General features: G+C 61.7%; 57 protein-coding genes, 1 tRNA gene and 2 pseudogenes (2 of these 60 running past the window's edge). 31 read left to right on the top strand and 29 right to left on the bottom strand.

The annotated features are described in order from the left end of the window. The 4 genes from ACS4RR_RS04450 to ACS4RR_RS04435 all read left to right on the top strand — a co-directional run. On the top strand, positions 1 to 645 hold the 3' portion of the coding sequence (locus ACS4RR_RS04450) for a rhomboid family intramembrane serine protease (protein ID WP_456189749.1). Its footprint begins 141 nt before the window's first position; 645 of the gene's 786 nt are visible here — the last part of the coding sequence; its start codon lies off the left edge, out of view; its stop codon occupies positions 643 to 645. Positions 646 to 828: 183 nt separating this feature from the next. Then, on the top strand, positions 829 to 1,578 hold the full coding sequence (locus ACS4RR_RS04445) for an electron transfer flavoprotein subunit beta/FixA family protein (protein ID WP_456189748.1): 750 nt from the start codon (positions 829 to 831) through the stop codon (positions 1,576 to 1,578). 25 nt (positions 1,579 to 1,603) lie between these two features. After that, positions 1,604 to 2,533 carry an electron transfer flavoprotein subunit alpha/FixB family protein gene (locus ACS4RR_RS04440; protein WP_456189747.1) on the top strand — a complete coding sequence of 310 codons (930 nt, stop codon included), beginning with the start codon at positions 1,604 to 1,606 and terminating at the stop codon, positions 2,531 to 2,533. 148 nt (positions 2,534 to 2,681) lie between these two features. Further along, positions 2,682 to 3,563: a 3-hydroxybutyryl-CoA dehydrogenase gene (locus ACS4RR_RS04435; RefSeq protein WP_222386999.1), complete on the top strand. Its 882-nt coding sequence runs from the start codon at positions 2,682 to 2,684 to the stop codon at positions 3,561 to 3,563. 178 nt (positions 3,564 to 3,741) lie between these two features. Here ACS4RR_RS04435 and tlpA read toward each other — a convergent pair whose 3' ends face one another. Continuing rightward, complete coding sequence (gene tlpA, locus ACS4RR_RS04430) at positions 3,742 to 4,404, bottom strand: thiol:disulfide interchange protein TlpA (RefSeq protein ID WP_170257055.1); 663 nt, start codon at positions 4,402 to 4,404, stop codon at positions 3,742 to 3,744. A 40-nt stretch (positions 4,405 to 4,444) separates the two neighbouring features. Here tlpA and argH point away from each other — a divergent pair, with 40 nt between their 5' ends. The 4 genes and pseudogenes from argH (at position 4,445) to ACS4RR_RS04410 (ending at position 10,292) form a co-directional block, all read left to right on the top strand. After that, on the top strand, positions 4,445 to 5,848 hold the full coding sequence (gene argH / locus ACS4RR_RS04425) for an argininosuccinate lyase (RefSeq protein WP_170260999.1): 1,404 nt from the start codon (positions 4,445 to 4,447) through the stop codon (positions 5,846 to 5,848). 132 nt (positions 5,849 to 5,980) lie between these two features. Then, positions 5,981 to 6,193, top strand: a complete 213-nt coding sequence (gene lptM / locus ACS4RR_RS04420) for an LPS translocon maturation chaperone LptM (protein WP_260109575.1) — start codon at positions 5,981 to 5,983, stop codon at positions 6,191 to 6,193. Between the two features lie 11 nt (positions 6,194 to 6,204). Next, positions 6,205 to 7,472, top strand: a pseudogene (gene lysA, locus ACS4RR_RS04415) (diaminopimelate decarboxylase). A 165-nt stretch (positions 7,473 to 7,637) separates the two neighbouring features. After that, on the top strand, positions 7,638 to 10,292 hold the full coding sequence (locus ACS4RR_RS04410) for a TIGR02302 family protein (protein WP_456189746.1): 2,655 nt from the start codon (positions 7,638 to 7,640) through the stop codon (positions 10,290 to 10,292). Positions 10,293 to 10,539: 247 nt separating this feature from the next. Here ACS4RR_RS04410 and ACS4RR_RS04405 read toward each other — a convergent pair whose 3' ends face one another. The 3 genes from ACS4RR_RS04405 to ACS4RR_RS04395 all read right to left on the bottom strand — a co-directional run bounded on the left by ACS4RR_RS04405 (position 10,540) and on the right by ACS4RR_RS04395 (position 12,446). Then, positions 10,540 to 10,899, bottom strand: coding sequence for a response regulator (locus ACS4RR_RS04405; RefSeq protein WP_003543311.1), 360 nt, complete (start codon positions 10,897 to 10,899; stop codon positions 10,540 to 10,542). A 219-nt stretch (positions 10,900 to 11,118) separates the two neighbouring features. Further along, positions 11,119 to 11,661, bottom strand: coding sequence for a hypoxanthine phosphoribosyltransferase (gene hpt, locus ACS4RR_RS04400; RefSeq protein ID WP_456189745.1), 543 nt, complete (start codon positions 11,659 to 11,661; stop codon positions 11,119 to 11,121). Positions 11,662 to 11,795: 134 nt separating this feature from the next. Next, complete coding sequence (locus tag ACS4RR_RS04395; protein WP_456190122.1) at positions 11,796 to 12,446, bottom strand: hypothetical protein; 651 nt, start codon at positions 12,444 to 12,446, stop codon at positions 11,796 to 11,798. Positions 12,447 to 12,651: 205 nt separating this feature from the next. Between ACS4RR_RS04395 and ftsE the strand changes: the two genes are divergently transcribed. The 4 genes from ftsE (at position 12,652) to ACS4RR_RS04375 (ending at position 16,110) form a co-directional block, all read left to right on the top strand. Beyond that, on the top strand, positions 12,652 to 13,311 hold the full coding sequence (gene ftsE, locus ACS4RR_RS04390) for a cell division ATP-binding protein FtsE (RefSeq protein ID WP_003543317.1): 660 nt from the start codon (positions 12,652 to 12,654) through the stop codon (positions 13,309 to 13,311). Next, the gene (locus ACS4RR_RS04385; protein ID WP_260297255.1) at positions 13,304 to 14,317 is read left to right on the top strand and encodes a cell division protein FtsX; all 1,014 of its coding nucleotides are present in this window, start codon (positions 13,304 to 13,306) and stop codon (positions 14,315 to 14,317) included. The genes ftsE and ACS4RR_RS04385 overlap by 8 nt, the downstream gene beginning before the upstream one ends. A 73-nt stretch (positions 14,318 to 14,390) precedes the next feature. Continuing rightward, positions 14,391 to 15,101, top strand: coding sequence for a YdcF family protein (locus ACS4RR_RS04380; protein WP_170257059.1), 711 nt, complete (start codon positions 14,391 to 14,393; stop codon positions 15,099 to 15,101). 211 nt (positions 15,102 to 15,312) lie between these two features. Then, a complete protein-coding gene (locus ACS4RR_RS04375) occupies positions 15,313 to 16,110 on the top strand; it encodes a lysophospholipid acyltransferase family protein (protein WP_170260993.1) in 798 nt (265 codons plus the stop codon). A gap of 2 nt (positions 16,111 to 16,112) precedes the next feature. Here the strand turns inward: ACS4RR_RS04375 and ACS4RR_RS04370 are convergent, their stop codons facing one another. After that, a complete protein-coding gene (locus tag ACS4RR_RS04370; protein ID WP_162116796.1) occupies positions 16,113 to 16,643 on the bottom strand; it encodes a gamma-glutamylcyclotransferase in 531 nt (176 codons plus the stop codon). A 51-nt stretch (positions 16,644 to 16,694) separates the two neighbouring features. Here ACS4RR_RS04370 and ACS4RR_RS04365 point away from each other — a divergent pair, with 51 nt between their 5' ends. Next, positions 16,695 to 17,711, top strand: a complete 1,017-nt coding sequence (locus tag ACS4RR_RS04365) for a DUF2125 domain-containing protein (RefSeq protein ID WP_170260992.1) — start codon at positions 16,695 to 16,697, stop codon at positions 17,709 to 17,711. On the opposite strand, the gene ACS4RR_RS04360 is transcribed toward ACS4RR_RS04365, so the two are convergent. The 3 genes and pseudogenes from ACS4RR_RS04360 to ACS4RR_RS04350 all read right to left on the bottom strand — a co-directional run. Further along, positions 17,708 to 18,127, bottom strand: a complete 420-nt coding sequence (locus ACS4RR_RS04360; protein ID WP_456189744.1) for a GNAT family N-acetyltransferase — start codon at positions 18,125 to 18,127, stop codon at positions 17,708 to 17,710. The two genes, ACS4RR_RS04365 and ACS4RR_RS04360, sit on opposite strands and share 4 nt — an antisense overlap. 8 nt (positions 18,128 to 18,135) lie before the next feature. Continuing rightward, a complete protein-coding gene (locus tag ACS4RR_RS04355) occupies positions 18,136 to 19,059 on the bottom strand; it encodes a prephenate/arogenate dehydrogenase family protein (protein WP_018482773.1) in 924 nt (307 codons plus the stop codon). Continuing rightward, positions 19,056 to 19,928, bottom strand: a pseudogene (locus ACS4RR_RS04350) (pyridoxal phosphate-dependent aminotransferase); the annotation flags it as partial. The gene ACS4RR_RS04355 and the pseudogene ACS4RR_RS04350, both read right to left, overlap by 4 nt. Here ACS4RR_RS04350 and ACS4RR_RS04345 point away from each other — a divergent pair. Continuing rightward, entirely contained in the window at positions 19,863 to 20,459 is a 597-nt protein-coding gene (locus ACS4RR_RS04345) for a hydroxyacylglutathione hydrolase C-terminal domain-containing protein (protein ID WP_456190121.1), read from the top strand. The pseudogene ACS4RR_RS04350 and the gene ACS4RR_RS04345 sit on opposite strands and share 66 nt — an antisense overlap. Next, the gene (locus ACS4RR_RS04340) at positions 20,459 to 20,887 is read left to right on the top strand and encodes a cupin domain-containing protein (protein ID WP_456189743.1); all 429 of its coding nucleotides are present in this window, start codon (positions 20,459 to 20,461) and stop codon (positions 20,885 to 20,887) included. Before ACS4RR_RS04345 ends, ACS4RR_RS04340 begins: the two co-directional genes overlap by 1 nt. A gap of 106 nt (positions 20,888 to 20,993) precedes the next feature. Here the strand turns inward: ACS4RR_RS04340 and yddG are convergent, their stop codons facing one another. Both yddG and ACS4RR_RS04330 read right to left on the bottom strand, forming a co-directional pair. After that, positions 20,994 to 21,884, bottom strand: coding sequence for an aromatic amino acid exporter YddG (yddG, locus tag ACS4RR_RS04335; RefSeq protein WP_017966337.1), 891 nt, complete (start codon positions 21,882 to 21,884; stop codon positions 20,994 to 20,996). Between the two features lie 30 nt (positions 21,885 to 21,914). Then, a complete protein-coding gene (locus ACS4RR_RS04330) occupies positions 21,915 to 22,697 on the bottom strand; it encodes a DUF3108 domain-containing protein (protein WP_162116804.1) in 783 nt (260 codons plus the stop codon). A 242-nt stretch (positions 22,698 to 22,939) separates the two neighbouring features. Between ACS4RR_RS04330 and rpmB the strand changes: the two genes are divergently transcribed. Continuing rightward, positions 22,940 to 23,236 (top strand): 50S ribosomal protein L28, encoded by a 297-nt coding sequence (gene rpmB, locus ACS4RR_RS04325; RefSeq protein ID WP_003543341.1) that lies wholly within the window; start codon positions 22,940 to 22,942, stop codon positions 23,234 to 23,236. Positions 23,237 to 23,348: 112 nt separating this feature from the next. Next, positions 23,349 to 23,984 (top strand): VUT family protein, encoded by a 636-nt coding sequence (locus ACS4RR_RS04320; RefSeq protein WP_170257067.1) that lies wholly within the window; start codon positions 23,349 to 23,351, stop codon positions 23,982 to 23,984. Positions 23,985 to 23,990: 6 nt separating this feature from the next. Here ACS4RR_RS04320 and ACS4RR_RS04315 read toward each other — a convergent pair whose 3' ends face one another. From ACS4RR_RS04315 to ACS4RR_RS04295, 5 genes are all read right to left on the bottom strand, one after another. Then, positions 23,991 to 24,557, bottom strand: coding sequence for an ATP-binding protein (locus tag ACS4RR_RS04315; RefSeq protein WP_222279657.1), 567 nt, complete (start codon positions 24,555 to 24,557; stop codon positions 23,991 to 23,993). 58 nt (positions 24,558 to 24,615) lie between these two features. After that, on the bottom strand, positions 24,616 to 25,638 hold the full coding sequence (locus tag ACS4RR_RS04310; RefSeq protein WP_170257069.1) for an esterase-like activity of phytase family protein: 1,023 nt from the start codon (positions 25,636 to 25,638) through the stop codon (positions 24,616 to 24,618). Between the two features lie 13 nt (positions 25,639 to 25,651). Further along, positions 25,652 to 27,553 (bottom strand): cobaltochelatase subunit CobT, encoded by a 1,902-nt coding sequence (gene cobT, locus ACS4RR_RS04305; protein ID WP_456189742.1) that lies wholly within the window; start codon positions 27,551 to 27,553, stop codon positions 25,652 to 25,654. A 12-nt stretch (positions 27,554 to 27,565) separates the two neighbouring features. Further along, positions 27,566 to 28,558, bottom strand: coding sequence for a cobaltochelatase subunit CobS (cobS, locus tag ACS4RR_RS04300; protein ID WP_456189741.1), 993 nt, complete (start codon positions 28,556 to 28,558; stop codon positions 27,566 to 27,568). 310 nt (positions 28,559 to 28,868) lie between these two features. Then, a complete protein-coding gene (locus ACS4RR_RS04295; protein WP_017966330.1) occupies positions 28,869 to 29,486 on the bottom strand; it encodes a J domain-containing protein in 618 nt (205 codons plus the stop codon). 102 nt (positions 29,487 to 29,588) lie between these two features. Here ACS4RR_RS04295 and ACS4RR_RS04290 point away from each other — a divergent pair, with 102 nt between their 5' ends. After that, positions 29,589 to 29,873 carry a BolA family protein gene (locus ACS4RR_RS04290; protein WP_017966329.1) on the top strand — a complete coding sequence of 95 codons (285 nt, stop codon included), beginning with the start codon at positions 29,589 to 29,591 and terminating at the stop codon, positions 29,871 to 29,873. A 48-nt stretch (positions 29,874 to 29,921) separates the two neighbouring features. Here ACS4RR_RS04290 and ACS4RR_RS04285 read toward each other — a convergent pair whose 3' ends face one another. Genes ACS4RR_RS04285 through ACS4RR_RS04275 form a run of 3 tightly spaced genes read right to left on the bottom strand, consistent with a single transcriptional unit; the run spans position 29,922 to position 32,949 of the window. Continuing rightward, entirely contained in the window at positions 29,922 to 31,232 is a 1,311-nt protein-coding gene (locus tag ACS4RR_RS04285; protein ID WP_222279663.1) for an HlyC/CorC family transporter, read from the bottom strand. After that, positions 31,232 to 32,362: a 3-dehydroquinate synthase gene (aroB, locus tag ACS4RR_RS04280; protein ID WP_407767584.1), complete on the bottom strand. Its 1,131-nt coding sequence runs from the start codon at positions 32,360 to 32,362 to the stop codon at positions 31,232 to 31,234. The genes ACS4RR_RS04285 and aroB overlap by 1 nt, the downstream gene beginning before the upstream one ends. Next, on the bottom strand, positions 32,359 to 32,949 hold the full coding sequence (locus ACS4RR_RS04275) for a shikimate kinase (RefSeq protein ID WP_162116810.1): 591 nt from the start codon (positions 32,947 to 32,949) through the stop codon (positions 32,359 to 32,361). The genes aroB and ACS4RR_RS04275 overlap by 4 nt, the downstream gene beginning before the upstream one ends. A gap of 148 nt (positions 32,950 to 33,097) precedes the next feature. Between ACS4RR_RS04275 and ACS4RR_RS04270 the strand changes: the two genes are divergently transcribed. The 5 genes from ACS4RR_RS04270 (at position 33,098) to ACS4RR_RS04250 (ending at position 36,896) form a co-directional block, all read left to right on the top strand. Then, positions 33,098 to 33,274 carry a hypothetical protein gene (locus tag ACS4RR_RS04270; protein ID WP_017966325.1) on the top strand — a complete coding sequence of 59 codons (177 nt, stop codon included), beginning with the start codon at positions 33,098 to 33,100 and terminating at the stop codon, positions 33,272 to 33,274. A gap of 5 nt (positions 33,275 to 33,279) precedes the next feature. After that, a complete protein-coding gene (gene xerD / locus ACS4RR_RS04265) occupies positions 33,280 to 34,233 on the top strand; it encodes a site-specific tyrosine recombinase XerD (RefSeq protein ID WP_260056829.1) in 954 nt (317 codons plus the stop codon). A 62-nt stretch (positions 34,234 to 34,295) separates the two neighbouring features. After that, entirely contained in the window at positions 34,296 to 35,249 is a 954-nt protein-coding gene (locus tag ACS4RR_RS04260) for an acetyl-CoA carboxylase carboxyltransferase subunit alpha (RefSeq protein ID WP_017966323.1), read from the top strand. A 196-nt stretch (positions 35,250 to 35,445) separates the two neighbouring features. Next, complete coding sequence (locus ACS4RR_RS04255) at positions 35,446 to 36,666, top strand: L,D-transpeptidase family protein (RefSeq protein WP_456189740.1); 1,221 nt, start codon at positions 35,446 to 35,448, stop codon at positions 36,664 to 36,666. A gap of 5 nt (positions 36,667 to 36,671) precedes the next feature. Then, the gene (locus tag ACS4RR_RS04250) at positions 36,672 to 36,896 is read left to right on the top strand and encodes a sulfurtransferase TusA family protein (RefSeq protein WP_456189739.1); all 225 of its coding nucleotides are present in this window, start codon (positions 36,672 to 36,674) and stop codon (positions 36,894 to 36,896) included. Positions 36,897 to 36,995: 99 nt separating this feature from the next. Here ACS4RR_RS04250 and ACS4RR_RS04245 read toward each other — a convergent pair whose 3' ends face one another. Both ACS4RR_RS04245 and ACS4RR_RS04240 read right to left on the bottom strand, forming a co-directional pair. Continuing rightward, positions 36,996 to 38,174, bottom strand: a complete 1,179-nt coding sequence (locus ACS4RR_RS04245; protein WP_456189738.1) for a CobW family GTP-binding protein — start codon at positions 38,172 to 38,174, stop codon at positions 36,996 to 36,998. 18 nt (positions 38,175 to 38,192) lie between these two features. Continuing rightward, positions 38,193 to 39,326, bottom strand: a complete 1,134-nt coding sequence (locus ACS4RR_RS04240) for a D-alanyl-D-alanine carboxypeptidase family protein (protein ID WP_456189737.1) — start codon at positions 39,324 to 39,326, stop codon at positions 38,193 to 38,195. A gap of 157 nt (positions 39,327 to 39,483) precedes the next feature. On the opposite strand from ACS4RR_RS04240, the gene ACS4RR_RS04235 reads away from it, so the two are divergent. The 5 genes from ACS4RR_RS04235 to eat all read left to right on the top strand — a co-directional run bounded on the left by ACS4RR_RS04235 (position 39,484) and on the right by eat (position 44,947). Then, positions 39,484 to 40,647 (top strand): M20 aminoacylase family protein, encoded by a 1,164-nt coding sequence (locus tag ACS4RR_RS04235; protein ID WP_456189736.1) that lies wholly within the window; start codon positions 39,484 to 39,486, stop codon positions 40,645 to 40,647. Between the two features lie 54 nt (positions 40,648 to 40,701). Continuing rightward, a tRNA-Arg gene (locus ACS4RR_RS04230) sits at positions 40,702 to 40,778 on the top strand. Positions 40,779 to 41,361: 583 nt separating this feature from the next. Then, positions 41,362 to 42,810, top strand: a complete 1,449-nt coding sequence (locus ACS4RR_RS04225) for an ethanolamine ammonia-lyase subunit EutB (protein WP_456189735.1) — start codon at positions 41,362 to 41,364, stop codon at positions 42,808 to 42,810. Then, the gene (eutC, locus tag ACS4RR_RS04220; protein ID WP_456189734.1) at positions 42,807 to 43,553 is read left to right on the top strand and encodes an ethanolamine ammonia-lyase subunit EutC; all 747 of its coding nucleotides are present in this window, start codon (positions 42,807 to 42,809) and stop codon (positions 43,551 to 43,553) included. The genes ACS4RR_RS04225 and eutC overlap by 4 nt, the downstream gene beginning before the upstream one ends. Before the next feature lie 29 nt (positions 43,554 to 43,582). Continuing rightward, positions 43,583 to 44,947: an ethanolamine permease gene (eat, locus tag ACS4RR_RS04215; protein WP_456189733.1), complete on the top strand. Its 1,365-nt coding sequence runs from the start codon at positions 43,583 to 43,585 to the stop codon at positions 44,945 to 44,947. A gap of 153 nt (positions 44,948 to 45,100) precedes the next feature. Here eat and ACS4RR_RS04210 read toward each other — a convergent pair whose 3' ends face one another. Further along, the gene (locus ACS4RR_RS04210) at positions 45,101 to 45,619 is read right to left on the bottom strand and encodes a DUF2937 family protein (protein WP_456189732.1); all 519 of its coding nucleotides are present in this window, start codon (positions 45,617 to 45,619) and stop codon (positions 45,101 to 45,103) included. A 147-nt stretch (positions 45,620 to 45,766) separates the two neighbouring features. On the opposite strand from ACS4RR_RS04210, the gene ACS4RR_RS04205 reads away from it, so the two are divergent. Beyond that, entirely contained in the window at positions 45,767 to 46,009 is a 243-nt protein-coding gene (locus ACS4RR_RS04205) for a hypothetical protein (protein ID WP_260109591.1), read from the top strand. Positions 46,010 to 46,138: 129 nt separating this feature from the next. Continuing rightward, positions 46,139 to 46,291, top strand: coding sequence for a hypothetical protein (locus ACS4RR_RS04200; RefSeq protein ID WP_260109592.1), 153 nt, complete (start codon positions 46,139 to 46,141; stop codon positions 46,289 to 46,291). Positions 46,292 to 46,370: 79 nt separating this feature from the next. Here the strand turns inward: ACS4RR_RS04200 and ACS4RR_RS04195 are convergent, their stop codons facing one another. Both ACS4RR_RS04195 and ACS4RR_RS04190 read right to left on the bottom strand, forming a co-directional pair. Next, on the bottom strand, positions 46,371 to 46,661 hold the full coding sequence (locus tag ACS4RR_RS04195; RefSeq protein ID WP_260109593.1) for a BON domain-containing protein: 291 nt from the start codon (positions 46,659 to 46,661) through the stop codon (positions 46,371 to 46,373). A gap of 63 nt (positions 46,662 to 46,724) precedes the next feature. Then, on the bottom strand, positions 46,725 to 47,375 hold the full coding sequence (locus ACS4RR_RS04190; protein WP_260109594.1) for a hypothetical protein: 651 nt from the start codon (positions 47,373 to 47,375) through the stop codon (positions 46,725 to 46,727). Positions 47,376 to 47,757: 382 nt separating this feature from the next. On the opposite strand from ACS4RR_RS04190, the gene dxr reads away from it, so the two are divergent. Next, positions 47,758 to 48,948 (top strand): 1-deoxy-D-xylulose-5-phosphate reductoisomerase, encoded by a 1,191-nt coding sequence (dxr, locus tag ACS4RR_RS04185; RefSeq protein ID WP_260109595.1) that lies wholly within the window; start codon positions 47,758 to 47,760, stop codon positions 48,946 to 48,948. 55 nt (positions 48,949 to 49,003) lie between these two features. Here dxr and ACS4RR_RS04180 read toward each other — a convergent pair whose 3' ends face one another. From ACS4RR_RS04180 to ACS4RR_RS04155, 6 genes are all read right to left on the bottom strand, one after another. After that, positions 49,004 to 50,089 (bottom strand): ABC transporter ATP-binding protein, encoded by a 1,086-nt coding sequence (locus tag ACS4RR_RS04180; protein WP_260109596.1) that lies wholly within the window; start codon positions 50,087 to 50,089, stop codon positions 49,004 to 49,006. 12 nt (positions 50,090 to 50,101) lie between these two features. Next, a complete protein-coding gene (locus tag ACS4RR_RS04175) occupies positions 50,102 to 52,024 on the bottom strand; it encodes a glycoside hydrolase family 127 protein (protein WP_456189731.1) in 1,923 nt (640 codons plus the stop codon). Positions 52,025 to 52,044: 20 nt separating this feature from the next. Beyond that, positions 52,045 to 52,908 carry a carbohydrate ABC transporter permease gene (locus tag ACS4RR_RS04170; protein WP_222387017.1) on the bottom strand — a complete coding sequence of 288 codons (864 nt, stop codon included), beginning with the start codon at positions 52,906 to 52,908 and terminating at the stop codon, positions 52,045 to 52,047. After that, positions 52,905 to 53,822, bottom strand: a complete 918-nt coding sequence (locus ACS4RR_RS04165; protein WP_162116828.1) for a carbohydrate ABC transporter permease — start codon at positions 53,820 to 53,822, stop codon at positions 52,905 to 52,907. Before ACS4RR_RS04165 ends, ACS4RR_RS04170 begins: the two co-directional genes overlap by 4 nt. 74 nt (positions 53,823 to 53,896) lie before the next feature. Beyond that, entirely contained in the window at positions 53,897 to 55,135 is a 1,239-nt protein-coding gene (locus ACS4RR_RS04160) for an ABC transporter substrate-binding protein (protein ID WP_162116829.1), read from the bottom strand. 54 nt (positions 55,136 to 55,189) lie between these two features. Further along, positions 55,190 to 55,248 carry the final stretch of a LacI family DNA-binding transcriptional regulator gene (locus ACS4RR_RS04155; protein WP_456190120.1) on the bottom strand. It continues 919 nt past the right edge of the window, so only the last 59 of its 978 coding nucleotides appear in the window; its start codon lies off the right edge, out of view; the stop codon is at positions 55,190 to 55,192.

Below are 55,248 nucleotides of genomic sequence, written 5' to 3'. Positions count from 1 at the left end.
GGGCTCGGCTATATCCCGGCAATCGCCTTCGGCCACGCGGTGCTGGCGCAAGGGCTGGAGATCGTGCCGGAACCCCTCACCTACCTCACCTACGCCTTCGTTCATACCGGCTTCTGGCATCTGGCCGGCAACATGATCTTCCTTTGGGTCTTCGGCGACAATGTCGAGGATGCGATGGGGCATCTGCGCTTCCTGATCTTCTATCTCATCTGTGCCGCCGCCGGCGCGCTCTGTCACGGCCTGCTGACCATGACCTCGGAAGCGCCGCTGGTCGGCGCATCGGGGGCGGTCTCCGGCGTCATTGCCGCCTATGTCATGCTGCATCCGCGCGTCCGGGTCTGGGTGCTGGTGTTTTTCCGTGTTCCGTTGCCCCTGCCGGCCTTCGTGCCGCTGCTTTTATGGATCGGGCAGCAGTTCTTCATGCTGGCGATCGCGTCTGACGGCGACGTTTCCTGGGGCGCGCATGTCGGCGGCATCCTTGCCGGCGCTTTCCTGATCCTGGTGTTCCGCCGGCCTGGTGTGCCGCTCTTCGACCGGCAGATCGTCACGCCTCGCGCCGTCAGAAACGACCCGGGCACCGGCCCGGCCATCGCGGCCGGCACGGACGGGCGGACGGCGCAGCGCTTTTCCTGGGGCCGACACTGACGATATTGACGTGAACGTAAACGTCCACATATTGCCGAGGCAAATCGCTTGCCGGCGTCATGCATGCGTTGAATTTGGAGGAAAAACGCGTATCCATGTCGCCATTCGACAATCGGAGCGGCGCCTAAGCGCGCATTTTCTAAAAAAGGCTCCGAAGCCAGTTTCTCCTGAAGGAAGGACCCCATGAAGATACTCGTCCCAGTCAAACGGGTTGTCGACTATAACGTGAAGATCCGGGTGAAGCCGGATGGCACGGGTGTCGAGCTTGCCAATGTGAAGATGTCGATGAACCCGTTCGACGAGATCTCGGTGGAAGAGGCGCTGCGGCTGAGGGAAGCCGGCAGGTGCGAGGAAGTGGTCGTCGTCTCGATCGGTCCGGCCAAGGCCGAGGAGACGCTGCGGACCGCCCTTGCCATGGGCGCCGACCGGGCGATCCTGGTCGAGACCGACGATGCTGTAGAACCGCTCACGGTTGCCAAGATCCTCAAGGCTGTGGCCGATGCCGAACAGCCGGGGCTGATCATATCAGGCAAGCAGGCGATCGATGACGACAGCAACCAGACCGGCCAGATGCTGGCAGCACTGATGGGAATTGCCCAGGCGACCTTCGCCTCGAAGATCGAGATCGGTGATGGCAAAGCAACCGTCACCCGCGAAGTCGATGGCGGCCTGCAGACGATCGAGATCAAACTGCCGGCGGTTGTGACCACCGATCTGCGCTTGAACGAACCGCGCTATGCCTCGCTGCCGAACATCATGAAGGCGAAGAAGAAGCCGCTCGACAAGAAGAGCCCCGCCGACTTCGGCGTCTCCACCACACCGCGCCTCAGGGTCTTGAAGACCGAGGAGCCGTCCGGCCGCAAGGCCGGCGTCAAGGTCAAGTCGGTCGCCGAACTGATCGACAAGCTCAAGAACGAAGCCGGCGTGCTGTAATCAGCTGGGAACAGGAGCCAATATCATGACCATTCTTCTTTTGGCTGACCACGACAATGCCAGCCTGTCCGATCAGACCGCCAAGGCGCTGACGGCCGCCACCAAGATCGGCGGCGATGTTCATATTCTCGTTGCCGGCAAAGCTGCCAAGCCTGCTGCCGAACAAGCCGCCAAGCTTGCCGGCGTCTCGAAAGTGCTGCTCGCCGAAAGCGACGAACTCGCCAACAATCTGGCCGAACCGCTCGGCGACCTGATCGTTTCGCTGGCGGGCAGCTACGACACGATTATCTCGGCCGCCACCTCCGTCGGCAAGAACGTGCTGCCGCGCGTCGCTGCCCTTCTCGACGTTGCCCAGATCTCGGAGATCATCGAGGTGATCTCGTCCGACACCTTCAAGCGGCCGATCTATGCCGGCAACGCCATCCAGACGGTGCAGGCGAGCGATGCCAAGAAGGTCATCACCGTGCGCACCGCATCCTTTGCCTCCGCGCCGGAGGGTGGCTCGGCCAGCGTCGAGGCAATCCCGGCGATATCCGATCCGGGTCTTTCCACCTTCGTCGCCGATGCGCTGTCGGCCTCCGACCGGCCGGAACTGACCTCGGCCAAGATCATCATCTCCGGCGGCCGGGCACTCGGTTCGGCGGAAAAATTCAGGGAAGTCATCCTGCCGCTGGCCGACAAGCTCGGTGCCGCCGTCGGCGCATCCAGAGCCGCCGTCGATGCCGGTTATGCGCCGAACGACTGGCAGGTCGGCCAGACCGGCAAGGTGGTGGCGCCTGATCTCTACATTGCCTGCGGCATTTCAGGCGCCATCCAGCATCTGGCCGGCATGAAGGATTCGAAGGTGATCGTCGCCATCAACAAGGACGAGGAGGCGCCGATCTTCCAGGTCGCCGACTACGGATTGGTCGCCGATCTCTTCGATGTCTTGCCGGAATTGCAAAAGGCGCTCTAGCTGCGTCAAATGCTTTTCTTTCGCACTTGCGAATGACTGGAAAATTATCTTTTATCGGGCTACTACTGCTGCCGGGCGATCCTTCGTCCGGCAGTATTGCTAGAAAAATACGGCGGCGCGGGGGCGAATGCCGTGCGGGGGTTTGGAGATGAATGCGGTGTTGAAGAATATTGGTATTATCGGTGCCGGCCAGATGGGCTGCGGCATCGCGCATGTTTCGGCCGCCGCAGGTTACAGGGTCCACATCTACGATCTCTCCCAGGACCGCATCGAGTCTGGCCTTGCCACCATCAACGGCAATCTTGCCCGCCTGGTGACGAACGGCAAGATGACCGAAGCGGAACGCAAGTCGACCTTGTCGCTCATATCAGGCTCGTCCGATGTCAACGATCTCGCCCCCTCCGATCTCGTGATCGAGGCCGCCACCGAGGATGAAACGGTCAAGCGCAAGATTTACGCGCAGGTCTGTCCGGTCCTGAAGCCGGAAGCGCTGCTTGCCACCAATACCTCTTCGCTTTCCATCACGCGGCTTGCTGCCGCCACCGACCGCCCCGAACACTTCATGGGCATACATTTCATGAACCCGGTGCCGGTGATGAAGCTGGTCGAACTGGTGCGCGGCATCGCCACCGACGAAAAGACCTTCTCCGCCGCCAAGGAATTCGTCGGCACCCTGGAAAAGACCATAACCGTCGCCGAAGATTTCCCGGCCTTCATCGTCAACCGCATCCTGCTGCCGATGATCAACGAAGCGATCTACACGCTCTATGAAGGCGTCGGCACCGTCGACGCCATCGATACGGCGATGAAGCTCGGCGCCAACCATCCGATGGGGCCGCTGCAGCTTGCCGATTTCATCGGCCTCGACACCTGCCTTTCGATCATGCAGGTGCTGCATGACGGCCTGGCGGACTCGAAATATCGTCCTTGTCCGCTGCTGGTGAAATATGTCGAGGCCGGCTGGCTCGGACGCAAGTCCGGCCGCGGCTTCTATGACTATCGCGGCGAAGTGCCGGTCCCGACGCGCTAAGCTGACATCATCAGAAAGGCTGAATGGACCGAGCGCCCGCGAAATGCTTTCCTTGCCGTGAACGCGAGGAAACGCAATGTCGACCGAAACTCCGATGTTCCTGCTGCAATGCTTCGTACTCATCGGACTTGCGGGTGTGTTCCTCATAAAAGGCGACGGAGACTCCTGACCGGGGTTCTCACGATCCGATCGCACCCTTGATCAGCGCCCTGGCATCCTCGCTGTCCCAGGCGGCAGGGCCGTTCATGGCGGAGATCAGGCATCCCTTGTCATCGATCAGCAGCGTCACCGGCAGCCCGAAAGCGAGGCCTTCCTTCTTCAGGCTGTTGAATACCGAAATCGTATTGTCGCGATAGAGCTGCAGCGCATCGACGCCGGTGTCCGCGAGGAAGGTCCTCGGCTTCTCGTCGTCGCCGGTATCGATATTGACCGGCACCACCTGGAACCGGTCGCTGCCCATCTCCTTCTCGAGCGCATTCAGCGCCGGCATCTCCTCGCGGCAGGGGACGCACCATGTCGCCCAGAGATTGAGAAGCACGATCTTGCCGGCGAAATGATCGAGCGTCAGCAATTTGCCGTCCGGCCCGTTGAAGGAAATGGCGGTCAGCTTGCGCGGCTCATTGGCGGCGACCATGGCGGCCACCTGTCCCCTCATCAGCGGTGTAATGCCGGCGATGCGGTCTTTGGCGAGCTTGCATTCGGCCGACGCCGTTTCGCCGCCGCCATTGCCAATCCCCGTCTCCTTCACGTATACCGCTGCCGCACCGGCAACGACACCCGCAACGGCGGCTATCGCGATCCATTTCAGGGATGGCAGCCCGAGGGGTTTTCTTGTCGTCATTTCATTCTCCTGGACATGCATCCTCAAGGCGGGCACCTTCATGGCCGACGACAACACGGACACCAAATCCTCCAACCAGATGTGGGGCGGTCGCTTCGCCTCCGGCCCGGACGCGATCATGGAGGAGATAAATGCCTCGATCGGTTTCGACAAGAAGCTATTCGCGCAGGATATCCGCGGTTCCATTGCCCATGCGACGATGCTTGCCCATCAAGGGATTATTTCTGCTGACGATAAGGACAAGATCGTTCACGGGCTAAACACGATCCTGTCAGAAATCGAAAGCGGCAATTTCGAATTCTCGCGTCAGCTCGAAGACATCCATATGAATGTCGAGGCACGCCTGGCGACGCTGATCGGACCGGCCGCCGGCCGGCTGCACACCGCCCGCTCGCGCAATGATCAGGTGGCGCTCGACTTCCGTCTCTGGGTGAAGGAAGAGCTTGAGAAAACCGAGCAGATGCTGACCGGCCTGATCGCGGCCTTCCTCGACCGCGCCGAAGAACATGCCGAAAGCGTCATGCCGGGCTTCACCCATCTGCAGACCGCCCAGCCCGTTACCTTCGGCCACCACTGCATGGCCTATGTCGAAATGTTCGGCCGCGACCGCTCGCGCGTGCGCCACGCCATCGAGCATCTGGATGAAAGCCCGATCGGTGCCGCCGCCCTCGCCGGCACCGGCTATCCGATCGACCGCCATATGACGGCCAAGGCGCTCGGTTTCCGCGAGCCGACCCGCAACTCCATCGATACGGTCTCCGATCGCGATTTCGCCATCGAATTCCTGTCGATCGCAGCGATTGCGGGCATGCACCTGTCGCGTCTGGCGGAAGAGATCGTCATCTGGTCGACCCCGCAATTCGGTTTCGTGCGCCTGTCCGACGCCTTCTCGACCGGCTCGTCGATCATGCCGCAAAAGAAGAACCCGGACGCTGCCGAACTGGTGCGCGCCAAGACCGGCCGCATCAACGGCTCGCTGGTGGCGCTGCTGACGATCATGAAGGGCCTGCCGCTCGCCTATTCCAAGGACATGCAGGAAGACAAGGAACAGGTCTTCGACGCAGCCGAGAGCCTGGAACTGGCAATCGCCGCCATGACCGGCATGATGCGCGACATGACTGTCAACACCGCACGCATGAAGGCGGCGGCCGGCTCCGGCTATTCGACGGCGACCGATCTTGCCGACTGGCTGGTGCGCGAAGCAGGCCTCCCCTTCCGCGACGCCCATCACGTCACCGGCCGCGCCGTTGCACTCGCCGAAAGCAAGGGCTGCGACCTTGCCGAGCTGCCGCTCTCCGATCTGCAGGCGATCCATCCCGACATCACCGACAAGGTCTATGATGTGCTGACCGTCGAGGCCTCGGTCGCCAGCCGCAAGAGCTTCGGCGGCACGGCGCCGTCCGAAGTACGCAGGCAGATCGCCTTCTGGCGCGCCCGCAACTAAGAGATACAGGGCCGGCGAAAAGCCGCCGCACCCTTCCTGCAGGCGCGGAAAGACCGCCAACAATCAGGGTGCACAAGGCGGATAAACTTCGCTATGAAGATGTCCGTCATTCGATATGAATGATGCCGTCACATGCCGCAGAAGAGGATATCCATGAAGAGCCTGCCCCACCTCGTCCGCCTGACGGCGGCTCTCGCCGTCATCGGCCTTGCCGTTGCCGGATGCGGGCGCAAGGGCGACCTCGATCCGCCGAGCGCTGCGGCAACCAAGGAAGGCGACGTTTCCAAGCCCACGAAACAGCCGGGAACCGTCGACAAGCCCTTCCTTCTCGATCCCCTTCTTTAAGGCACAAGCCCGTGAACCATTTCGAGTACCGCGACGGCGTCCTTCATGCCGAGAACGTTCCCGTTCCCGAGATCGCCAAGGCGGTCGGCACGCCTTTCTACGTCTATTCCACTGCAACGCTGGAGCGTCATTACCGCGTCTTTTCGGAAGCCTTCGCCGACATGGACTCCATGGTCTGCTATGCGATGAAGGCGAATTCGAACCAGGCAGTGCTGAAGACGCTGGGCCGTCTCGGCGCCGGCATCGACGTGGTCTCTGAAGGCGAACTGCGCCGCGCGCTTGCCGCCGGCATTCCGGCAGACCGCATCATGTTCTCAGGTGTCGGCAAGACGCCGTCCGAGATGGATTTCGCCCTTGAGGCCGGCATCTACTGCTTCAATGTCGAATCCGAGCCCGAGCTTGAAATTCTCAACCAGCGCGCCGTGAGCGCGGGCAAGAAAGCGCCGGTCTCCTTCCGCATCAACCCGGATGTCGATGCGAAGACGCATTCCAAGATCTCGACCGGCAAGAAGGAAAACAAGTTCGGCATCTCCTGGGAGCGCGCCCGCGCCATCTATGCCCATGCCGCCAAGCTGCCCGGCATCGCGGTCACCGGCATCGACATGCATATCGGCAGCCAGATCACCGAACTCCAGCCCTTCGACGACGCCTTCAAGCTGCTGCACGACCTTGTCGCGACGCTCCGTGCCGACGGCCACACCATCCACCACGTCGATATCGGCGGCGGCCTCGGCATTCCCTACAAGGACGATAACAATCCGCCGCCGCTGCCGGACGCCTACGCGGCAATCGTCAAGAACCAGCTGCGCGGCCTGGACTGCAAGATCATCACCGAACCCGGCCGCCTGATCGTCGGCAATGCCGGCATTCTCGTGACAGAAGTCCTCTATGTGAAGGATGGCGGCGAAAAGACCTTCGTCATCGTCGACGGCGCGATGAACGATCTCATCCGCCCGACGCTCTACGAGGCCTATCACGAGATCGCCCTGTAACGATTTCGGCGGCCAACGCGCCGCGCATCCGCGCCGATGTCGTCGGCCCCGTCTGCGAGACCGGCGACTATCTGGCGCTCGACCGCGAGATGGCGATGCCGAAGCCCGGCGACCTGATGGCCGTCAGCACTGCCGGCGCCTATGGCGCGGTCCAGGCCGGCACTTATAACAGCCGCCTGCTGGTGCCCGAAGTTCTGGTCAGGGGCAGCGATTTCCATACGATTCGACCGCGCAGAACCTATGCCGAGTTGATCAGCCTCGATTCCGTTCCGGCCTGGCTCGACTGAACAAGCCATCACTTTTTGGCGAATAAACGTGAAAAGCCGGTATTACCGGCCGCTCGCCCTCGCCTTCGCCACAAAGAGTGTTATCCTTTCGTTCATGAGCGTATTGCCCCGCAATCGCCGGAAGCGCCCTCTGTTCCAGAACGCCAGATCGCGGAGACCGGACCGATGACAAGCCCCTCGAGGCAGAAGAAAGGTGCATTTGCCTTCCGTCCCTCGCTTGCCCGGCTGGTGACGACGAAACGCCTGCTGGCGCGCATCGTGCTCCTTTTCGAGCAGTTGCTGCCGCCTCTGATGCCGGTACTGTCCGTCATCGCCTTTTACCTCTCCGCCTCCTGGTTCGGTCTCTTCCGCAGCGTGCCGGACTGGCTGCGCATCCTGCTGCTCATCGCCTTTGCTGCCGCTTTTCTCGTCTCGCTCCTCCCCTTCCGCACCTTGCGCTGGCCGAGGATCGCCGAGGCCGACCGCATGCTGGAAGAGCGCAACGGCCTGCCGCACCAGCCGGTCACCGTCCAGGAAGACGAGCCGGCCTTCGATACGCCCTTCGGCCGCGCGCTCTGGCGCGAGCACCAGACGCGCATGGCTGAAAAGATCGCAGCGCTCGATGCCGGACTGCCGCGACCTGATATCGCCGCGCATGATCGTTTCGCCCTGCGCGCCGTCCCGGCGCTGCTGCTCGTCACGGCCTTCGCTTATTCGCTATCGATCAACGGCGGCTCGATCCGCGACGCGTTGCAGGCAGCGCCCGCGCAGGTGGTCAACGATCCGGCGGTGCGCATCGACGCCTGGGTAACGCCGCCTTCCTATACCGGCCGCGCTCCGGTTTACCTTACGGCTGACGGGAGCGAGCAGGCGCCGATCGGCATTCCCCAGTTTTCAGGCCTCACTGTCCGGGTCAGCGGCGGAAGGACGGCCGAAAAGGTCGTGTTCCGCAAGGCGAACGGCGAGGCGCAGGATATCGCCGTGCAGGCCGATACCAAGCCGCAGCAGACGGCGGTATCAGGCAGCGAGCAGGAGACGGCGGCACCGGCCAGCCAGGCTCTCGTCGCGCAGACGCATATGATGAAGCTGCAGGAGAACGGCGCACTCGAGGTCAACGGCCGCCGCTGGAGCTTCAACGTGCTGCCCGACAAGGCGCCGGAAATTGCCTTCGACGGTTTGCCGAAGCCCAGCGTCAACGGCGCGCTTGAAATCGGCTTCACCGTCAGGGACGATTACGGCGTCCAGGAAGCGCATGCGGAAATCGTTCCTGTCGACCCCGATCCGACGGCAACGCCGCTCTATCCACTGCCGGAATACCGGCTGGATATTCCGCGCCGCAACGCCCGCGACGCCAAGGCTGTGACCAGCCGGAACCTGACCGAACATCCGCTTGCCGGCAAACGTGTGCGCATCACGCTCGTCGCCAAGGATGCCGCCGGCCAGACCGGCCGCAGCCCGCCGCATGAGATGACGCTGCCGTCACGCCCCTTCAACGAGCCGCTTGCCGCGGCCGTCGCCGAGGAACGGCAGGTTTTCGCGCTCGATACGCGCAAGATGCCGCAGGCAATCGCCCTGAACGAGGCGCTGACCATCCGCCCCGAGGAGACCATCCCGAAGCTCACCAACTACCTGCTCTTGGAATCCGCCTTGACGCGTATGAAGCTCGCAAAGGGCGATGATGCGTTGAAGGATACGGCCCAATATCTGTGGGAGATCGCCCTCGGCATGGAGGACGGCGATCTTTCGCTGGCCGAGCGCAAGCTGCGCGAGGCCCAGCAGAACCTCGCCGACGCGTTGGACCGCAACGCCCCGGACGCGGAGATCAAGAAGCTGATGGACGAGCTGCGCAAGGCGATGCAGGACTATATGACCGAGCTCGCCCAACGCATGCAGAACGCGCCGATGCAGCCGAACCAGAACGCGCAGAACATTCTGCGCCAGCAGGATCTGGAGCGGATGATGGATCAGATCGAAAATCTCGCCCGCTCCGGCAATCGTGACGCGGCCCAGCAGATGCTGTCGGAATTGCAGCGGATGATGAACAACCTGCAGGCCGGCCGGCCGCAGCGCAGCCAGCAGAGCCAGGAAAACAGCGAGGCCCGCAAGCAGATCGACAAGCTCGGCGAGATCCTGCGCGACCAGCAAAAGCTGATGGAGCAGACCTTCCGGCTCGACCAGCAGCTCAGGGACCGCATGCAACGCGGCGAGCCCGACATGGGCGAGAACGATCCGCTGCTCGACGAGATGAACCCCGGAGAAAACGGCGAGCCGCAGGATCAGCAGCAGGGCCGGCAAGGCAAGGATGGACAGCAGCCCTCCGACCAGATGACGGCCGAGCAGCTGCGTGAGGCGCTGAAACAGCTGCGCGCGCAGCAGGATGGGTTGGGCAAGCAACTCGGCGAATTGCAGAAGAGCCTCGGCGAGATGGGAATGAAGCCCGGCCCGGGTTTTGGCCAGGCGCAACGCGAAATGGAAGGCGCCGGCCGTGAACTCGGCCAGGGCCGCGGCCAACCGGCCGTCGAGGGCCAGGGCCGCGCGTTGGAAGCGCTTCGCCAGGGCGCCCGCGACATGATGAACCAGATGATGCAGGCGCAGCAGGGCCAGCAGGGTCAAGGTCCGAACGGCCAGGTAGGCCAAGGCGACCAGAACGGCCGCGACCCGCTCGGCCGGCCGCGCCGGACCCAAGGACCGGATTTCGGCGACAACAGCGTGAAGGTGCCTGACGAAATCGACGTTCAGCGGGCGCGAGAAATCCTTGACGCGATCCGCGAAAAGCTCGGCAACAATCCACCGCAGGAAATGGAACGGCGATATCTCGAACGGTTGCTGGACATCCAGTAGGCCTTACGACTCCGCGCAAAAATAGGACGCGCACGGGAAAGGATGATTCTAGACCGGATCGGCCTAAAGCATGTCGCGCAAAACTGTGCAGCGGTTTTGCGCGAACGACATGCGTTGGGAATAAAGACCTAAAGCGCAAGCAGCGAATCTGAAAGATTGCGACGCGCTTTAGAAGCTGAACCTGGATCTAAATCAGAGAAATAGAGCCGGATGCCGAAAAGCGCTGACACTTTTCGGCATCCTGGCTCTAAGCGACAAGCGCCCGGGCGACCGCCTTGCGGATATCGGGAAGCGCGAATGGTTTGGCGACGACATCGATGATCTTCTCGGCAAGATCGTCGGCCCGTTCGCGTTGTTCGGCATAGCCGGTCATCAGCAGGATTTTCAAGCCAGGAAAAGCGTCTTTTGCCTGATGGGCGAGTTCAATGCCGTCCATCACAGGCATGCGGATGTCTGAAAGCAGCAGATCGTAGACCCCGTCCTTGAGCTTCTCCAAGCCTTCGGCTCCATCGGCCGCCTCGTCGGTCTCGTGGCCATCGAGCCGCAGGGCTCGGGCTACGAACGACCGCAGGGAGTCCTCGTCTTCCGTAATCAGAATTCTTGCCATATGTGCATCGCTCCGTCGTCAGCCCCGCGACGGAAATCACCAGACTTTCCTTTTCGATCGGTAAAGATGACGAAGCGATGGACGAGATGGTTAACAACTCGTCTTGAAGGCATTGCAGCGCCGCGCGTCTTTAAGACGCGCAAAGGACGCTGTAACATTTTTAATTGCTGCATAATTTTATCCTTAAATCGATTCCGATTTTAGGAACTATGCAGGAGCTCAGATGTCCCCGGTCACCACGCCGACGAAGGGCAGTTCGCGAAACGCATAGGCGACATCCATGCCGTAGCCGACGACAAAATAGTCAGGGCATTCGAAGCCGACATAGTCGGCCTCCAGCTTTTCCTTACGCTTGACGCGCTTGTCGAGCAGCACGGCGATCGTGACGTTGCGCGCGCCACGCTCGAAGAGCAGTTCCTTGGCAAAGAGCAGCGTCCGGCCGGATTCGAGGATATCGTCGATCAACAGGACGTCGCGGCCATGCACGTCGCTGTCGATATCCTTGACGATACGCACGCCCTGAGAAACCGTGCCGATGCCATAGCTCGACAGTGTGATGAACTCAACCTCCGGGGCAAGCCCGCTATCATGCAGGGCGCGGATCAGGTCGGCGGCGAAAATGAAGGAGCCCTTGAGCACGGCGATGACGAGCAGGTCCTTGGTCGGGCCACTGGCGATCTCCCGCGCCATCGAATGATTGCGCTCGGCGATCTGCTCGGCGGTGAAAAGCGGCTCTATGTTTTTTCCGCGCACGACAGGCATAAGGGCTTGCTCCATGAAAAGAAGGGTAAGCCGTTAGCACATATGCGAGCCTGAAACAGCCTCGCTGGCAATGAAATTAACGGGATTGGCCCGGCCTGTGGCGAGAAAGTCGGCCATTTCATGTCCTGTTACATCTATGGCAGGAAGGAGAGCCGGACCTCCGGCGTCTTTCCGCCGGCATGCTGGACGCGAGCCGAGAAGCCTCGGCTTTGGCCGCCATAGACCACATCGGCCGGCGGGTCGAGGACGATGCTTGCCGTCAGCCGCTCGTCGGTCACCAGATCGGCACGGATCGGATGCACCGTCTGCGTCGTGCCGCCCTCGTTTTCGATGATGCCGTTGATGACGAGCACGCGCATGCCGTTTGCATCACGCGGCGTCACCGTGACGTGGGTGAAATGCAGCGGCGCTCCGGAAGTGGCGCGCGCGCCGGAAAGGCCGGAAAAACCACCCGCAAGCCCGAAGACGAGCACGACGAGCGCCAGCACCAGCGCTGCGAAGCTCCGCGTCGACGCGCGCTGCAGCCAGGATTCCATGGTCTGCAGAACGGAAGCAGCCATTGCCGGCATGGGCGGCGGGGCGGCGCGTGCGGCAGCCATGCGCTTGCGGTTGTCGTTATGGGTCCTTGCACTGAATTCCCTGGTCCGCACGTTGCCGAGGGTAACGAATTCAGCGTCGGAGATATCGGCAGGTCGCGCCGAGCGGTACTGACGATTGGCGGGTTCCGGCGGCAGGAAATCATAGGCCTGGCCCGGCGTCCGGCGACTGAAGGAGGATGCTTCCATGGTGGCTGCCTCGCAGATGTCCACATGGTTTCGTTGCCAGGAGAAATCTGGCATTGAAACGAATCCCGCTCAGTCGTAAATTTTAATGGTTAATGCTTCGCAAAGATTGCCATCAAACGGGCGTCTTTCCAGCAAAATTTACCGGCTGTTAACGGTGTTGGTTAACAAGTCGTGCGGTGAAACCCACAACAGACTGAGCTGCCCGTTGATCCACTTTGAGAATGTCGGTTTGCGCTATGGCATGGGCCCGGAAATCCTCCGGGACCTGACCTTCGACATCCCGAAGAAATCCTTTCAGTTCCTGACAGGCCCATCGGGTGCCGGCAAGACGTCGCTGCTGCGGATGCTTTTCATGTCTCTGCAGCCGACACGCGGCCTGATCCGCATGTTCGGGCGCGACATTTCCGAAATCCCTCGCCCCGAACTGCCGCTTCTGCGCCGCCGCGTCGGCATCGTCTTCCAGGATTTCCGCCTCCTCGACCATCTCACCACCTATGAGAATGTCGCTTTGCCCTTACGGGTACGCGGCAAGGATGAGAGCTCCTACAAGACCGACGTGCTGGAGCTGTTGAAATGGGTCGGCCTTGGCGAACGCATCAATGTGCTGCCGCCCGTGCTCTCCGGCGGCGAGAAGCAGCGCGCCGCAATCGCCCGGGCGCTGATGGACCGGCCGGAAGTGCTGCTGGCCGACGAACCCACAGGCAATGTCGACCCGCCTATGGCCAAACGCCTGCTCAATCTTTTCCTCGAGCTGAACCGCCTCGGCACGGCGGTCGTGATCGCCACGCATGACCTGGCGCTGATGGAACAGGTGGAAGCGCGCCGCATGATCCTCTCAGAGGGGCATCTCGATATTTATGACTGAGCCCCCGTCCAGAAAACCCGAAAAGACGGCTGCCAAGATCCAGCAGAAGCGGCCGGAATTGCGCGTGCGTCCGACCGCGCCGATCCTGCCGCCTTCCAACATCCAGGGCAGTGCGTTGATGGTGGTGATATCAATCATGGCCTTTCTCGCCTGCCTGACGCTCGGCGGCGTCAGCATGGTGCGCTCGACGGCGGCAAGCTGGGAGAGCCAGATCTCCCGCGAGATCACCATTCAGATCAAGCCGGACGACAATCTCGACATGGAAAAGGCGCTGACCCAGGCGCGCGACCTGGCGCTGACCTTCGTCGGCACCAAGAGCGGCCAGATCGTTGACGAGGCGGCGACCGCTCGCCTGCTCGAACCCTGGCTCGGCCCCGGCCTCGATCTCAAGGATCTGCCCGTTCCCCGCCTCGTCATCATCACCATCGACGAGAGCAATCCGCCGGATTTCGATTCGATGCGGTCGCTGCTGAAGGACAGTATCCCGCAGGCCACCCTCGATGATCACCGCACCTGGGTCGACCGGCTGGTGTCTATGGCGCACACGACGGTCATGATTGGCACCGGCATCCTGCTCCTGGTTTTCACGGCGATGGTGCTCACCGTCGTCTTCGCCACGCGCGGCGCGCTGTCGGGCAATCGTCACGTCGTCGAAGTGCTGCATTTCGTCGGCGCCGAAAGCTCCTTCGTCGCCACCGAATTCCAGAAGCATTTCCTGAAGATCAGCCTCAAGGGTTCGGCGATCGGCAGCGCGCTTGCCGCTCTCTTCTTCGCCACCGCCGGTTTCTGGCAAAGCCGCACCCTCGCCACCCCGGAAACGGACCAGGCGACCGCGCTCTTCGGCACCTTCTCCGTCGGCGTGCTTGGTTATGCCGGCATCTTCGCGACGATGATCGTCATCGCGCTCCTCACCACCTTCACCGCGCGGCTGACCGTCATGCGGACAATCTACGAAATCGATACACTACGCTCGGACCCGACACGCACCGACGGCATCGGAAGTTGATCGTGACCGTGCCGTTTTGCCATGAAAGCGTCTGTTCCGTGCCGCAATCAGCGTATAATCACGATTCATGACCATGGGACATACGACACCCAACCCGATTCATCAGGACCCGGAGCTTGATCGCTCGGCGGGTTTGCTGCCGCGGCGCGGGCCGATCCGCCGCCTGCTGCGCTGGGGCGGCTTTGGCTGCCTGCTGGTAATCGCCCTGGTGTTCGGCGGCTTTCTGCGTTTCGCTGATTCGGTGACGACACTCAGGCCGCCGGCCGAGCCGAAGGCGGATGCGATCGTAGTGCTGACGGGTGGCTACCAGCGCATCGACCAGGCTGTGGAGCTGCTGCAGAAGGGTGCCGGCAAGCGCCTGCTGATTTCCGGCGTCCACCCGACGACGACACCGGCACAGATCCGCAAGATGACGCAGGGCTCGGCCGATCTCTTCTCCTGCTGTGTCGATATCGGCTACGATGCGATCGACACGATCGGCAATGCTGAGGAGGCTTCGAACTGGATCCACGCCAAGGGATACCGGAGCGTTCTGATCGTCACCAACAATTACCACATGCCGCGAAGCCTCGCCGAACTCTCCTATGTCGATCCCGACATCGAATTTATCGCTTATCCCGTGGTCAATTCGGATTTGAAGAGCAGCAACTGGTTCACCGATCCGAATGCGATGCGCGTCATGCTTGCCGAATATGCGAAAGTGCTGCTGGCAGGCACCCGCAACATCACCGGCTTCGGCCGCCATACCGGGCTGCGCTCGGCAAATGCGTCCGGCCAGCAATAAAGCCGCGCTTCGGATAGGAAGCTCCATCGCTTTAGACGTTGCGCATAATCCTTTCGGAAAATCGATTCCGATTTTCGGGGGCATGCGCTATCTGCTGCTGCGCACTTTTGCTGGAATGCTCCAGCCTTTTACATCAGGGCAGCATCAAACGCTTTTTATGACGGGGAATATCGTGTAGGCCGGTCGCGTGAGCATGCCTCGGGAAAGTTTCATGATCGCCCTGCGTTCCGTTCTCTTCAACACGATCTTCTACGCCAATCTCATCATCCGGATGATCGTGCTCTCGCCCTATTATTTCGTGGTACCGCGCAAAATCGCCTATGCGATCCCGAAGAACTGGGCGCGGTCCAACCACTGGCTGATGCGGGTGATCGTCGGCACCACCTTCGAGATCGAGGGCCTGGAGAACCTGCCTGACGGCAGTTACATCCTGGCGCCGAAGCACCAGTCTTTTTGGGATACCTACGCACTGCTGCCCTGGCTGAAGGACCCGGTCTACATCCTGAAGCGCGAACTGATGTGGATTCCGCTCTTCGGCTGGTATGCGAAGAAGCAGCGCATGATCCCGGTCGATCGCGGCGCCCGTGGCAAGGTGATGGTGGAAGTGCTGAAACGCACGAAGGAAGAGCTTTCGACGGGCCGCCAGCTCATCATCTATCCCGAGGGCACCCGCCGTCCGCCGGGTGCGGAGCCGGTCTATAAATACGGCATAGCCCGCATGTACCGCGATCTTAATCTCCCCGTCGTTCCGGTCGCCATGCATCCCGGTCTCTTCTGGCCGCGGCGGAGCATCCGTCGTTATCCCGGCCATTTCAAGGTGAAGATCCTGCCCCCAATCATGCCCGGAATGGATCCAGACGCCTTTTTCGCCCATCTGATCGAGGTATTGGAGCGGGCAAGCGACGAGCTTCTGCTCGAAACCGTCGCGCAAAATCCGCATCTGCCGCTCCCGCCAACGGCGGTTGAAAGACTGGTCGAGCTGCGCAAGCTGAACGCGATAACTGGCTGAGATCAGGCGGCGCGCAGCCGCTCCACTTCGTTGACGACCTGTTCCAGCCAATGGTCGCGAATGCCCATCTGCTTCAGATGCGCCAGCGTGTTGAAGACATAGGCATCATTCGGGCCTGACTGGCCTTTTGCTTCGTTCACCACCCGTGCCGCCGCAAGCGCATCGAGCGCGCCGGCATATTGTTCATGCTCGCGATCGATGATGTAGGCGACCGCTTCCACCCGGCGCCGGCCGGCAAGCTGCAGCCGCACCCGGCGCTCCAGATAGACATTGGTGACCAGCTCGCGGGCGCGGAGATAGTCGATCACATCTTCCCATTTTTCAGGCGAAATGCGGAAAGCCATGCCGCGGCAGGCGCCACCCCTGTCGAGTCCGAGAACCAGGCCCGGATTGTCGCGTGTGCCACGATGGACAAAGGAGCGGACACAAAGCGAACGCCTGTAGCCGTAAACCAGAGCCTCTGCCCGCTCCATGAACTCGAAGCCCGGATTCCACATCAGCGAACCGTAGCCAAATACCCAAAATTCGTCCATATCGCACGCCAGACCGGGAATCACATTTGCGATTCACCATTGGAGAACATCATGGCAGCGTCAAGCCGATCCGGCAGCAGCCAATCCGGCAGCGGTAAGAAATTCTGGTTGCTGGGTGGAGGTATCCTCCTGGTGATCGCGCTTTATACCGGCGGCTGGTTCTATGCGGCGTCGGCATTGAAGACCACGGTGCTGAAGGCGATCGCGCCACGCGACCAGGCAGGCGTCAGCGGCGAATGCTCCGATATCGAATTCCGCGGCTATCCCTTCCGTATCGGCCTGTTCTGCTCGAAGATCGACGTCGACGACAATGTCAACGGCGTCTCCGCCACCTTCGGCGCGCTGCGCTCGGCAGCACAGGTCTATGCACCCGGCAAGATTGTCTGGGAACTCGATTCGCCGGCCGAAATCCGCACCAGCAACGGCCTTTCGATCTCGGCCCAATGGACGAACCTGCAGGCGAGTCTTGCAACCCGGCTGCAGGGCATCGACCACAGCTCGACCGTCATCGAGGGTCTGAAGGCGATGGCCGTCTCCTCCTACACCGGCCAGACCATCAGCTTCGATGCCGTCCGCACCGAAATCCATCTGCGCCAGAACGGCGCCGATCTCGATGGCGCGATCTCCGTGCAGGATGCGAATACGGCGATCAAGGACTGGCCGCAGATCTTTCCAAAAATGTCTGCCAGCATCGATCTGACCATCGCCGGCAAGGCCGGCCTGATCGACGGTAGTGATCCGAACGGTCTCAATGGCGCCACCGGCAACCTGCGCCGCATCGTCGCCGACATCGGCGACGGCAAGGTGATGACGCTGACTGGCCCCTTCTCCTTTGACGAAAAGGGTCTGCTCTCGGGAAAATTCAAGCTGGAGATCGAACAGCTCGGCCCCTGGGGCGACAGCCTGAAACAGGCCTTTCCGGATATCGCCTCGACCGTCAACACGGCGACAAAGCTGCTGAAGTCGCTTGCCGGCGGCGGCGACAAAGTCTCTGTCGATCTCGTCGTCGATCGTGGCAATGCCACCGTCAGCGGTTTCATTCCGCTCGGCCGGATTCCGCCGATCTAGCCGATGCGCTTGATGAAGAATACTTCCGGCACCGATTGCAGGCCGGGCAGCTCGATCGCGCCGGTTTCGCAAAATCCGTTGCGGCGATGCCAGTCCGGAGGCCGGCTTTCGTCGCATTCGCTCGACGTCATCAGCATACGGGCGCCGTCGCCGCGCATGGCCTCTTCCCAGGCGAGAAACAGCGCCGTTCCAACGCCCGACCGGCGATGGCCGGGCAGAACGCGGATCATTTCCATGTAGGGAACCCTGCCCCAGAAGCGGGAGAAGCGGAGGAAGCCGACGATCTCGCCCGCCTCCCTGGCAACCAGATATTCGCCGAGCGCCACACAGCGCGATACCCATGCCTCACCGGCGCTCGCATCCTCGCGCACCAGCCAATCGATATCCGCCGGGCCGGCACGTGCCACCTCCACCACCGCGGCGGCTACTTCTTGTCCAGCGCGTGGCGGCCGAAATCCGGCGCGTCGACATCCTGGCCGGCCTGGACGATCGAACGGCGGATGGCGCGCGTGCGGGTGAAGAGTTCGAAGATCTTGTCGCCCTCGCCCCAGCGGATGGCGCGCTGCAGATAGGCGAGGTCCTCCGAGAAGCGCGCCAGCATTTCGAGGATCGCATCGCGGTTGTGCAGGCAGACATCACGCCACATGGTCGGGTCGGAGGCGGCGAGGCGGGTGAAATCGCGAAAGCCGGAGGCGGAATATTTGATGACCTCAGACTCCGTCACCGTCTCCAGATCGTCGGCCGTGCCGACGATATTGTAAGCGATGATATGCGGCAGGTGCGAGACGATGGCGAGCACCTTGTCGTGATGCTCGGCATCCATTTCGTCGACCTTCGAGCCGAGCGCCTCCCAGAAGCTGCGCAGCCGCTTCAGCGCTGTCTCATCGGTATCCGCGACCGGCGTGAAGATGCACCAGCGGCCTTCGAAGAGGCCGGGGAAGCCGGCATCCGGGCCGGATTTCTCGGTACCTGCCAGCGGATGGCCGGGGATGAAATGCACATTATCAGGCATATGCGGTAGCATCTGTGCGATGACAGAAGCCTTTGTCGAACCGACATCGGTGACAACAGCCCCGGGCTTCAGGCTTCCAGAAATCTCCTTCGCCACACTTTCCGAAGCGCCGACTGGCACCGAGACGATCACCAGATCGGCATCCTTGACGGCATCCTGCGAGGACGTCGTGTAGCGGTCGCCGAGGCCGAGCTCTTCTGCACGCTTCAGCGTATCGGGGCTGCGCGTGGCGACGACGATCTCCCTTGCAAGACCAAGCCGTCTGATGTCGTAGGCAAGCGAAGAGCCGATCAGGCCGATGCCGATCAGCGCAATCCGATCGAACTGCACGCTCATGCCTGATGTCCCATGAATTCGGTGAGCGCGGCAATCACGCCGCGGTTGGCCTCTTCGGGGCCGATGCTCATGCGCAGCGCATTGGCGAAACCATAGCCGCGCACGGCGCGCAGGATGTAGCCGCGGCCCGTCAGGAAATCGTCGGCATCCGCGGCGCGCTTGCAGTCGATCTCCGGGAAATGAATGAGGACGAAATTGGCGACGGACGGCGTCACTTTCAGCCCGATCGCCTCGAGCGCCTGGGTGAGCGTCTCGACCCACAGCTGGTTGAAGGAAACCGCCTGCTGGATGAAGGCCTGGTCGCGGATGGCCGCGGCACCGGCGGCGATTGCCGGCGCGTTCAAGTTGAATGGTGCGCGCACCCGGTTCAGCGCGTCGACGATCTCGGCCGGCGCATACATCCAGCCGACGCGCAACGCCGCAAGACCATAGGCCTTCGAGAAGGTGCGGGTCATCACCACGTTGGCATTGGAGGATACGACCTCGATGCCGGCTTCATAATCGTTGCGGCGCACATATTCGGCATAGGCGGCATCGAGCACGAGGACGACATGTTTCGGCAGTCCGGCCTGCAGGCGGCGGATCTCGCTAACGGAAACATAGGTGCCTGTGGGGTTGCCGGGATTGGCGATGAAGACGATCTTCGTCCTCTCCGTCACCGCGGCAAGAATGGCATCGACGTCGACGGTATAGTCCTTCTCCTTGACGACGACAGGCGTAGCACCCGCACCCAGGATCTGGATCTTGTAGACGAGGAAGCCGTGCTCGGTGATGATGCCCTCATCGCCGGCGCCGAGATAGACATGGCAGAGCAGGCCGAGCAGCTCGTCGGAACCGTTGCCGCAGAGGATGTTTGCCGCCCCCCCCCCCCCCCCCCCCCCCCCCCCCCCCCCCCCCCCCCCCCCCCCCCCCCCCCCCCCCCCCCCCCCCCCCCCCCCCCCCCCCCCCCCCCCCCCCCCCCCCCCCCCCCCGCCCCCCCCCCCCGGGGAATTGTATTATTTGTCGACGATAAGCTGCTGTTTGCCGCCGACACGCTGTTTGCGCTCGGCTGCGGCCGGCTGTTCGAACGCCCTGCCGCCGATATGTGGCATTCCCTGCAGAAACTCGCCGTGCTGCCCGATGAAACCGCCGTTTATTTCGGCCATGAATACACATTGTCCAATGCCCGTTTCGCACTAACCGTCGATCCGCACAATGAGCGTCTCAAGAATCGCGCCGCCGAGATCGAAGCCTTGCGCGCCGACGGCAAATTCACCATCCCGACGACATTGGGGCTGGAAAAGGAAACCAACCCGTTCCTGCGCGCCGCCGATCCGGCGATCCGCCGCAATCTGCTGATGGAAGGCAAGACGAACGAGGAAGTCTTTGCCGAGATCCGCAAGCGCAAGGACCATTTCTGATGTCGCCCGAGGACATCATCCGCGAACTCGGCATGCAGCCGCATCCTGAAGGTGGTTGGTACGTGCAGACATTCCGCGATACGCCGGGCGGAGAACGCGGCCATTCGACGGCGATCTATTATCTGCTGACCAGGGGACAGCGTTCGCATTGGCATCGCGTTCATGACGCGGCGGAGGTCTGGCATTATTACGCCGGCGCGCCGCTCTCGCTGCACCGCTCGGAAGACGGAACGGCAAGCGAGACCCTGACGCTTGGAACGAATCTTCCTGCCGGCGAGCGGCCGCAGGCAATCATTCCCGCCAATTGGTGGCAATCGGCCGAAACCCTCGGCGATTTCACCCTGGTCGGCTGCACCGTCTCGCCGGGCTTCGAATTTTCCAGCTTCGAGATGGCGCCGCCCGATTGGAAGCCCGGCGCTAGAGCATGATGCCGAAAAGTGTGAGCGGTTTTCGGGTAACATCATGCTCCAACTATCTAATTTAGAGCAGGATGATTTTAGGCCTGGTCGGCCTAAAATCATCCTGTTCTAAGACCTACTCCGCCGCAGCAGGCTGCGCCCGGCTCTTGCGGCGCAACATCTCCTGGGCGGCGAGCACCGCCCCGCCGGTGACGAGCAGACAGGCAAGGGCGATGCGCCAGTTCGGCTCGGCATATCCGAACAGCACCAGAATCAGTGTCGACAGCAGTGGTGCTGCGTAACTGGCCGCGCCGAGGATCTGGATATCGCCGTTCTTGACGCCGTAATCCCAGGCGTAGAAGGCAGCCCCGACCGGAAAGAGCCCGAGCCCGGCGACGGCGACCCACTCGAAACCCGTTGCCGGCCAGACGGTCGTCTCCAGTCCGAGATGGCAGAAGAACGACAGGATGGAGGTCGCAAGGCAGAAGCCGGTGACGACATCCGTGGAGACGGCGTCGAAGCGCCGCGTCAGCAGCGAATAGCCGGACCATGTGAAGGCGCAGAGAACGGCAGCCCCGTAACCGATGGCATAGGCGCCGTCGAAATCAATGCCGTTGCGGCTAACGATCAGGAAGGTGCCGCAAAGTCCGGCAAGCGCACCCGCCACATGATACCAGCGCAGCCGTTCGCCCGGCAGCAGCGCCGAACCGACGACGATCAGCAGCGGCCAGAGATAGGCAATCAGCCCCGCCTCCACCGCCGGCGCGTTCCGGAGCGCGGTGAAGTAGAGGAAATGATAGCCGAACAGCCCCGCAATGCCTGTTATCCAAACCTTGGCCGGCTGCTTCAGCAGCGCTAGCCGCGAAGGATTGAGGATAAGCACCACAAGGCCGGGAATGCTACCGATCGCAAAGCAGATGGCCGAAAGCTGGAATGGCGGCATCTTGCCGGAGGCGGCTGTGAACAACGCCAGAAACGACCACATCAGAATGGCCGTAAAACCGATCAACGTCGCGCGAAGCTTCACCTGTCCCCCTTCACGGAGGCAGAAGCCCCGTCAGCTGTTGCTGCCGTATTTGACGGCAGTGATCGTCACCATTCCATATTCTGTTGGAATGCGCACATAGACAGGAGCGTATACATTTGCCGCGTCCGACTTGGCAAACCAGATTTCCATCCGGTTGCTCTTGCTGAGATAGTCGATGTCCTTGCGGCCCTTCTTGTAGCCCGAGCGCGGCACGAAGCGCACGCTGCAGACGGTTGCCTTGCCCTTGAAGCCATTGGTGGAAAAATCCTCATCGCCCTTCGGCGACAGCACCAGATCCATGCGCGTCTCGCCGTCGAAGATCGGCAGCGTCTGCGAGCAGACCTTGGTATCGCCGGTGAAGACCAGGCCGGAGATCGGGTCGAGCACCGAGCGCATGTCGCGCGGTGTGACGTCGATCCAGTTCTTCGGACGCTTCGGCGCCGGTGTCGTCGTCGCCGAGATGATATTGCCGTTGCGGTAGCTGACCTCGTAGACGCGGGCCTTCTTCTTGCCGCTCTTGTAGTAGAGCGAATATTTCTGCGCCTGCAGTCTGTCATTGCGCACGACACCGGTGACGCTGGTCTTTGCCGAAATCGTCGTGACGAGATCGGCAAGACCGGCGGAATTGATGTCGCCGGCGATCTTGTAACTGTGATCGTCCTCGATCTGCGTCAGGAACGCTGCGCGCGCGATCGGCAGGCCGGCGAGCGCCACCCGGTATTCCGTCCGATGCTGGATTTCGGCCGCCGATGCCGGTATGGCAAGGAGCGCGGCAATGGCCGAAATGAAAATCCGTCTGCCCGAATGAGCCATGAATCAAGCCTTGTCTTGCCGCGCGCCGGCAGGCTCTTGTTAAGCGCTCTATACTCCTGCCGCGAAGGGAAGAAAACAGCAGCTTTTTGACAGAATTGCGGGAAAGGCCAAGGTTTGGCTTGACGCGAGCAGCCTGTCTGACTATAGAACCGCAACTTTCCAATCATGCCCGTTGGATTGCGCGCCTGGCTTTGCCGGGAATGGCAATTCGATGGCCCGAGAAAAACAAGAATAGGTGTTCCATGTCCCGCGTGTGCGAATTGACCGGCAAGGCCGTCCTGACTGGTAACAATGTCAGCCATGCCAACAACAAGACCAAGCGCCGGTTCCTGCCGAACCTGTGCCAGGTCACGCTGATTTCCGACGCTCTCAACCAGCGTTACCGTCTTCGCGTTTCGGCTGCCGCTCTTCGCACCGTCGAGCATCGTGGCGGCCTCGATGCCTTCCTGCTGAAGGCCAGCGAAAACGAACTGTCGATGCGCGCCCGTCTGCTGCGCCGTCAGATCGCCAAGAAGACCGCCGAAGCCGCTGCTGCGTAAGCTTCTGCCCTTCTTTCATACGGCTTCAAAAGGCTTGAACGGATAAAACCGGACAAGCCTTTTGCTTTGCCGGTCCGTCTCTCCAACTGGTGGCATCACCCAGGATAAAAAAATGCTGAAGACCCGCTCTACCATTGCCTATGTAGCGCTGATGACGCTCGTCGTCGTCGCCTCCAACTTTCTCGTCCAGTTTCCGCTGAACGCCGAAGTCGCCGGCATCAACCTCGCCGACATCCTGACCTGGGGCGCCTTCTCCTATCCGATCGCCTTCCTGATCACCGATCTGACCAATCGTCAGTTCGGCCCGCAGGCAGCCCGCAAGGTCGTCTTTGCCGGCTTCGTCGTCGGCGTGACGCTCTCCTTCTTCACCTCGGTGCCGCGCATCGCCATAGCCTCCGGCTCGGCCTATCTCGCCGGCCAGCTGCTCGATATCGCCGTCTTCAACCGCCTTCGCCGTCAGGCCTGGTGGCGCGCCCCACTGGTCGGCTCGCTGATCGGCTCGGCGCTCGATACGGTGATGTTCTTTTCGCTTTCCTTCGCCGCGTTTTTCGTCCTCCTCGGCCCCAACGATCCCTTTGCGCTCGAAGCAGCCCCCGTCCTCGGCGTCTTCGCCACGGAGGCTCCGCGCTGGATTTCCTGGGCGATCGGCGATTTCGCCGTGAAGATGATCGTCGGCCTCGTTATGCTGCTGCCCTATGGCGCGTTGATGAACGTGCTGCGGCCGATGCAGGCCGCTCGCGCCAGCTAATTGAAGTTACCGACGCCGCCGGATCGCACCGGCGGCGATGGCCGGGTGCAGCAGCACCTCTGCCGCCAGATCGTCGATACCTAGCGATGAATCGAGCCGCAGCACCGGCACTGTCTGCGTTTCCAGCCATTGCTCATGTGCCGCAAGGCTGCGGCGTTCGGGGCCGGCCGTATCGTAGCTCGCCGCCCATTCCAGAAACTCCCCGCTCTTGACGGCCATGTCGCCGCCGGGCCTGATTCTGTTTCCGTATCGGGCAATCTCCCGCGTGAGGATGCGCGTCATTCTAAGCTCCGGATCGATCCTGAGGAACACGATCAGATCGTAGAACGGCTCAATCGGCCCTCCCCATTTCAGCGCCGATCCGGAAAGAACCCAGCCTTCATGCCGCGCCACCTCATCGAGCAGCAGCCTGATGCGGTCGTCGGCATCCCTCGGCGTCGTGAACGGCGGATCGGTCGGCAGCCAGAAGAAATCGTCGGTGTCGAGATGGGCAATATCGAGCTTCTGGGCGAGCACAAGGCCGAGCGATGTGGTGCCGGAACCGGACGCGCCCATGACGTGAATATGCACCATGATTTCCTCCGCAGGCCAGCCACCGATGCCGCGGGCGGGATAGCCGCGACCTATGACATCAGTTTGACGCTTTGTGTTCGGCCTGTTCGGAAAGCCGGAACTCCAGCATCAGATTGCGCTGCAGGATCGAATGATTGTCGTCCGACACCAGGATGATATGGGTGGTGCCGTCTGCGGCCTGAAAGGCATCGAGCCCTTCCATATTGTCGATCTGCGAGTTGAAATTGCCTTCCAGCAGCAATTCGCCGTCAACAATGGCGCCGGGCCTGATATCGGCACCCTTGATGCGCCGAAGACGCATGCCGATGCCTTCGGCCATGTTGAAGCGGCGCTCCAGCAGCAGCAGGTCGCCGTTCGGCAGGAAAGCACCATCGGTGATGTCGAAGCTGCCGTCCCGCTCGACCGAGAAACGCCCTTTCAGCGGCCCGCTGAGAATGGCCGCCAACCGGTTGCCGTCGCTGTCGAGACCGCGTTCGGTGACGATGACCACACCGCCCCGCAGCGGGCTGGATGCCGGCGCCACGGCGATAGTCTCGATGCCGCGGTTGTCGTTCAGCATCTTCCGCGGGATAATAATCGGCAGAGTGGCGATCGCTCCCGAGCCGGTAAAGCCAGGATCGGGATAGATATCGACGCGATGATCCTGCTCGAAGGAGACCAGAATCCGGTCGCCGTCGAGTGCCAGGCCCTCGGCATCCATATGTCCCTTGCCCTCGAAGCTGCGCCCGGCGCTGTTCTTCATCGGCGTGATCTCGACATCCGAGAGACCCGAAAGCCTACCCTTGACGTCACGCTCGATGCCGCCGGTCAGCCACTGGCCGGTATCGAGCGCAACGACGAAATGTTTCTGGTCCTGCCGGAAACGGATGGAGGAGAGCGAGCCGAACAGCGCTCTGCTGGAGACCATCTCCAGCCCACCGAGAAATTCCAGCGAGCCGAATGTCGTCTCCGAAGAGCCGATCCTGAAATCGGAGATTTGCCGGCTAATTACCGGCACGTCGTCGCCGGCCCATGACGAGGAAGCGCCGGCTGCGAGGCAAAGAGCGATCGACGCCGCACGGCAGAGGCGCTTGACCGTCATTCTTCCAGCGGCGTCAGCCGGCACGGCGTATCCGGCCGCCGCGCGGCTGGACAGATTGGTCCTCGAACAGCGAGGCAAGTTGCTCGGTCATCGCACCGGCAAGCTCGTCCGCATCGACGATCGTCACGGCGCGGCGATAGTAGCGCGTCACGTCGTGACCGATGCCGATCGCCAGCAATTCCACAGGCGAACGCGTCTCGATCTGCTCGATGACGGCGCGCAGGTGCCGCTCCAGATAATTGCCCGGATTGACCGACAGCGTCGAATCGTCGACCGGCGCGCCGTCCGAGATCATCATCAGGATGCGGCGCTGCTCGCGGCGTGCAAGCAGACGATTATGCGCCCAGATCAGCGCCTCGCCGTCGATATTTTCCTTGAGCAGGCCCTCGCGCATCATCAGCCCGAGATTGGCGCGCGCGCGCCGCCACGGCGCGTCGGCCGACTTATAGATGATATGGCGCAAGTCGTTGAGGCGGCCCGGCGTTTGCGGCTTGCCGCCGGCAAGCCAGTTTTCACGCGCCTGCCCGCCCTTCCAGGCCTTCGTCGTAAAGCCGAGGATCTCGACCTTGACGCCGCAGCGCTCCAGCGTGCGCGCGAGAATGTCGGCGCAGGTGGCGGCCACCGTGATCGGCCGGCCGCGCATCGAGCCGGAATTGTCGATGAGCAGGGTGACGACGGTGTCGCGGAACTGGGTGTCGCGCTCCATCTTGAAGGAGAGCGCCTGCATCGGATCGATGATGATGCGCTGCAGCCGGGCCGGATCGAGATAGCCCTCTTCCAAATCGAAATCCCAGGAGCGGTTCTGCTGCGCCATCAAGCGGCGCTGCAGCCGGTTGGCGAGGCGGCCGACGGCACCTTGCAGATGCGCCAGCTGCTTGTCGAGGAAGGCGCGCAGGCGCTCCAGCTCGGCGGCGTCGCAAAGTTCCTCGGCGGTGATGATCTCGTCGAACTCTTCGGTAAAGACGTGATAGTCGACCTTCTCGTTGAAATCGGCGAAGGGCGTGTTTGGACGGCGGGTCTCGCCCGGCGTTTCCGAATCGTCCTCGCCTTCTTCCATCATGTCGTCGTCGGAGATTTCGGCACCTTCGGTCTCGCCGTCCTCCATCTGCTCGTCGGCGACCTCGCTGTCCTCGACAGGAGCGGCATCCGTGCCGGCATCCTCGTCGACCTCGTCCTGATCCTGCTCGTCGCCGCTCGACTGGTCTTCCTGCTCCGACTGGTCGTCATTGTCGGCATCGCTGCCGTCGTCGCCGTATTCCTCGGCCATTTCCATGGCCGACAGCATGTTGCGGATGACCTTGGCGAAGGCCTGCTGGTCGTTGATCGCGCTCGACAGATTATCGAGTTCGGGCCCTGCCTTGTCCTCGATGAAGCCCCGCCAGAGGTCGAGCACCTTGCCGGCGGTTTCAGGCGGGCGCTGGCCGGTCAGCTTCTCGCGCACCATCATCGCAACGGCTTCGCCGACCGGTGCGTCTTCCTGGCGCTCAATGCCGGTGAAATTCGCCTTGGAATATTTCTCTTCCGTCATGGAGCGCAAGTTCGACGCCATGCCCTCCATGCGCAGCGCGCCGATCGATTCGACGCGCGCCTGCTCGACCACATCGAAGATCGCCCGGGCATCCGAGCCCTGCGGCGCCATCGTTGTGTGCACTTTCTCGTCATGGCAGGCAAGGCGCAACGCCATCGAATCGCCGAGCCCGCGGGTGACCGCCAGCTCATGCGCCGTCGGCCGCTTGGAAAGTTCCGGCAGCCGGATGCGCTCACCGGTCATCCCCGGCCGTTCATTGGCGAAGGTCACCTCGACATCGCCGTCGCCGGCGATCGAGCGCACGCAGCCGGTTATCGCCCGGCGCAGTGGCTCGACGTCGACAGGCGCGCCGGGTTTTGCTTTCGAATTGTCACCACGAGCTGCCATGATCGGTCGGTCTCAAGCTCCGAGAACGATATTGGCGGCACTTTCCTTCAGCTCGACGCCGAAGGCGCGCTGATAGTGCTCGGCGACCAGCGGACGCTCCAGCTCGTCGCACTTGTTGAGGAAGGTGACGCGGAAGGCGAAGGCCAGATCGCCGAAAATGTCGGCGTTTTCGGCCCAGGTGATGACGGTGCGTGGGCTCATGACTGTGGACAGATCACCGTTCATGAAGGCGGCGCGCGTCAGGTCGGCGACACGAACCATCTTCGAAACGGTCTCACGGCCGCCCTTGTCCTTGCCGAAGCTCTTCACCTTGGCGGCGACGATATTCACTTCGTGATCATGCGGCAGGTAGTTCAGCGTCGTGACGATCGACCAGCGGTCCATCTGCGCCTGGTTGATCTGCTGCGTGCCGTGATAGAGGCCGGTCGTGTCGCCGAGGCCGATCGTATTGGCGGTCGCAAACAGCCGGAAGGCCGGGTGCGGCCGGATGACGCGGCTCTGATCGAGCAGTGTCAAGCGGCCGGAGGATTCGAGCACGCGCTGGATGACGAACATCACATCGGGACGGCCGGCATCATATTCGTCGAAGACGAGCGCGACATTGTGCTGATAGGCCCAGGGCAGGATGCCGTCCTTGAATTCGGTGACCTGCAGCCCGTCCTTGACGACGATCGCATCCTTGCCGACGAGATCGATACGGCTGACATGGCTGTCGAGGTTGATGCGCACGCAAGGCCAGTTGAGCCGCGCCGCCACCTGCTCGATATGCGAAGACTTGCCCGTGCCGTGATAGCCGGAGATCATCACGCGGCGGTTATGGGCGAAGCCTGCGAGAATGGCGAGCGTCGTGTCGGGGTCGAAAAGGTAGTCGGTATCGAGGTCCGGCACATAGGCGTCGCCCTTGCTGTAGGCGGGAACGCGGATGTCGGAATCGATACCGAAGACCTCTCGGACCGAAACGGTGGTATCGGGCAGTTCTGATATATCCAGGTCGATCTTGCTCATCATGTCTCCAAGGCGGGTGCTGCCACCCGGCCATACTGTCTCAGGCCATGTCGCAACCCAGACGCCGCGTTTTTTATTCCGCGCCCGTCCGGGTCGGAACGTCGGCGATGCTTCTCCGGGACTGAAACGAAACCTCGGCGGGAAAATGACCGCGTGCGAGCATTCTTGAAAGAGTCCCAGACAAGAAACGCCGCGTCCGGAAGGTCGGCGGAGGCGATGTCGGGAAAACGCACAAATATGAGCCGCGTTTGCCTGCGGCCTCAGCCGATTTGGACCATACCCGATTGAAGCCCAAGAGCAAGGACGGGAATTAACAAAAACCGTTCTGCTTCAACAATTGATAGGCCTGGATGACCGCGCGGAAACGCTCCTCCGAGCCACGGTCGCCGCCATTCGCATCCGGATGGTGCTTCTTCACCAGTTCCTTGTAGCGGCTCTTGATCTCCGCCGATGTCGCATTGGCGTCGAGGGCCATCGTTTCGAAGGCCTTGGTCTCCAGCGATTTTAGCTTGCGCGCCTGGGGGAAACGCGGTCCGCTGCCCTTGCCGCCTTCCTTGACGAAGCCGAAGGGATCGCGAACGCGGGTATAGGCACCGGAGCGGATCTCCGAATGCAGCGGACTGTCCTTCGCCGCCTTGTTGACGCCGACCGTCCATGTCGGCCGGTGGCCGGTGATCGCCTCTTTCTGGTATCGCGCGATCTCGCCGTCCGAAAGACCGGAGAAATAATTGTAGCCCTTGTTGTATTCCTTGACGTGCTCGAAGCAGAACAAGAAGAACTGGCCTTCGGCATTGCGGCCGACCGGAGCGCGATGCGCCCCCTTCTTGTCGCACCCGTCCCATTGACAGGTAGGCGGTGCCTGCTCTGTCTCCGGCTCGCGTTTGCGGCGTGTTCGGATGCGATCGAAATATTTGGAATCAAGTCTCATGACGGCGCTAATTATGGGGCTGTCGCGAAGCGACAACAAGAATTGACAAACGGGAATGTTGCAGGCTTGGTAGGAACCCTTTTCGCGAACCAGCAAGACCGGATGATGACCCTGCGAACCCGCATCGAAGAAAAACTTATCAAAGCCTTCGCGCCCGAACGCCTGAGCGTCATCGACGAAAGCCATCTGCATGCCGGCCACCAGCCTGATATCACGGGCACCGGCGAAACCCATATGCGGGTGAGGATCGTTTCCGGAAAATTCGCCGGCATGTCGCGGCTGGCGCGCCACCGGGCAATCACCGACCTGTTGAAACCGGAGCTCGATGCCGGCCTGCATGCGCTGGCCGTCGAACCGGCTGCACCTGATGAACCGACCCGCTGGTAGCGGCACGCAAGCCCATATAGGCGTTGGCCGTCCAAGATCCAAGCGGAATCAGCCTGGCTTCGCGCCGTCTTCTCCAGCCGGGCGGATGCGCAGCTTGGTGATGCGGTTCTTTTCCCGCTTCATGACGACGAAACGCTTGCCGTAGAAGGTGAAGGCTTGACGCTCTTCCGGGATGGTCATCGATTCGTGGATGACGAGGCCGGCGATCGTCGTCGCCTCCTCGTCGGGCAGATTCCAGTCGAGCGCCCGGTTCAGGTCGCGGATCGGCACGCCGCCATCGACGACGACGGAACCGTCAGCCTCCTGACGCACGCCCTGTATCTCGATATCGTGCTCGTCGGAAATATCGCCGACGATTTCCTCGAGAATATCCTCCAGCGTGACGATGCCCTGCACCTCGCCATATTCGTCGACGACGACGGCGAAATGCTGCTTGCGCCGCAGGAAGGCGTTGAGCTGGTCCTCGAGGTTGGTGCTGTCGGGCACGAACCACGGCTTCTGCGCGATCTTCACGATATCGAGGTTCTGCGGCTCCATGTTCGGCTCGGCAAGCGCCCGCAGCAGGTCCTTGGCATGGACGACGCCGATGATGTTGTCGATCGTGCCGCGCCACAACGGCATGCGCGTATAGGGGCTTTCGAGGATGACGCGCACCACCGCTTCCGGCGGATCGTCGGCGTTGATCGCCCGCATTGCGGTGCGATGGACCATGATGTCCGAGAGTTCCAGCTCGCTGAGATCGAGCACGCCGCCGAGACGGTCGCGGTCGGCCTTGACCACCGATCCCTCGCGGTGGAGCAGATCGACGGCGCCGCGCAGCTCTTCATGCGCCGTCAGCATCGATATCTCGCGTGAGAGATTGATGCCGAACAGCGAAAGAATCTGCCGCACGATCGCATTGACGAAGGAGGAAACCGGGCCGACGACGGCAACGAACAGCCTGGCCGGCAGCGCGATAGCGAGTGCGAAACGCTCGGGCGCTGAAATCGCCCAGCTCTTCGGCAGCACTTCGGCGAAGATGACCAGGATGACGGTCATCGCGAGCGTCGCCAGTGCCACCCCGGAACTGCCGAACAGTCCGAGGAAGAGGCTGGTGGCGATCGAGGAGGACAGGATATTGGCGAGATTGTTGCCGATGAGCAGCGCACCGATCAACCGATCGCGCCGTTCGATCAACTGCCGAACGAGGCCGGCGCGGTCGTCGCCGTTGGCCTCAAGCGTATGGATACGGCTGCGCGAAACGGCGGTCAGCGCCGTCTCCGAGCCGGAAAAGAAGGCGGACATCAGCACCAGCGCCGTAATCGAAAGGATCTCCGGCCAGTATGTCGCGAGAAATGCCAGAGTGCCTTCGACCGTCATCAGGCGTGTTTTTCCCGGAGAAAGCTGATCACTTCGGACGCCGGAACGTCGTCGGCGACGAAGGACTGGCCGATGCCGCGCGTCAGGATGAAGGTGAGCTTGCCGCCCTTGACCTTCTTGTCCTGGGCGATCGCGTCCATCAGCGTTTCGGCCGGCGGCAGGTCGCCCGGAATGTCGGAGATGCGGGTCGGCAGGCCGACCTCCTTCAGATGCCGCTCGACGCGGCGCGCATCGTCAGGGCTTGCAAGGTTCATCCGTGCGGAGAATTCGTGCGCCAGCACCATGCCGATCGAAACGCCCTCGCCATGCACGAGGCGGGAACTGTCATAAGCAGTCGCCGCTTCCAGCGCGTGGCCGAAGGTATGCCCGAGATTGAGCAGCGCCCGCGGACCATTCTCGCGCTCGTCGGCAACGACGACGTCGGCCTTCGCCTGGCAGCTCGCGGCAATCGCCTCGATGCGCGCGGAACCGCCTGTAAAAACCGCCTTCCAGTTCGCTTCCAGCCAGGCAAAGAAATCCGGCTTGTCGATCAGCCCGTATTTCGCGACCTCGGCGTAGCCTGCGCGGAATTCGCGCGCGCTCAGCGAATTCAGCACATCCGTATCGGCCAGAACCAGGTCCGGCTGGTGGAACACGCCGATCAGGTTCTTGCCGTGGCGGGAATTGATCCCGGTCTTGCCGCCGACGGAGGAATCGACCTGCGACAAAAGCGAGGTCGGCACCTGGACGAAACGCACGCCGCGGCGGATGATCCCGGCCGCAAATCCGGAAAGATCGCCGATGACGCCGCCACCGAGCGCGATGACGTAATCGTTGCGCTCGACGCGGGCTTCGAGCACCTTGTCGCAGACCGTGATCAGATGCTCGAAGCTCTTGGTCTTCTCGCCGGCCGGCAGGACGACCTCAGCCGAGGCGATCCCCGCTTCCTCCAGACTTGCGACAAGGGCTTTGAGATAGAGTGGTGCGACATTTTCGTCGGTGATAACAGCCGCCTTGCGGCCCTTGAGCCGGGAGGCGATCTCGGCGCCGGCCCGCGCAATCAGCCCCGGCCCGATCAGTATGTCGTAGGCGCGCTCGCCGAGCGGCACATGCACCGTTCGGATGGCGGAGGCGGAGGTTATCGCATTCATGACGCTGCACTTTCCTTCTGAGCTTCGATCAAGGCCTTCAACACCTCGTCGGCCATGATTTCCTTGCGCACATCGCGCGAAAGCACGGTCAGATCGGCCTGCGCATAGATCGGATAACGCGCATTCATCAGGCCCTCGAGCGTCTGCTTCGGGTTTTCGGTCTTGAGCAGCGGCCGCGTGTCGCGCTTGGCGACCCGGTCCCAGAGCACGTCGAGATCGGCCTTCAACCAGACGGAAAGGCCGCCCTTCTTGATATGTCTGCGCGTCCGGTCGTTGATGAAGGCGCCACCTCCGGTGGAGACGACCCGCGGCCCGCTCTTCAGCAACCGCTTCATCACCCGCGCTTCCAGCGCCCGGAATTCCTGCTCGCCATAGGCGGCGAAAAGCTCGGCGATCGTCATGCGCGAAACCCGCTCGATCTCGAGATCGCTGTCGATGAAGGGAATGGCGAGCTGGTTGGCGACGATGCGCCCGACGGAGGATTTTCCGGCGCCCATCAGGCCGACAAGGATCAGATTGCGTGAACCGAGCGCGGCGCGAGCTCTGTCTTTCAAGCTGTCAGCAACGGTCAGCAGTTGTTCACTCATCGGTCCATTCACACTTTGTTTGCAAACGGTATCGACAAATGCAGGTGGAGCGTCAAGTCGCGGACAAGGGAATCATGGCGTGAATACCGCTTCTTGCACTTGCAGATAGGCTTCTTATAACAGAAGCAGAGCATGAAGGAGTTGCTGAATGCCGACCCTGTTCCGTTTCCTGTTCGTCTGCGCGATCCTCGCCGGGACGGTCTACGGAGCGATGCTGGCGCTTGTGACCTTCGTCGAGCCCGAGCCGCGCGACGTGACGATCCGCATTCCGTCCGAGCGGGTCAATCCGCCCGCAACGGGCGCGATCAACACGACCAGGAAGTGACCGGCATGGTGGATCTCGGCCGCGTCCATGTGGAATCCTTCCTGGAGATGATGAGCGCCGAGCGGGGTGCTGCCGCCAACACGCTGCAATCCTATGAACGCGATCTCGACGATATCAGATCCTTCCTGAAGGAGCGCAGCATACGGCTCACCGAAGCCGCCTCCGCCGATCTCGCCGCCTATCTCTCCTCACTCGCCCGAAAGGGCTTCAAACCCTCCTCCCAGGCGCGCCGGCTTGCGGCCATGCGGCAGTTCTACAAGTTTCTCTACGCCGAGGGCCTGAGGACCGACGACCCCACAGGCATTCTCGACGCGCCGAAGAAGGGCCGTCCGCTGCCGAAGACGATGGGCGTCGAGGAGGTCGGCAGGTTGCTTTCGCAGGCCGAGGCCGAAGCCGATGATGCGGCTCCGGGCCAGCTGCAGCGCCTGCGCATGCTGGCACTGCTGGAGCTGCTCTATGCCACCGGCATGCGTGTCAGCGAACTTGTCTCGCTTCCTGCCCGCGTGCTCGATCAGGAAGGCCGTTTCCTGATGATCCGCGGCAAGGGCAACAAGGAGCGGCTGGTGCCGCTGTCGCAATCGGCGATATCAGCGCTGAAATCCTATGGGCGCCTGCTGGCGGCCGAAAATGCAGCGGCGAAGGAGCCGCAGCAAAGCCCCTGGCTGTTTCCCTCCGTCTCGAAGGAGGGATATCTGCCGCGCCAGGTTTTCGCCCGTGACCTCAAGAACCTGGCAATCCGCGCCGGCCTGACGCCGTCGCTGATCTCGCCGCATGTCATGCGCCACGCCTTTGCCAGCCACCTGCTTGCCAACGGCGCCGATCTGCGCGTCGTACAGGAACTCCTCGGCCATTCGGACATTTCGACCACACAGATTTACACCCATGTCCTCGAAGAGAGGCTGCAGCAGCTTGTCCAGACGCATCACCCCCTTGCCAAACAGGCGAAAAAGCACGAATAGGACCGGCGACAAGGGGCGGAGCCAGGAAAACGCCCCGGGCACAAGGAACGGAAACGCACCTCATGCACAATTATCTCGACTTCGAAAAGCCGATCTCCGACCTCGAAGGCAAGATCATCGAGCTGAAGAAGCTCGCAACGGAAGACGAGAGCATCGACACCACCGATGAGATCGGCCGGCTTGAGGTTCGCGTCCGCGAGGCGATCGTCGAAATCTATTCCAGGCTCAATCCCTGGCAGAAGACGCAGGTCGCCCGCCATCCGCAGCGCCCGCATTTCGTCGATTACGCCAAGACGCTGTTCCAGGAATTCACGCCGCTTGCCGGCGACCGCAAATTTTCCGAGGATGCCGCGATCCAGGCGGGGCTTGCCCGTTTCCGCGGCCAGCCCGTCGCCGTCATCGGCCAGGAGAAGGGCAATGACACCAAGAGCCGCCTGAAGCACAATTTCGGCAGCCCCCGGCCGGAAGGCTATCGCAAGGCGATCCGCATCCTTGAGATGGCCGACCGTTTTGGTCTGCCGGTGATTTCGCTGGTGGATACGGCAGGCGCCTATCCCGGCGTCGGCGCCGAGGAGCGCGGCCAGGCCGAAGCGATCGCCCGCTCGACGGAAATGTGCCTGGGCGTCAAGGTTCCCCTCGTCTCCGTCGTCATCGGCGAAGGCGGCTCGGGCGGCGCGATTGCCATCGCCACCGGCAACAAGGTCTATATGCTCGAGCATTCGATCTACAGCGTCATCTCGCCGGAAGGGGCAGCCTCCATCCTCTGGCGCGATTCCACCCGCGCCCGGGAAGCGGCGACCAACATGAAGATCACCGCCGAAGACCTGAAATCGCTTGGCGTCATCGACGGCATCATTTCCGAGCCGCTCGGCGGCGCGCATCGTGATCCCGACAGCGTGATCGCAGCAACCGGCGACGTGATCGCCAATGCTCTGGCCGAAATGGCACCCCGCTCCGGCGAGCAGCTGCGCAACGACCGCCGCCAGAAATTCCTCGCCATGGGCCGCAATCTCTAACAGACATTCGGTTTCTCATCGATTGGGGCCAAATCTTGGCCACATTGATGTTATCTGTAGCATTCGCGCTTGCGGGGATGTTCCAGGCACGTCATAGGCTGGTAAGGACTTATAAAGTATAAGCCGTCTATGATTCCGTTTGATGCCCGGACTCCATGGGCGGACCGGGTCGCATTATCTTTATGGGCTAGTTGGGATGCGCATACGTTATTTTGCCTATATTTCCCTCATGGCGCTGGCTCTGTCCGGCTGCAATGACGCGTTGGAAACCGCGCAGGTCGATCTTTCCAAGGTCAAGAACAAGGTCGAGCAGCCGCTTCCCAGCCACATCCTCACTGCCATGGCCGCCAAGGGCATGGACCGCAATTCGCCGATCATGATCCGCATCTTCAAGGAAGAAGGTGCCATGGAGATCTGGAAGGCGAAGACCGACAACCGTTTCGACAAGATCGCCGATTACAAGATCTGTGCCTGGTCCGGCCGTCTCGGCCCGAAGGTAAAGACCGGCGACCGGCAGGCGCCGGAAGGTTTCTACGACCTGACGCGCGCCAACCTGAATCCCAATTCGAAATATTATCTGGCGATCAACACCGGTTTCCCAAACCGCTACGACGCGGCGAACGGCCGCACCGGCTCCGATCTGATGATCCACGGCGCCTGCTCGTCCTCCGGCTGCTACTCGATGACCGACCAGCAGGTGCTGGAGATCTACGCCTTTGCCCGCGACGCCTTCAAGGGCGGCCAGTCGACCGTGCAGCTACAAGCTTTCCCCTTCCGCATGACGGCGGAAAATATGGTGAAGCATCGCCTCGACAGCAGTTACGACTTCTGGAAGATGCTGAAGGTCGGGTACGACAATTTCGAAGTGACGAAGCGCCCGCCTGAGGTGAACGTCTGCGAGAAGAAATACGTGTTCAACCAGCAGGCAACCGACGGCAGCGCCTTCAATGCCGCCGGCAAGTGCCCGGCTATGTCGACGCCGCCGGCGCTGACGGCGGCCCTTGCCGCCTACGGCAAGACCTACGATGCCGATTATGCCAAGGCGATGAGCAAATTTGACGGCATGGCCTGGTACGACCCGTCTGAAGCCGAACGCAAGGCGGTGGTCGCCAAGACGCGCAAGGGCCGTGAACTCGCTTACGCCCCGACCGGAACCTCGCTGGAAGCCGGCCGCATGGTCAAGGTCGCCGAACTCGAAGACCTGATGGCCAAGCGCACCGAGCAGGGCCTCGCCGCCAAGACGGCACCGGGTGCCACGCCTGTCGCCCCTGCCCGGCCGCAAGCCGTCGCTGCCGCGGCACCCGCGGTCGTGCCGGTGCCGATGCAGAACCCGCTGGCCTTTACGGCGCCCGAACCGCAGGAAACGGCGGAAGCCACGGCAAAGAAGCCGTTCTGGAAATTCTGGGCGAGGAACTGAACGGCTTGAACCCCGTTCTCTACGATCTTCGCGGCCTGAAATGCCCATTCCCCGTGATCAAGACACGCAAGAAGCTCGCCGCCATGGCGAGCGGCAAGCTCATTCGCGTCGACACCACCGATCCGCTTGCGGTGATCGACATGCCGCATTTCTGCAATGAGGACGGCCACGAACTGGTCGAGACGGAAAAGACCGAAAACGGCCACCGCTTCCTGATCCGCAAGCGCTAAAGCGCGTCGCGATCTTTCAGATCTGCTTGCCGCACTTTAGGTCTTTGTTTTCCGCATGTCTTTGGCGCAAAACCGCTGCACACTTTTGTGCGACAAGCTTTAAATTCTGAGGCCGGGGATAGCGAGCGGATTGTCCGACAGCGCCGCACGATCCGGCATGTCGATGCGCGGCTTGCCGAGGAAGGCGTCGAAGAGATCCTTCACGAAGGCTTCCGGCAGATCCCGGGTGATCAGCACCATGCGTGTGCGCCGGTCTTCCCCTGGCCAGGCGGGAAGCCGAACCGGCGGATGGAAGATGCTCTGCACCCCATGCAGCACCAGCGGCCGATCCGGCCGGTCGGAGACGGACACGATCGCCTTCATCCTCAACAGCTTCTCGCCATGGGCAGAGCGCAGGAGATCGATGAACATCTCGAGCGCCATCGGATCGATCGGCTTCTCCTCGACGATCGAGAAAGAGCGGATCGAGGCATCGTGACGATTGACGTCGTGCGGATCCTGGTGCGCATGCCCCTGATCACCAAGATGGTGATGATCATGATGGTGGTGACCGTGGTGATCGCCATCACGATCACGATCATGATCGTGATCGTGATGCGCCTCGTGCGCATCCTCGTCCTGCAGCCAGCGGCCGACATCGGCAATCTTCGTCGCCGGATCGTAGAGCCCGTTGACCAGCACCGCGGCAGTACCCGCCTCGGCACTGTCGGCATCCATCATCACTGCACGCGGATTGAGCGCCCGCAGGTTTTTTTCCAGCCCCTCCGTTGCTTCGGCCATCGTCTTTTTCGAGACGATCAGCCGGTCGGCGACCGCCGCCTGCTTGCGCGCTTCCTCATGATTGTCGAGCGTCTGCAGCCCATTCACTGCGTCGACGACGGTGACGACGCCGTCGAGCTCGAAATTCGTGGCGATGACCGGATTGCCCATGATCGCCTGCATGACCGGTGAAGGATCGGCAAGGCCGGTCGTCTCGATGACGACGCGCTTCACCGGCTTGACGCGGCCCGTCTGCACGGCATCCATCAGGTTCGCCAGCGTATCCACAAGTTCGCCGCGCACGGTGCAGCAGAGGCATCCATCGGAGAGCTCGATGATCGAATCGCCGGAACTTTCGACCAGCAGATGGTCGATGCCGACATCGCCAAATTCATTGATGATGACCGCCGCATCTTTCATCACCGGATCTTTGAGGATGCGGTTGAGCAGCGTCGATTTGCCGGCGCCGAGAAAGCCGGTCAGGATGGTGACCGGAATCCTGTCGTTGAGCGCGCTCATGTCACCTACCTTAAAAGCTTAAAAGGATGTCGGGCGCGGCATCGGCACCGGCACGTTGGCGATCGCTCCACCGGTATCGCCCCGCGCCATTTTTTCCGGCTGCGCTGCCGGCTGCGGGTCCTGGCCCGGAATGAGCCCGGCAAAGACGAATTGCGGATCGTGGTCCATCGGCTGGATATAGGGCGACTGCACTCGCATGCGGCCGACCTCGTCGCGCGTTTCGCTACGCACCTTGGCGCCCTTGGCGCTGCAGATATCGGCGGTGATGTCGGCAACCTGGTCCTGTCCCGGGCCATAGGGTCTCAGCGAACCCAGCGTGTCGTTGCTGGCAGGCTGGGTGGTGAAACCCTTCTGCAAGAGGTTCGCGGTCGCATCGGCGCGGGCTGCAAGGCTGTCGGTGCCGAGCACGACGGAGACCAGCGTGCGGCCGTTGCGCGTCGCCGAACCGATCTGGTTGAAGCCCGAGGCGCAGATGAAGCCGGTCTTCATGCCGTCGGCGCCGGCGAAGCGGCCGATCAGCATGTTGAGGCTCGGCACGTTCTGCTGGCCGGTGGTGAAGCCCTCCAGCGCGAAAAAACCGGCATATTGCGGAAAATCGCGGCGCAGCGCCACCGTCAGCACTGCGAGATCGCGCGCCGTCGTATACTGGCCCTTGCCGGGCAGCCCGTTCGGGTTGACGAAATGCGAATCCGTCATGCCGAGCTTCAGCGCCTCGCCGTTCATCCGCGTCACGAAGCCTTCCTGCGTGCCGCCGATGGCTTCGGCGACCGCGACCGCGATGTCGTTGGCCGATTTGACCATCAGGATCTTCAGCGCGCTGTCGAGCGTCAGCTTCTGGCCTGGCTTGAAATACATCTTGGCTGCCGGCTGCGCGGCGGCGCGCTTGCTCATGACAATGGGCGTATCGAGGCTGATCTGGCCGGCGCGGATCGCGTCGAACACGGTATAGACGGTCATCAGCTTGGTGAGCGAGGCCGGATACCATTTGCGGAAGGCTTCCTCATGCTCGAGCACGCGGCCGGTCTGCACATCGACGAGAATATGCGGATTGGCCTGGGCAAGCGAAACGGAGCCCAGAAAAACGGCAGTCGCCGCTGATACGAAAGAAAGCGGCCGCAAGGCAGCAAACAAACGGAAGTGGCGCGTCGACACGGTTCGTCCTTCAGATATCAGGAAAATCTCGAAATCTTCCCCTATTTAGCCTATATGGCTATGACATGGCAAAGGTCATTGACTAAGTAATTTCCACAGCCTCACACCCTTGTGATGCGATGAAAGATTGTCGAGATTTCATAACAGGAACGCCGATATGCCGATTTTGAACAGAGCCGCGGAACTGCAGGACGAAGTCGCCGAATGGCGTCGCCACATCCACGCCCGGCCCGAGCTCCTCTTCGCGGTGGAAAATACAGCCGCCTTCGTCGCCGAAAAACTCAAGGAATTCGGCGTCGACGAGATCGTCACCGGTATCGGCCGCACCGGCGTCGTCGGCCTGATCAAGGGCAAGGGCAAAGGCTCCCGTACGGTCGGCCTGCGCGCCGACATGGACGCCCTGCCGCTCACCGAAATATCAGGCAAGCCCTGGGCTTCGAAGACGCCGGGCAAGATGCATGCCTGCGGCCATGACGGCCACACCGCCATGCTGCTCGGCGCCGCGAAATACCTGGCCGAAACCCGCAACTTCAACGGCAATGTCGCCGTTATCTTCCAGCCCGCCGAAGAAGGCGGCGGCGGCGGCAATCTGATGGTCAAGGACGGCATGATGGAGCGCTTCGACATCGAAGAGGTCTACGGCATGCACAATCTGCCGGGCCTGCCGGTCGGCCAGTTCGCCACCCGCAAGGGCGCGATCATGGCGGCGACCGACGAATTCACCGTCACCGTCAAGGGCCGCGGCGGTCACGCCGCCCAGCCGCACAAGACGATCGACCCGATCGCCATCGGCGCCCAGATCATCGCCAACCTGCAGATGATCGCCTCGCGCACTGCCGATCCGCTGCGCTCGGTCGTCGTCTCGGTGACCAAATTCAATGCCGGCTTCGCCCATAACGTCATTCCGAACGACGCGACCTTCGCCGGTACGGTCCGCACCCTCGACCCCGAGGTGCGCACGCTCGCCGAGACGAGGTTCCGTCAGATCATCGAAGGCCTGGTCGCAGCCCACGGCGCCGAGGCCGAGATCAGCTTCCACCGCAACTATCCCGTCACCGTCAACCACCCCGATGAGACCGGGCATGCTGTGGCCACCGCCAGCGCCATCGCCGGCGAAGGCAACGTCAATGCCGAGATCGATCCGATGATGGGCGGCGAGGACTTCTCCTATATGCTGAACGCCCGCCCCGGCGCCTTCATCTTCATCGGCAACGGCGACAGCGCCGGCCTCCACAACCCGGCCTACGACTTCAATGACGAAGCCATCGCCCACGGCGTCTCCTACTGGGTCCGCCTTGCCGAACAGCGCCTCGGCCTCTAGCAACAATTAAGGCTTGGCTTCCCGCCAAGCCTTTTGTATGCATGGCACTCAAGTGGTCCCGTAGCTCAGCAGGATAGAGCACCAGATTCCTAATCTGGGGGTCGCGCGTTCGAATCGCGCCGGGATCACCAGTCAATCAGATGCCTATCTCCCTCGACAGAACGCACGTTCCTGCAGACATGCAAGAACGCAATAACGATGTCACGAGAAACCGGCTTTAACTGTTAGCAGCGAGGCCAAGTGTCGCGCTGAGGCCGCACGACCCGAGCTCTTGGGCCGAAGAAATTGGCGGTCAATTGGGTTCGTTCGACTGGCTAGTTTTTCAACATCGGGGGCGATCCACGGTCAGTTCGCTCAAAGTTGACGACTGCGTCTCAGCACAGACTGCCCCACCGAAAAAGGCCGGCGGCCAGAAACACTAGATCAGGAACGGTCAACGAATATTTTCGCGATCAGTGTGCGCTCGACGCAAATGTGCGCATATCGGAGCATGCCGTCGCAAAGTGGATAAACCGCTCCGACTGATCATCTATCCCTAGTTGAAAATGATCTCTGCGATGGACGCGCAGCGTAGGCCGGCATGGTCGAGCCATGCGAGGTCCTTGGCACGGCTGCCCCGGCATTCCAGCCTATGAAGAATGGCACGCTTCTTGCGTTGCTAGGCGTGGAGCCGAGCATACTCGGCGGAAACCCGCGAATGCTCACAACCGGAAGGTGGATGAGTTCTCGGACATTTGGAATAGGCCGGTCGACGGCCAGGAGCAGATGACAACATATTCGATCGTTCTAGGACGCGAACGCCATGTCTTTCAGGATCTGAAATCGGTGTTGGCTTGCGCTTCGCCGCTGAAATCCGGTGACGTGCTGGCCGGGATCGCTGCGTCAAGCAACGAGCGGCGGGTGGCCGCCCGCTACCTGCTCGCGGATATGCCTCTCAAAACTTTCCTGGAAGACCTCGTCATCCCATACGAGACCGACGAGGTCAGTCGGCTGATCGTCGACCGCCATGATTGGATGGCATTCGCGTCGGTCTCTCACATGACGGTCGGTGAGTTTCGCGATTGGCTTCTCTCTTATGACGCGACCTCCGAGAAACTGCTTGCCATTGCGCCGGGCCTCACCCCCGAAATGGTCGCGGCGGTCTCCAAGATCATGCGCAACCATGATCTGATCACCGTCGCCGGCAAGTGCAGGGTGGTCACGGCCTTTCGTTCCACGATCGGTCTGCACGGCCGACTGTCGAGCCGTCTTCAGCCGAATCATCCCACCGACGATCCTGAAGGCGTCGCCGGCTCGACGCTCGACGGACTTCTCTATGGGATCGGCGATGCGGTGATCGGCATCAACCCGGCGACCGACAATCTCGAGGCCTGCACACGATTGATGGTACTTTTCGACCGCCTGCGCGAACGGTTCGAGATCCCGACCCAATCCTGCGTGTTGACCCATGTCACCACCTCGATCAAGGCGATCGAGGCTGGAGCGCCGCTCGATCTGGTGTTCCAGTCAATCGCCGGCTCGGAAGCCGCCAACAAGGGTTTCGGCGTCGATCTCGCCGTCCTCAGGGAAGGTCGGCAGGCAGCCCTTTCCATGAAGCGCGGCACGGTCGGAAACAATGTCATGTATCTGGAGACCGGCCAGGGCAGCGCGCTCTCGGCCGACGCCCATCATGGTGTCGACGAACAGACGGTCGAGGCGCGGGCCTATGCCGTTGCACGTGAACTCAATCCGTTGCTCGTCAATACGGTGGTCGGCTTCATTGGCCCCGAATATCTTTTCGACGCCAAGCAAATTATCCGCGCCGGGCTCGAAGATCATTTCTGCGGCAAACTGCTTGGTGTGCCGATGGGGGTCGACGTCTGCTACACCAACCATGCCGAAGCCGACCAGGACGATATGGACAACCTGATGGTGCTGCTGACTGTCGCGGGCGTCAGTTTTCTCATCGCGGTGCCCGGCGCCGATGACGTCATGCTCAATTATCAGAGCCTTTCCTACCACGATATTGTCGGCCTCAGGCACCAGTTCAATCGTCCGCCCGCCCCGGAATTCGAAGCATGGCTCCATCGCATGGGCATGCTTGATCACACGGGTCGCCTTGCACCGGCCAGCGCCTCGGGCGCCTTCTCCCGCAATCTCCTGAGCTATAAGGCATCGGCATGACTCCCTTCGAACGAGATCCGTTTGCGCGGTTCCGCAACGCCACACGCGCCCGGATCGGGCTTGGCAGGGCGGGCGACGCCTTGCCGACATCGGCAATTCTCGACTTTCAGCTTGCCCATGCCCGGGCGCGGGATGCCGTGCATGGGCAGGTGGATTTTGTCGCCCTTGCCAAGCAGCTTGCTCCCGTGCCGACGGTCCGGATTCGGTCTCGCGCCAAAGACCGTACGATCTATCTGGCGCGTCCGGATCTCGGCCGTCAGACCCATGCAGCCGATCTGCCGGGCCCAGGCGATCGTTATGACATCGCCTTCATCATCGCAGACGGACTTTCGGCCTCGGCGGTTGAGCACCATGCGGTGCCGCTGTTTAAGGCATGCATGAAGCGTCTCGGGGCCTTCAGCGTCGCCCCGGTGATATTGGGCGAGCAGGCGCGGGTGGCATTTGGTGATGAGGCCGCGGCGGCGTTTGGCGCGGAAGTTGCCATCGTGCTGATCGGCGAGAGGCCGGGATTAAGCGTGCCTGACAGCCTCGGTGCCTACATCACGTTCCGCCCGCAATCGGGACGGCGCGACAGTGAGCGCAACTGCATTTCGAATATTCATGCCGACGGGCTCAGCTACGAGGTCGCAGCGGACAAGATCGTTTGGATCGTCCGGGAGGCGCTTCGCCTGCAGCTGACCGGTGTCGATCTCAAGGAAAATGCCGAAGGCGTAATAGAAGCGCTGCCACACCAAGAACCATAAAGTTCAATCTACAAAAAAGGGGAACAATCATGTCAAATCCTCAACCGACACTCGCCAAAAGCCTGACCGGGCTGCATTTATGGGGACTTGCCGTCGGCCTCGTCATCTCGGGCGAATATTTCGGCTGGAGCTATGGCTGGGCGGCTGCCGGCACACTCGGCTTCTTGATCACCACGATCCTGATCGCCGTGATGTACACCACCTTTATCTTTTCCTTCACGGAATTGACGACGGCCATTCCGCATGCCGGCGGCCCTTTTGCCTATGCGCTCAGGGCTTTCGGCCCGCTCGGCGGTTTCGTTGCGGGCTTTGCGACATTGGTTGAATTCGTCTTCGCCCCTCCGGCCATCGCGCTGGCCATCGGCGCCTATCTCAATGTGCAGTTCCCGGGGCTCGATCCGAAAGTGGCGGCTGTCGGCGCCTATATCATTTTCATGGCGCTCAATATCGTCGGAGTTACCATCGCGGCAACCTTCGAACTCTTCATCACCATTCTGGCGATTGCCGAACTGCTGATCTTTATGGGTGTCGTCGCGCCGGGCTTCTCTTTTGCCAATTTCGCGGCCAATGGCTGGGCTGGCGCCCCTGAATTCTCGGTCGGTGCCATTGGAGGCATCTTTGCCGCCATTCCATTTGCCATCTGGTTTTTCCTGGCGATCGAAGGCGCGGCGATGGCGGCTGAGGAGACCAAGAACCCCACCCGAACCGTTCCCATTGCCTATATTGCGGGTATTCTGACACTCGTCTTCCTCGCCTTCGGCACCATGATCTTCGCCGGTGGCGTCGGCGACTGGCGCACGCTGTCCAACATCAACGATCCGCTACCGCAGGCGATGAAGGCAGTGGTGGGCGAATCCTCGGGTTGGCTGCATATGCTGGTCTGGATCGGCCTGTTCGGCCTGATTGCTTCCTTTCACGGCATCATCATGGGCTATTCCAGGCAGATTTTTGCGCTGGGCCGCGCCGGCTACCTCCCGGAAGTCCTTGCAAAAATCCATCCGAAATTCCGCACGCCTTATCTCGCAGTCCTTGCAGGTGGCGCCGTCGGCATCGCAGCCATCTTTTCCGACAGCCTGATCCAGATCGGCGGTTTGCCGCTGACCGCCAATATTGTCACCATGTCGGTGTTCGGCGCGATCATCATGTACATCGTCTCGATGGCGTCGCTGTTCAAGCTGCGTCAGGCCGAACTTGAACTCGCCCGCCCCTTCAGGGCCTGGGGTTATCCCGTGGTGCCAGCCATTGCCCTCGGGCTCGCCCTCATCGCGCTGGCGGCGATGATCTACTACAACTTCCTGATCTTTGTGATCTTCCTCGCGATGGGCGTCGTGGCATTCGGCATTTGGCGTTTGCTTTCAGGTGGCATCATCAAGGAAGCGGCAGCGTCCACGTAACAAGGCTCTCTGGCCTGATCACCGGAAAGGCGACTGCACGAACCGCTTCCGATCAATATCGATGCCCCCGCCGAAGTTTGGCGGGAGGCATTTCAGCGCAAAGCTTGGCTGATCTTATCATCACGTTCGAGGCCGCGTTCGCCACCGATTGGTTCACCGCACCTGACGATGGACTCGCCGTGTCCTCGTGACCCGCCGCGCACCCAATCCCAGCAGAGCCGCGACGGCCCAGCCCCCGACAAAACCAATCGCACCCCAGACAAGGCCGGCAAAGCTGACCGGCACGCCGGGTACGAAGTCGCGCCAGGTATTGGCGAAAACAACGTCGTCCGCGTCCCGCAGCAGGATGAAAGGCCTGGCGACGGGTGCGGCGATGCCGAGGTGGAGTTGCTGCGACAGCAGCGTTTCGTAACGCATGATCGTGCTCTGCATCGAGACACCGCGGTCGCGCAGGAAATCGTCGGATGATTGCGCATAGGCATTCAGCGCCTGCTGGCGATCGAGATGGTGTTCGGCTGCCTGGGCATTGAAATCCTCGACGATGACCCGCAATTCATCGATCGCCCCGCCGATCCGCTGGCGGTATTGCTGCGCAAATTCCGGCGCCTGCGAAAAAATCGTGCCGCTGGCAAGCCCGGCCACAATGGCGATGATCCTTGCAATCAGTCCCATGATCGATGCCTCTGGCTGTCCCCTTGCGCTAACGATCCGCGGCCCTAAAGGTTTCTGCCTTCGACACAATCGGTAACTCTATGTGATTGAACCGACAGCGCTTCCGGCGAGTTGATCTCATGACAAACTCAGAAAGAGAGGCTCGTCATGAAACAGATTATCCTTGCCTGCACGCTCGCTGCTGCGTCCGTCTTTTCCGCAATGCCGTCCCAGGCGGCAAGTGTGACCATCACCACGGATGATGCGCGTCCCTATTATCGCCATTCGGACCGACCCTATTACCGCCATCACCTGAGGCCGCGCCACATCTCCGAGGAGTGCTTCACCAAGGTGGAAAAGATCCGCCGCCACGGTCACACGATCGTCAAGGAAACCCGAATCTGCCGATAAGGCAATCCATACAGGAAAAGCCCGGCTGATCCTCCCCAGCCAGGCTTTTCAACTGATCGCGCCCTGATCGCGCCGATGAGGAACTTCACCATATCAGCCGCGTTTATTGCGAAAACAGGAGTACTCATCATGCGTATCAAGATGATTCTTTTGGCCATCGCTTATGTCGCTGTCAGCGCCGTGCTGCTTGCCATCGCCTACCACCCACAAGGGTCGGGCGCCATGCAGAAGACGGATCGTCTGGCCGGCTCGTCCTTCCTCATCGAGCGCTTCGCCGGTTGATCAGCTCAGCGCCGGCTGATAGGCGACGACGTGGAAATAGTCCTCGTCTGGCAGGGTCTGGGAGCGGCCCGCCATCTCGTTAATGCGTGCCATCGATCAAGGATCCGCCGAGCAGGATACGGTTCTGCACCGCATGCACACCCTCGACGGCCGTGGCGACCGCGGTCGCCCGTTCGATCTCGCCGACCGTGCCGACGGTACCGGTGAGCACGATCTGATCGTTCTCCATCGTCACCTCGACATCAGATGCATCGATACCGCCGGCGATCGCCAGCGCATTGGCAACGGCTGCCTCGACCGATGCACGATTGGCGATTTCCGCTTCCATCTCGGGTTCGAGCCCGTGAAATGTCTGCTCCTTGAAAACCATGATCCGTTCCTCCGTGAAAACCTGCGGAGGAAACGCTGATCGGCGGAGTTTGGTTCAGCACCGCTACCACTGCACGCGATAGCGGAGATTGACGCTGCCCGCCTCACCCCCCGAAAACGGATTGCTGAGCGAGGCATCGAGATTGAGATTCGGCAGGATGGTCTGGCTGACCCCCACCGTGCTCGAGAAGTCGCCGCTGGCATTGCTGACGCCTGTCCCTGCCGAAAGCGAGGTTCCCGTCCAGGGATGGATCAGCTTCAGCGCCTGCGATGCCGTCACCGAAGCCTGCCGGGCTTCGACCGCGTCATACTGGACACTGATGGACCGGCTCGATTGCATGTCGAGTGAATCGGAGAGAATCCAGCTGCGCGAGCGGCTAAGCGTCAGCGCGCCACTGCCGCGCAGCGTATCGACGCTGACGCTGGCACCCTGCTGTGACTGGCCTGCCGGGGTAACGCTCGTCCTGGTGATCCGGCCCCAAAGCATTGCTTGTTCGGAATCGGGCAGCAGCGCCCCGCCTTTGGTCGAGGCCAGCGCGATGTCGGCGCCGGCGCTCGTTTCCCATTCCGCCGGCAGGCGAAAACCCATCGTCGCCTTGTAGGACCGGTCCGAAAGCTTGGCCGGCGACCAGATCACCAGGTCGTCCGCCCTGGCTGCGGCGGTGAGCGAGGATAGGATGGCGAAAAGAATGCATGCTGTTTTAAGTATCTTCATGAAATCCGATCGTTTTGACCTGACACAGGGCTCTAGCGCCGAACCGACGCGACAGCACATATGAAGGCGCTCGCAGCGAACGCGATGGGGATTGCGGCCAAGCCGCCAATCCCGGTTTCAACCTCGATTTGATTTTGGCCGGAAGGCCTGTGGCACCGCGTGCCTGTTCTTCAATGGACGCCGCAGCGTCCCGATTGCGCATGCGACCGTGAACGGCCGCGGCGGAACCTCCCAATCCCCATGAGGATTGTTGTAAGGATCACATCCAACCGCCGCTCTGTAAACCCCTCGCGGGTTGAAATCTGCTGCACCGCACACTTGCCGCCCCCTCCAAAGCCTAGTAGAGCCTGAGCCTACGAGAGAAATTTTCGCGAAATACCACATGATAACCGGCAAAAGCGCGCCGCGGCGCCTCAGCATCTTCGGTTCGACGGGTTCGATCGGCCAGAATACACTCAATGTCGTCGATCACCTGGGCGGACGGGAGAACTTCGAAATCTCCGTGCTGACCGGCAACGGCAATGTCGAATTGCTGGCCCGGCAGGCGAAATCCTCCGGCGCGCGGCTGGCGGTCACGGCAAACGACCGCCATTACGAATCACTGAAGAGCGAACTTTCCGGCAGCGGCATCGCGGTCGCTTCGGGAAAATCCGGGCTGATGGAAGCCGCCGACCGCGAAGCCGACTGGGTGATGGCGGCAATCGTCGGCACCGCGGGCTTGGCGCCGACCCTTGCGGCCGCCCGCCGCGGCGCCGATATCGCCCTTGCCAACAAGGAATGCCTGGTATCGGCCGGCGATCTCTTCATCGCAGCGATCCGGGCGGGCGGCGGCAGGCTGCTTCCGGTCGACAGCGAACACAACGCGATTTTCCAGGTGCTGGAAGAGAACCAGCGCCACGCCGTCGAGCGGGTCATCCTGACGGCGTCGGGTGGCCCCTTCCGCACCGCCTCGCTGCGTGACATGGCGGACGTGACGGTGGAAACCGCACGTGCCCACCCGAACTGGTCGATGGGATTGAAGATCTCGATCGACAGCGCCTCGATGTTCAACAAGGCGCTGGAGATGATCGAAGCCCGGCACCTTTTCGGTCTCAGACCCGAACAGATCGAGGTCATCTTCCATCCGCAATCGATCATCCACTCCATGGTCGGCTATACCGATGGGTCGGTTCTGGCGCAGCTTGGCGCGCCGGATATGCGCACTGCCATCGGTTATGCCCTGTCCTTTCCGCGCCGGCCGAACCTACCCGTCGAGCGGCTGGATTTCGCCAAGCTCGCCAGGCTGGATTTCGAGGCGCCGGATGAGACGCGGTTTCCGGCGCTGCGGCTCGCACGCCTGGCGATGAGGCGCGGCGGCGTTCAGGGCGCGGTGCTGAACGGCGCCAAGGAAGTGGCGCTCGAAGCCTTCATCGAAGGGCGGCTCTCCTTCCTCGCCATGGCCGAGGTCACCGAAAGGGTCATGGACGATCTGGCCGGCCTGCCGCCGGCTGCCGGCATGGACGATGTCTTCGCCGCCGACAGGGAAGCCCGGCAAAGGGCGGCGGAGCTGATGACACTCGCGATCGCCGAGTGAAGTTCGGACGGCCGATCATCGAGTGGTCGCCCGCCTGTGATCGCGACCGGCGCCATTACCGCAACCGGTTGCCGCCCTCGTCGAACAACCGGCAATCCGACGGTTCAAACAGCAGGCTCACCTGCTCGCCTGCCGCGATGCTGATCGGCGAGCGATGCTCGACGGTGAGTGACTGGCCATCGGCAAGCTGGCAATAGAGATATTGCGTTCCGCCGAGATATTCCGAAAAATCGACCCTGGCCGTCAGGCTGCCCGATAGATCGGAGGCCACCCTCAGATGCTCCGGCCGCAGGCCGAGCGTCACCGCGCCGCCAACCGGCCTGTCTGCCGGCGGCAGGCCGCTTTCGATCTGCCGGCCGGCGACTTCGACCATGCCTCCCTCACCCCAACGGGCATTCAGCAGGTTCATCCTCGGCGAGCCGATGAAGCCCGCCACGAAGGTATTCGAGGGATTCTCATAGATTTCCCGCGGCGTTCCGGCCTGTTCGACGCGGCCGTCGCGCAGCACGACGATCTTGTCGGCGAGCGTCATCGCCTCCGTCTGATCGTGCGTGACATAGATCATCGTATTGCCGAGTTCACGATGGAGGCGGGCGATCTCGATGCGCATCGAAACGCGCAGTTCCGCATCGAGATTGGACAGCGGTTCGTCGAACAGGAAGACATCGGGCTTGCGCACGATCGCCCGGCCGATCGCCACACGCTGCCGCTGGCCGCCGGAAAGCTGTCCCGGCCGCCGGTCGAGAAGATGGTCGATCTTCAGGATGGCGGAAGCGGCCTTGACGCGCGTCTCTATCTCGGCGGCACTGGTGCGCGCCATCTTCAAGCCGAAGGCCAGGTTGTCGCGCACGCTCATATGCGGATAGAGCGCGTAGGACTGGAAGACCATGGCGATGCCGCGCTCGGATGGATCGAGATCGGTGACAACACGCCCCTTGATCTCGACCTCCCCGTCGGTCACGTCTTCCAGGCCGGCGATCATGCGCAGAAGCGTCGATTTTCCGCAGCCGGAAGGGCCGACGAAGACGACGAATTCGCCCTCCGCGATCGTCAGGTCGATGCCGTGGACCACCTGCAGATTGCCATAGCTTTTTCGCACGTCCTGGAGCACGACGCTCTTGTTAGCCACACCGTTCGTCATCCCCAAAAAGACCTATCTGTCCGACTGGACCCAGACGAGCATCTCTCCGGGTGCGCGGTTGTCCCAGAGATGATAGGGCACGAAACGCGCGGTGGCGACCTGCCTTTCGGCCGGCGCCTTGCGGTAGAGCGCTGTTCCCCAGTTCGATGTTTCCTCGCGCTCGACCTTGAGATCGAGGGCGACGGCATCGTTGAGATCCTTCAGCACGACGGTTTCGGCTGTGGAGAGCTCACGCGGCAGGACGATGGCATTGAGGTCTTCGCCATTGTCCGTGGTTTCCAGACAATAGACCAGCGGCCCGCGCATCAATGCGACCCGGCCGGCGTCCTGGCGCACCTTCGGATTGGCATATTGCGGCCGAAGCGCCAGCGGCAGGTAGAGGGCGACACGATCGCCCGCCGCCCAGTCACGATCGATCCTGGCATATCCGTCCCGCATATTGGCGTTGAGATCGAGCATCTCTCCGTTGACGCTGAGGGTTGCGCCTTCGGCCCAGTCCGGAATGCGCAGCGACAGCGCAAACCGCGCCGGCTTCTCCAGCCTGGTGGTAAAGGCGACCGCACCGTCCCACGGATAGTTGGTGGTCTGCTCGAGTTCGACCTCGGCACCGTTAGCAAGCTTCAGCCGGGCGGTGCTCTCGCCATAGAGGTGCACGGCGATCTCGTTATCCGAAACGGCGTACATGTAGGAGCCGATCGAGGTCACCAGCCGGGCGATGTTGGGCGGGCAGCAAGGGCAATGGTGCCATTTCCACCGATGGTGCTTGCCGGCACTTTCAAGCGGATTGTCATAGAAGAAGGTCTTGCCGTCCGTCGAAAGCCCCGGCAGCGCGCCGTTGTAAAGCGCCTGCTCCATGATGTCGGCATAGCGCCGATCCGGCCCGCGGCCGAGCATGCGGCTTGCCCAGAACACCAGGCCGACCGAGGCGCAGGTCTCCGCATAGGCGGTATCGTTCGGCAGATCGAAATAATCGGTAAAGCCTTCGTTGGACGCCGCCGGCCCGATGCCGCCGGTGATGTACATCTGCTTGGTCGTCAGATCGTCCCAGAGCGTTTCCAGCGCTGCCGTCAGACTGTCGTCCTGGTATTCGGTGGCAATGTCGGCCATGCCCGAATAGAGATACATGGCGCGCACGGCGTGGCCGACGACCTTTGTCTGCGCGCGCACCGGCTGGTGTGCCTGCGCATATTCATAGGTCTTCTGGTGGTATTCGGAGACATCGCGGCCGTCGCGACTTGCCTCGGCGGTGAAGAAATGCGGTTCGGTGCCGCGTTCGTCGATGAAGGATTTCGATAGCTCGAGATATTTCTTTTCTCCCGTCACGCGGGCGAGCTTGACCAGCGCGAGCTCGACTTCCTCATGGCCGCAGTAGCCGGGGATCTGGCCCTCGCCGTGCCCGAAAATCTTGATCATGTAATCGGCATAGCGGCTCATGATGTCGAGCAGCTTGCGTTTGCCGGTCGCCTGGTAATAGGCGACCGCGGCTTCGATCAGATGGCCGGCGCAATAGAGCTCATGATGGTCGCGCAGGTTGGTCCAGCGCCGGTTCGGTTGCACGCGCTGGAACCAGGCGTTCAGATAGCCGTCCTCATCCTGCAGCTTCTCATACATGTCGATGATCTCGTCGGCCCGCGCCTCGAGCTTCGGGTTCGGCCGGCGATAAAGCGAATAGGCGATCGTCTCGATCGACTTGCCGAGGTCGGAATCCCAGAACATCTGGGTCGTCCCGCCCCATGGCTGAATGGGAATGACGACCCCGGGGCTCGGCTGATCGACGTCGATCGCCTTGAGCATGCCGGCCTCGACACAGCGGTCGAGCAAGGTCTCGGCGGTGGAATTGCAGACGGCGTCCTGCCATTTGCCCCAGAAGCCGCCGAGTTCCACATCGGGAACGGCGACGGGACGAAACTGGCGGTCGTTGCTTGGTTTGGTCATGGGCTCCACTTTCTCTAAGATCATTTCACCGCGCCGGCCATCAGCCCGCGCATGTAATAGCGTTGCAGGAGCAGGAAGACGATCAGGCAAGGAATCGTCATGACGACGACACCGGCCTGGACCGCTCCCCAGTTGATGGCGCCGAGCCGTCCGGCGCGAACCGCCGTCATCAGCACTGGCAGGGTGTATTTCTCATTGCTGGAGAGCAGCACGAGTGCTGCGAGAAACTCGTTCCAGGCATTGAGGAAGGCAAAGATCGCGACCGTCGCGACGCCGGGAAGGACCAGCGGCAGAAGAACCCGGACCAGAAGCCTGAGGTCGCGCGCGCCGTCGATGCGTGCGGCCTCTTCGATCTCCTTCGGCACGGCGTCGAAGGCGTTGCGCATCATGAAGACCGAGAAGGGCAGTTGCAGCGTCACATAAACGAGCGTCAGCCCAATCAGCGAATTGTTGAGGCCGAGCTTTGCCAGGATGATGAAGAGCGGCGTCAGGATCGACTGGAACGGGATCATCAGCGTCGCGATGATCAGCACGAAGAGCGCATTCTTCATCGGAAATCGATACCGCGAGAAACCGTAGCCGGCGAGCAGGCTGACGGCGACGGTGAGCACCACGGTGGCGACCGAAACGAACAGAGAATTGATCATGTGCCGCCAGATGCCGGCGCCGAACGTATCGAGCAGAGCATAGGAATCGATGCTGACGCCGGAGGTCGGCCACGGCGGCAGGGGCGGCAGGCTAGCCTCCGTGCCATGCCGGAAGGACGACAATAGCGTGATCACGAAGGGGGCGAGGAAGAAGATCGATATGGCAATGCCGGTCAGATGATAGACCGATTTCGCACGGATGGCCTTGCGCGCGCGGCGTTCCCTTGAGGTGGTCATGGACGCTCCTCCCCGACGCGAAGCAGCCAGAGCTGCACGATGCTGATCGCCACCAGGATGGCGAGAAGCACGATCGACAGCGCTGCGCCGTAGCCGAGGTTGAACGACACGAAGGACTGATTGAAGATGTAATAGACCACCGAGATCATTTTGTTCTGCGGTCCGCCTGACGTCATGATGTAGAACTGGTCGAAGGCGAGGATCGAACCGGTGACGGAGACGATCAGCGCCAGGGCGATCGTCTTGCGCATCAGCGGCAGCGTCAGATGCCGGAAACGCTGCCAGCGCCCGGCGCCGTCGATGCGGGCGGCCTCCGTCAGCTCGGACGGAATGGCCTGAAGCCCAGTCAAAAGAATGATCATGGTGAAGCCGGCGATCTTCCAGACGACCATCACCACGATCGTCAGAAAGGCGGTGTCGAAAGTCGCCAGCAGATTGGGGCTCTTTTCCAGAAGACCGAGCGCCTTCAAGGCCGGCCCGATGAAGCCGCTATCGACATTGGCGAGCCAGACCCAGAGCAGGGAGGCGGTGGCAAGACCGACCACGACGGGCAGGAAGATGATCGTCCGATAGGCGCTGACGAACTGCCGTTCCTTTTCGACGAAGATGGCGAGCGGAAAGGCGATCGCGAAGATCGCGATGGTGACGATCACGGTGTAGTAGGCCGTGAAATTCAGCGCCGCCATGAAGCGGGTGTCGTTGGCCATGCGAAAATAATTGTTGAAGCCGATCCAGCGCGACGCCCCCATCAGCGGCCAGTTGTGAAGGCTCATCCATCCGGTGAAGAGAACCGGCATGATGAAGAAGACGATGACGAGCGCCATGGCCGGCGCGATATAGGCAAGACCTCGCCAGTTCGATCTGCGCCGTCGCCTGCGCTGAGGCAATAGAGTCTCTGAACCGGAACCGGTCATCAAAACGCTCCGCGTCTGTCGAGTGGGATTGGCCGGGAAGCTGCCACCGCTCCCCGGCCGCGGCCGGGGAGAGATTACTGGCCGCTATCGATGATCGATTGCATTTCCGACTGGGCGCTCGAAAACGCGCCGTCGACATCGTCGCCGAAGATCGCGGCATTGGTGAAGCTTGCCCATGGCCCGTTGGCGCTGTTGATCAGGTCGTTGAATTGCAGCGTATAGGGCGTCTTGGCGACGCTGATCGCCTTCAGGCCAACCTGCATGCGCGGATCGAGGCCCTCAAGCACCTTGTCGGCGATATCGCCGCGCGTCGGCAGGCTGCCGTATTTCGCCATGATCTTCTGGCCGTCCATCGAATACACATATTCGAGGAAGCCCTTCACCGCGTCGATCTTCTTCGTGCCCTTGGTGATGACGAAGTTGTCGCCGCCGGCAAAGGACGAAGGCTTGCCGTCAACGCCGGGGATGAGCGTCACGCCGAAGTTGATATCGGGATGCTCGGTCACCAGCGTGCCGATGGCAAAGGCGCCGAGGCTTTGCTGGCCGATCTTGCCGTTGGTAAAGGTCAGGAAGTTGGCGCCGGTGTCGCTGGCCGCACCCGCCGGCACCAAGTCCTTCTTGACCATGTTGCGGTAGATATCGACGGCCTTGCGCATCTGAGGGGTATCGAGCGTTGCCGTCTTGCTGTCGGCCGACAGGATATCGGCGCCGGCACCCCAGGTGAGCGGCGTGAAGGTGAAGATCATGCAGCCGCCGCAGCCGCCGCCGGAGAAATAAAAGCCGTAGGTATCGTCACCCAAGGCCCGGATCTTCTCGGCATTGGCGGTGATTTCATCCCAGTTGGCCGGCGCCTTTTCCGGGTCGAGACCCGCCTTCTTGTAGAGATCCTTGTTCCAGGCAAAGACCGATGTCTCGACCGACAGCGGCAGGCCGTAGATCCGGCCCTGATAGGTGCCGAGGCGCACATGCGAGGGCGACAGCGAGTTGAAATAGGGCAGCGATTTCGCCCAGTCCGTCAGGTCTTCCAGCTGGCCGGCCGCAGCAAAGGCGGGGTTGTAGATGAGATCCATCGACAGCGCGTCCGGCGCCTGTCCGCCGGCGATTGCCGTCGCATATTTCTGCACGAGCTCGGAAAACGGCACTTCGGTCATCACGACCTTGTTCTCGTGACCGGAATTATAGGCTTCGACGACCTTCTTGAAGGCGTCGCCGATCCCCGAGCGAACCCACATTTCGACATTTTCGGCGGCTGACGCGGCCGACACCAGACATAAGGTAGCGATGCTGGTCGCCGCCAATAGACGCTTGATCATGACACTCCTCCCGATATGGCGCATCTCCTCGCGCCTTTGCTCATTCACGTGTTCTCATCCCCGGGGGGCTTTACCCCCGCATGATTGCCGGACGATCAGCCGGCACGGCAATT

This window comes from Rhizobium zaerense, assembly GCF_051810725.1.
Classification (GTDB): domain Bacteria; phylum Pseudomonadota; class Alphaproteobacteria; order Rhizobiales; family Rhizobiaceae; genus Rhizobium; species Rhizobium leguminosarum_I.
The sequence above is the reverse complement of the archived record's forward strand: the minus strand, read 5'-3'. Positions and strand labels throughout refer to the sequence as shown.

Coding starts and splice junctions, on each gene's coding strand:
- hpt (WP_456189745.1), bottom strand. CDS start 11,661: ATGCCTGTCGTGCGCGGAAAAAACATAGAGCCGCTTTTCACCGCCGAG.
- eat (WP_456189733.1), top strand. CDS start 43,583: ATGTCAAATCCTCAACCGACACTCGCCAAAAGCCTGACCGGGCTGCAT.
- cobS (WP_456189741.1), bottom strand. CDS start 28,558: ATGAGCAAGATCGACCTGGATATATCAGAACTGCCCGATACCACCGTT.
- ACS4RR_RS04315 (WP_222279657.1), bottom strand. CDS start 24,557: ATGGTGCATATTCACGTCATGGGCGCGTCCGGTTCCGGCACCACATCG.
- ACS4RR_RS04210 (WP_456189732.1), bottom strand. CDS start 45,619: ATGGGACTGATTGCAAGGATCATCGCCATTGTGGCCGGGCTTGCCAGC.
- ACS4RR_RS04345 (WP_456190121.1), top strand. CDS start 19,863: ATGGCAGAGCAGGCCGAGCAGCTCGTCGGAACCGTTGCCGCAGAGGAT.
- ACS4RR_RS04165 (WP_162116828.1), bottom strand. CDS start 53,822: ATGACCGGTTCCGGTTCAGAGACTCTATTGCCTCAGCGCAGGCGACGG.
- ACS4RR_RS04295 (WP_017966330.1), bottom strand. CDS start 29,486: ATGAGACTTGATTCCAAATATTTCGATCGCATCCGAACACGCCGCAAA.
- ACS4RR_RS04380 (WP_170257059.1), top strand. CDS start 14,391: ATGGGACATACGACACCCAACCCGATTCATCAGGACCCGGAGCTTGAT.
- xerD (WP_260056829.1), top strand. CDS start 33,280: ATGGTGGATCTCGGCCGCGTCCATGTGGAATCCTTCCTGGAGATGATG.
- ACS4RR_RS04320 (WP_170257067.1), top strand. CDS start 23,349: ATGCTGAAGACCCGCTCTACCATTGCCTATGTAGCGCTGATGACGCTC.
- ACS4RR_RS04180 (WP_260109596.1), bottom strand. CDS start 50,089: ATGACGAACGGTGTGGCTAACAAGAGCGTCGTGCTCCAGGACGTGCGA.
- ACS4RR_RS04205 (WP_260109591.1), top strand. CDS start 45,767: ATGAAACAGATTATCCTTGCCTGCACGCTCGCTGCTGCGTCCGTCTTT.
- ACS4RR_RS04200 (WP_260109592.1), top strand. CDS start 46,139: ATGCGTATCAAGATGATTCTTTTGGCCATCGCTTATGTCGCTGTCAGC.
- ACS4RR_RS04170 (WP_222387017.1), bottom strand. CDS start 52,908: ATGACCACCTCAAGGGAACGCCGCGCGCGCAAGGCCATCCGTGCGAAA.
- ACS4RR_RS04195 (WP_260109593.1), bottom strand. CDS start 46,661: ATGGTTTTCAAGGAGCAGACATTTCACGGGCTCGAACCCGAGATGGAA.
- ACS4RR_RS04405 (WP_003543311.1), bottom strand. CDS start 10,899: ATGGCAAGAATTCTGATTACGGAAGACGAGGACTCCCTGCGGTCGTTC.
- tlpA (WP_170257055.1), bottom strand. CDS start 4,404: ATGACGACAAGAAAACCCCTCGGGCTGCCATCCCTGAAATGGATCGCG.
- ACS4RR_RS04330 (WP_162116804.1), bottom strand. CDS start 22,697: ATGGCTCATTCGGGCAGACGGATTTTCATTTCGGCCATTGCCGCGCTC.
- eutC (WP_456189734.1), top strand. CDS start 42,807: ATGACTCCCTTCGAACGAGATCCGTTTGCGCGGTTCCGCAACGCCACA.
- ACS4RR_RS04260 (WP_017966323.1), top strand. CDS start 34,296: ATGCACAATTATCTCGACTTCGAAAAGCCGATCTCCGACCTCGAAGGC.
- ACS4RR_RS04310 (WP_170257069.1), bottom strand. CDS start 25,638: ATGACGGTCAAGCGCCTCTGCCGTGCGGCGTCGATCGCTCTTTGCCTC.
- ACS4RR_RS04355 (WP_018482773.1), bottom strand. CDS start 19,059: ATGAGCGTGCAGTTCGATCGGATTGCGCTGATCGGCATCGGCCTGATC.
- ACS4RR_RS04385 (WP_260297255.1), top strand. CDS start 13,304: ATGACTGAGCCCCCGTCCAGAAAACCCGAAAAGACGGCTGCCAAGATC.
- aroB (WP_407767584.1), bottom strand. CDS start 32,362: ATGAATGCGATAACCTCCGCCTCCGCCATCCGAACGGTGCATGTGCCG.
- ACS4RR_RS04190 (WP_260109594.1), bottom strand. CDS start 47,375: ATGAAGATACTTAAAACAGCATGCATTCTTTTCGCCATCCTATCCTCG.
- ACS4RR_RS04245 (WP_456189738.1), bottom strand. CDS start 38,174: ATGAGCGCGCTCAACGACAGGATTCCGGTCACCATCCTGACCGGCTTT.
- ACS4RR_RS04285 (WP_222279663.1), bottom strand. CDS start 31,232: ATGACGGTCGAAGGCACTCTGGCATTTCTCGCGACATACTGGCCGGAG.
- rpmB (WP_003543341.1), top strand. CDS start 22,940: ATGTCCCGCGTGTGCGAATTGACCGGCAAGGCCGTCCTGACTGGTAAC.
- ACS4RR_RS04395 (WP_456190122.1), bottom strand. CDS start 12,446: ATGGAAGCATCCTCCTTCAGTCGCCGGACGCCGGGCCAGGCCTATGAT.
- argH (WP_170260999.1), top strand. CDS start 4,445: ATGGCCGACGACAACACGGACACCAAATCCTCCAACCAGATGTGGGGC.
- ACS4RR_RS04290 (WP_017966329.1), top strand. CDS start 29,589: ATGATGACCCTGCGAACCCGCATCGAAGAAAAACTTATCAAAGCCTTC.
- dxr (WP_260109595.1), top strand. CDS start 47,758: ATGATAACCGGCAAAAGCGCGCCGCGGCGCCTCAGCATCTTCGGTTCG.
- ACS4RR_RS04275 (WP_162116810.1), bottom strand. CDS start 32,949: ATGAGTGAACAACTGCTGACCGTTGCTGACAGCTTGAAAGACAGAGCT.
- ACS4RR_RS04440 (WP_456189747.1), top strand. CDS start 1,604: ATGACCATTCTTCTTTTGGCTGACCACGACAATGCCAGCCTGTCCGAT.
- ACS4RR_RS04445 (WP_456189748.1), top strand. CDS start 829: ATGAAGATACTCGTCCCAGTCAAACGGGTTGTCGACTATAACGTGAAG.
- ACS4RR_RS04175 (WP_456189731.1), bottom strand. CDS start 52,024: ATGACCAAACCAAGCAACGACCGCCAGTTTCGTCCCGTCGCCGTTCCC.
- ACS4RR_RS04270 (WP_017966325.1), top strand. CDS start 33,098: ATGCCGACCCTGTTCCGTTTCCTGTTCGTCTGCGCGATCCTCGCCGGG.
- ACS4RR_RS04235 (WP_456189736.1), top strand. CDS start 39,484: ATGCCGATTTTGAACAGAGCCGCGGAACTGCAGGACGAAGTCGCCGAA.
- ACS4RR_RS04255 (WP_456189740.1), top strand. CDS start 35,446: ATGCGCATACGTTATTTTGCCTATATTTCCCTCATGGCGCTGGCTCTG.
- ACS4RR_RS04410 (WP_456189746.1), top strand. CDS start 7,638: ATGACAAGCCCCTCGAGGCAGAAGAAAGGTGCATTTGCCTTCCGTCCC.
- ACS4RR_RS04375 (WP_170260993.1), top strand. CDS start 15,313: ATGATCGCCCTGCGTTCCGTTCTCTTCAACACGATCTTCTACGCCAAT.
- ACS4RR_RS04370 (WP_162116796.1), bottom strand. CDS start 16,643: ATGGACGAATTTTGGGTATTTGGCTACGGTTCGCTGATGTGGAATCCG.
- ACS4RR_RS04160 (WP_162116829.1), bottom strand. CDS start 55,135: ATGATCAAGCGTCTATTGGCGGCGACCAGCATCGCTACCTTATGTCTG.
- ACS4RR_RS04340 (WP_456189743.1), top strand. CDS start 20,459: ATGTCGCCCGAGGACATCATCCGCGAACTCGGCATGCAGCCGCATCCT.
- cobT (WP_456189742.1), bottom strand. CDS start 27,553: ATGGCAGCTCGTGGTGACAATTCGAAAGCAAAACCCGGCGCGCCTGTC.
- ACS4RR_RS04435 (WP_222386999.1), top strand. CDS start 2,682: ATGAATGCGGTGTTGAAGAATATTGGTATTATCGGTGCCGGCCAGATG.
- lptM (WP_260109575.1), top strand. CDS start 5,981: ATGCCGCAGAAGAGGATATCCATGAAGAGCCTGCCCCACCTCGTCCGC.
- ACS4RR_RS04365 (WP_170260992.1), top strand. CDS start 16,695: ATGGCAGCGTCAAGCCGATCCGGCAGCAGCCAATCCGGCAGCGGTAAG.